52 protein-coding genes and 1 riboswitch (1 of these 53 running past the window's edge) are annotated in these 57,671 nt (G+C 53.9%); of the genes, 23 read left to right on the plus strand and 29 right to left on the minus strand.

The genetic code is table 11. The features are described 5' to 3' along the window. Positions 1–355 precede the first annotated feature (355 nt). The 3 genes from EKM90_RS00005 to eno form a co-directional block, all read right to left on the minus strand. On the minus strand, positions 356–910 hold the full coding sequence (locus EKM90_RS00005) for a hypothetical protein (protein ID WP_125578959.1): 555 nt from the start codon (positions 908–910) through the stop codon (positions 356–358). A gap of 631 nt (positions 911–1,541) precedes the next feature. Continuing rightward, positions 1,542–3,815: an HAD-IC family P-type ATPase gene (locus EKM90_RS00010; protein ID WP_125578960.1), complete on the minus strand. Its 2,274-nt coding sequence runs from the start codon at positions 3,813–3,815 to the stop codon at positions 1,542–1,544. A 70-nt stretch (positions 3,816–3,885) separates the two neighbouring features. Beyond that, positions 3,886–5,172 (minus strand): phosphopyruvate hydratase, encoded by a 1,287-nt coding sequence (gene eno / locus EKM90_RS00015; RefSeq protein ID WP_164507783.1) that lies wholly within the window; start codon positions 5,170–5,172, stop codon positions 3,886–3,888. 51 nt (positions 5,173–5,223) lie between these two features. Then, positions 5,224–5,292: riboswitch (Fluoride riboswitch) on the minus strand. A gap of 192 nt (positions 5,293–5,484) precedes the next feature. Here eno and EKM90_RS00020 point away from each other — a divergent pair. The 12 genes from EKM90_RS00020 (at position 5,485) to EKM90_RS00075 (ending at position 17,234) form a co-directional block, all read left to right on the plus strand. Next, complete coding sequence (locus EKM90_RS00020; RefSeq protein WP_125578961.1) at positions 5,485–5,883, plus strand: fluoride efflux transporter FluC; 399 nt, start codon at positions 5,485–5,487, stop codon at positions 5,881–5,883. Beyond that, on the plus strand, positions 5,877–6,227 hold the full coding sequence (locus EKM90_RS00025) for a fluoride efflux transporter FluC (protein WP_125578962.1): 351 nt from the start codon (positions 5,877–5,879) through the stop codon (positions 6,225–6,227). Before EKM90_RS00020 ends, EKM90_RS00025 begins: the two co-directional genes overlap by 7 nt. Positions 6,228–6,291: 64 nt before the next feature. Then, the gene (locus EKM90_RS00030; RefSeq protein ID WP_125578963.1) at positions 6,292–6,483 is read left to right on the plus strand and encodes a DUF6440 family protein; all 192 of its coding nucleotides are present in this window, start codon (positions 6,292–6,294) and stop codon (positions 6,481–6,483) included. Between the two features lie 256 nt (positions 6,484–6,739). Beyond that, positions 6,740–7,600 (plus strand): ribosome biogenesis GTPase YlqF, encoded by an 861-nt coding sequence (gene ylqF, locus EKM90_RS00035; RefSeq protein WP_125578964.1) that lies wholly within the window; start codon positions 6,740–6,742, stop codon positions 7,598–7,600. Continuing rightward, complete coding sequence (locus EKM90_RS00040) at positions 7,584–8,339, plus strand: ribonuclease HII (protein ID WP_125578965.1); 756 nt, start codon at positions 7,584–7,586, stop codon at positions 8,337–8,339. Before ylqF ends, EKM90_RS00040 begins: the two co-directional genes overlap by 17 nt. Before the next feature lie 51 nt (positions 8,340–8,390). Further along, positions 8,391–9,245: a DNA-processing protein DprA gene (dprA, locus tag EKM90_RS00045; protein ID WP_125578966.1), complete on the plus strand. Its 855-nt coding sequence runs from the start codon at positions 8,391–8,393 to the stop codon at positions 9,243–9,245. A 168-nt stretch (positions 9,246–9,413) separates the two neighbouring features. After that, entirely contained in the window at positions 9,414–11,498 is a 2,085-nt protein-coding gene (gene topA / locus EKM90_RS00050; RefSeq protein WP_125578967.1) for a type I DNA topoisomerase, read from the plus strand. 342 nt (positions 11,499–11,840) lie between these two features. Then, positions 11,841–13,133, plus strand: a complete 1,293-nt coding sequence (gene trmFO / locus EKM90_RS00055) for a methylenetetrahydrofolate--tRNA-(uracil(54)-C(5))-methyltransferase (FADH(2)-oxidizing) TrmFO (RefSeq protein WP_125578968.1) — start codon at positions 11,841–11,843, stop codon at positions 13,131–13,133. Between the two features lie 121 nt (positions 13,134–13,254). After that, positions 13,255–14,148 (plus strand): tyrosine recombinase XerC, encoded by an 894-nt coding sequence (gene xerC, locus EKM90_RS00060; protein ID WP_125578969.1) that lies wholly within the window; start codon positions 13,255–13,257, stop codon positions 14,146–14,148. Positions 14,149–14,265: 117 nt separating this feature from the next. Next, positions 14,266–14,787, plus strand: coding sequence for an ATP-dependent protease subunit HslV (gene hslV / locus EKM90_RS00065; RefSeq protein WP_125578970.1), 522 nt, complete (start codon positions 14,266–14,268; stop codon positions 14,785–14,787). Between the two features lie 12 nt (positions 14,788–14,799). Then, entirely contained in the window at positions 14,800–16,203 is a 1,404-nt protein-coding gene (hslU, locus tag EKM90_RS00070) for an ATP-dependent protease ATPase subunit HslU (RefSeq protein WP_125578971.1), read from the plus strand. A gap of 152 nt (positions 16,204–16,355) precedes the next feature. Continuing rightward, positions 16,356–17,234: an aldose 1-epimerase family protein gene (locus EKM90_RS00075; protein WP_125578972.1), complete on the plus strand. Its 879-nt coding sequence runs from the start codon at positions 16,356–16,358 to the stop codon at positions 17,232–17,234. A gap of 64 nt (positions 17,235–17,298) precedes the next feature. Here the strand turns inward: EKM90_RS00075 and plsY are convergent, their stop codons facing one another. Next, a complete protein-coding gene (plsY, locus tag EKM90_RS00080) occupies positions 17,299–17,916 on the minus strand; it encodes a glycerol-3-phosphate 1-O-acyltransferase PlsY (RefSeq protein WP_125578973.1) in 618 nt (205 codons plus the stop codon). 423 nt (positions 17,917–18,339) lie between these two features. Between plsY and parE the strand changes: the two genes are divergently transcribed. From parE to EKM90_RS00115, 7 genes are all read left to right on the plus strand, one after another. Continuing rightward, the gene (parE, locus tag EKM90_RS00085) at positions 18,340–20,352 is read left to right on the plus strand and encodes a DNA topoisomerase IV subunit B (protein ID WP_125578974.1); all 2,013 of its coding nucleotides are present in this window, start codon (positions 18,340–18,342) and stop codon (positions 20,350–20,352) included. Next, positions 20,353–22,803, plus strand: a complete 2,451-nt coding sequence (gene parC / locus EKM90_RS00090; RefSeq protein ID WP_125578975.1) for a DNA topoisomerase IV subunit A — start codon at positions 20,353–20,355, stop codon at positions 22,801–22,803. Positions 22,804–23,104: 301 nt separating this feature from the next. Continuing rightward, on the plus strand, positions 23,105–25,366 hold the full coding sequence (gene pflB / locus EKM90_RS00095) for a formate C-acetyltransferase (protein WP_125578976.1): 2,262 nt from the start codon (positions 23,105–23,107) through the stop codon (positions 25,364–25,366). Between the two features lie 362 nt (positions 25,367–25,728). After that, the gene (pflA, locus tag EKM90_RS00100) at positions 25,729–26,562 is read left to right on the plus strand and encodes a pyruvate formate-lyase-activating protein (protein WP_125578977.1); all 834 of its coding nucleotides are present in this window, start codon (positions 25,729–25,731) and stop codon (positions 26,560–26,562) included. Positions 26,563–26,702: 140 nt separating this feature from the next. Continuing rightward, complete coding sequence (locus EKM90_RS00105; protein WP_125578978.1) at positions 26,703–27,671, plus strand: LysR family transcriptional regulator; 969 nt, start codon at positions 26,703–26,705, stop codon at positions 27,669–27,671. Positions 27,672–27,719: 48 nt separating this feature from the next. Then, positions 27,720–28,652 carry a manganese-dependent inorganic pyrophosphatase gene (locus EKM90_RS00110; protein ID WP_125578979.1) on the plus strand — a complete coding sequence of 311 codons (933 nt, stop codon included), beginning with the start codon at positions 27,720–27,722 and terminating at the stop codon, positions 28,650–28,652. A 54-nt stretch (positions 28,653–28,706) separates the two neighbouring features. Continuing rightward, the gene (locus tag EKM90_RS00115; protein WP_125578980.1) at positions 28,707–29,792 is read left to right on the plus strand and encodes a M42 family metallopeptidase; all 1,086 of its coding nucleotides are present in this window, start codon (positions 28,707–28,709) and stop codon (positions 29,790–29,792) included. A gap of 912 nt (positions 29,793–30,704) precedes the next feature. Here the strand turns inward: EKM90_RS00115 and EKM90_RS00120 are convergent. Beyond that, on the minus strand, positions 30,705–31,415 hold the full coding sequence (locus EKM90_RS00120; RefSeq protein WP_125578981.1) for a class I SAM-dependent methyltransferase: 711 nt from the start codon (positions 31,413–31,415) through the stop codon (positions 30,705–30,707). 139 nt (positions 31,416–31,554) lie between these two features. Here EKM90_RS00120 and EKM90_RS00125 point away from each other — a divergent pair, with 139 nt between their 5' ends. After that, positions 31,555–31,854: a type II toxin-antitoxin system HicB family antitoxin gene (locus EKM90_RS00125; protein WP_125578982.1), complete on the plus strand. Its 300-nt coding sequence runs from the start codon at positions 31,555–31,557 to the stop codon at positions 31,852–31,854. 119 nt (positions 31,855–31,973) lie between these two features. Here EKM90_RS00125 and EKM90_RS00130 read toward each other — a convergent pair whose 3' ends face one another. The 3 genes from EKM90_RS00130 to EKM90_RS00140 form a co-directional block, all read right to left on the minus strand. After that, positions 31,974–32,486 (minus strand): YcxB family protein, encoded by a 513-nt coding sequence (locus tag EKM90_RS00130; RefSeq protein WP_125578983.1) that lies wholly within the window; start codon positions 32,484–32,486, stop codon positions 31,974–31,976. A 211-nt stretch (positions 32,487–32,697) separates the two neighbouring features. Continuing rightward, positions 32,698–33,183, minus strand: coding sequence for a glutathione peroxidase (locus EKM90_RS00135; protein WP_125578984.1), 486 nt, complete (start codon positions 33,181–33,183; stop codon positions 32,698–32,700). A gap of 69 nt (positions 33,184–33,252) precedes the next feature. Further along, on the minus strand, positions 33,253–33,693 hold the full coding sequence (locus EKM90_RS00140; protein ID WP_125578985.1) for an NUDIX domain-containing protein: 441 nt from the start codon (positions 33,691–33,693) through the stop codon (positions 33,253–33,255). A gap of 155 nt (positions 33,694–33,848) precedes the next feature. Between EKM90_RS00140 and EKM90_RS00145 the strand changes: the two genes are divergently transcribed. Both EKM90_RS00145 and EKM90_RS00150 read left to right on the plus strand, forming a co-directional pair. Beyond that, positions 33,849–34,313, plus strand: coding sequence for a PH domain-containing protein (locus tag EKM90_RS00145; RefSeq protein WP_125578986.1), 465 nt, complete (start codon positions 33,849–33,851; stop codon positions 34,311–34,313). After that, complete coding sequence (locus EKM90_RS00150; protein WP_125578987.1) at positions 34,303–35,778, plus strand: PH domain-containing protein; 1,476 nt, start codon at positions 34,303–34,305, stop codon at positions 35,776–35,778. The genes EKM90_RS00145 and EKM90_RS00150 overlap by 11 nt, the downstream gene beginning before the upstream one ends. Positions 35,779–35,831: 53 nt before the next feature. On the opposite strand, the gene EKM90_RS00155 is transcribed toward EKM90_RS00150, so the two are convergent. The 6 genes from EKM90_RS00155 to EKM90_RS00180 all read right to left on the minus strand — a co-directional run bounded on the left by EKM90_RS00155 (position 35,832) and on the right by EKM90_RS00180 (position 40,439). Further along, entirely contained in the window at positions 35,832–36,929 is a 1,098-nt protein-coding gene (locus EKM90_RS00155) for a S66 family peptidase (RefSeq protein ID WP_225422641.1), read from the minus strand. A 112-nt stretch (positions 36,930–37,041) separates the two neighbouring features. Then, entirely contained in the window at positions 37,042–37,224 is a 183-nt protein-coding gene (locus tag EKM90_RS00160; RefSeq protein WP_125578988.1) for a hypothetical protein, read from the minus strand. Between the two features lie 15 nt (positions 37,225–37,239). Next, a complete protein-coding gene (locus EKM90_RS00165; protein ID WP_125578989.1) occupies positions 37,240–38,097 on the minus strand; it encodes a hypothetical protein in 858 nt (285 codons plus the stop codon). Between the two features lie 7 nt (positions 38,098–38,104). After that, complete coding sequence (locus EKM90_RS00170; protein WP_125578990.1) at positions 38,105–38,923, minus strand: HAD family hydrolase; 819 nt, start codon at positions 38,921–38,923, stop codon at positions 38,105–38,107. Next, the gene (locus EKM90_RS00175) at positions 38,923–39,489 is read right to left on the minus strand and encodes an NUDIX hydrolase (RefSeq protein WP_125578991.1); all 567 of its coding nucleotides are present in this window, start codon (positions 39,487–39,489) and stop codon (positions 38,923–38,925) included. Before EKM90_RS00175 ends, EKM90_RS00170 begins: the two co-directional genes overlap by 1 nt. A gap of 77 nt (positions 39,490–39,566) precedes the next feature. Continuing rightward, positions 39,567–40,439 (minus strand): DegV family protein, encoded by an 873-nt coding sequence (locus EKM90_RS00180; RefSeq protein WP_125578992.1) that lies wholly within the window; start codon positions 40,437–40,439, stop codon positions 39,567–39,569. Between the two features lie 266 nt (positions 40,440–40,705). Between EKM90_RS00180 and EKM90_RS00185 the strand changes: the two genes are divergently transcribed. Beyond that, complete coding sequence (locus EKM90_RS00185) at positions 40,706–42,400, plus strand: Rqc2 family fibronectin-binding protein (RefSeq protein WP_125578993.1); 1,695 nt, start codon at positions 40,706–40,708, stop codon at positions 42,398–42,400. A gap of 61 nt (positions 42,401–42,461) precedes the next feature. Here EKM90_RS00185 and EKM90_RS00190 read toward each other — a convergent pair whose 3' ends face one another. The 15 genes from EKM90_RS00190 to EKM90_RS00260 all read right to left on the minus strand — a co-directional run. Further along, the gene (locus EKM90_RS00190; RefSeq protein WP_125578994.1) at positions 42,462–43,469 is read right to left on the minus strand and encodes an aldose epimerase family protein; all 1,008 of its coding nucleotides are present in this window, start codon (positions 43,467–43,469) and stop codon (positions 42,462–42,464) included. A gap of 186 nt (positions 43,470–43,655) precedes the next feature. After that, positions 43,656–44,297: a DUF1648 domain-containing protein gene (locus EKM90_RS00195; RefSeq protein ID WP_125578995.1), complete on the minus strand. Its 642-nt coding sequence runs from the start codon at positions 44,295–44,297 to the stop codon at positions 43,656–43,658. Beyond that, positions 44,284–44,568, minus strand: a complete 285-nt coding sequence (locus tag EKM90_RS00200) for an autorepressor SdpR family transcription factor (protein ID WP_125578996.1) — start codon at positions 44,566–44,568, stop codon at positions 44,284–44,286. Before EKM90_RS00200 ends, EKM90_RS00195 begins: the two co-directional genes overlap by 14 nt. A gap of 147 nt (positions 44,569–44,715) precedes the next feature. Further along, entirely contained in the window at positions 44,716–45,348 is a 633-nt protein-coding gene (gene pyrE / locus EKM90_RS00205; protein WP_125578997.1) for an orotate phosphoribosyltransferase, read from the minus strand. Then, on the minus strand, positions 45,345–46,061 hold the full coding sequence (gene pyrF / locus EKM90_RS00210; RefSeq protein ID WP_125578998.1) for an orotidine-5'-phosphate decarboxylase: 717 nt from the start codon (positions 46,059–46,061) through the stop codon (positions 45,345–45,347). Before pyrF ends, pyrE begins: the two co-directional genes overlap by 4 nt. Positions 46,062–46,124: 63 nt before the next feature. After that, positions 46,125–49,304, minus strand: coding sequence for a carbamoyl-phosphate synthase large subunit (carB, locus tag EKM90_RS00215; RefSeq protein WP_125578999.1), 3,180 nt, complete (start codon positions 49,302–49,304; stop codon positions 46,125–46,127). Then, positions 49,297–50,385, minus strand: a complete 1,089-nt coding sequence (locus EKM90_RS00220; RefSeq protein WP_125579000.1) for a carbamoyl phosphate synthase small subunit — start codon at positions 50,383–50,385, stop codon at positions 49,297–49,299. Before EKM90_RS00220 ends, carB begins: the two co-directional genes overlap by 8 nt. Next, entirely contained in the window at positions 50,382–51,653 is a 1,272-nt protein-coding gene (locus tag EKM90_RS00225; RefSeq protein ID WP_191987457.1) for a dihydroorotase, read from the minus strand. The genes EKM90_RS00220 and EKM90_RS00225 overlap by 4 nt, the downstream gene beginning before the upstream one ends. Before the next feature lie 20 nt (positions 51,654–51,673). Then, positions 51,674–52,597: an aspartate carbamoyltransferase catalytic subunit gene (locus EKM90_RS00230; protein WP_125579002.1), complete on the minus strand. Its 924-nt coding sequence runs from the start codon at positions 52,595–52,597 to the stop codon at positions 51,674–51,676. Beyond that, on the minus strand, positions 52,566–53,873 hold the full coding sequence (locus EKM90_RS00235) for a uracil-xanthine permease family protein (RefSeq protein WP_125579003.1): 1,308 nt from the start codon (positions 53,871–53,873) through the stop codon (positions 52,566–52,568). Before EKM90_RS00235 ends, EKM90_RS00230 begins: the two co-directional genes overlap by 32 nt. Before the next feature lies 1 nt (position 53,874). Next, positions 53,875–54,417 carry a bifunctional pyr operon transcriptional regulator/uracil phosphoribosyltransferase PyrR gene (gene pyrR, locus EKM90_RS00240; RefSeq protein WP_125579004.1) on the minus strand — a complete coding sequence of 181 codons (543 nt, stop codon included), beginning with the start codon at positions 54,415–54,417 and terminating at the stop codon, positions 53,875–53,877. A 163-nt stretch (positions 54,418–54,580) separates the two neighbouring features. Next, positions 54,581–55,483 (minus strand): RluA family pseudouridine synthase, encoded by a 903-nt coding sequence (locus EKM90_RS00245; protein WP_225422654.1) that lies wholly within the window; start codon positions 55,481–55,483, stop codon positions 54,581–54,583. An 8-nt stretch (positions 55,484–55,491) separates the two neighbouring features. Further along, on the minus strand, positions 55,492–55,947 hold the full coding sequence (gene lspA, locus EKM90_RS00250; RefSeq protein ID WP_125579006.1) for a signal peptidase II: 456 nt from the start codon (positions 55,945–55,947) through the stop codon (positions 55,492–55,494). A gap of 10 nt (positions 55,948–55,957) precedes the next feature. After that, positions 55,958–57,631 (minus strand): formate--tetrahydrofolate ligase, encoded by a 1,674-nt coding sequence (locus EKM90_RS00255; RefSeq protein ID WP_125579007.1) that lies wholly within the window; start codon positions 57,629–57,631, stop codon positions 55,958–55,960. Between the two features lie 5 nt (positions 57,632–57,636). Beyond that, positions 57,637–57,671 carry the 3' end of an EbsA family protein gene (locus EKM90_RS00260; RefSeq protein WP_125579008.1) on the minus strand. 373 nt of this gene lie beyond the right edge of the window, so only the last 35 of its 408 coding nucleotides appear in the window; its start codon lies beyond the right edge, outside the window — the gene reads right to left on this strand; its stop codon occupies positions 57,637–57,639.

Here is a 57,671-nt window from a genome sequence, read left to right on the forward strand (position 1 = left end):
GAGTTGTTGGTAATGCTTGTGGGTGTTAGTCTGAGAGTGGGTCATGAAGATTCCTGCTTTCTTGTTTAGCTAGTACTAACAAGAATAGGTCTTCATGGCCTTTTTGGTCTAGTCGTCAGGGTGTTGCACTTGAATTGTAAACTGGGGATGCTGAAGAAGTGCCACTTTTTTTGCTTGTACAGCCGCTTAACATGAAGATGACGCTCATCAACGCCAAGGCACTGATGAGAAGATGCCAAGTGCTTTTTTTCATCGTGTGACTCGCTTTCTCTGATATTGAGTTGGCCGACGGTGATGGATTCCTGCTCGAGTCAAGCACTGCTGGCTTGACTCATTCGCGGTTGGTCAGCTGATTCTACTGCACATCACTCATGTCTTCTTCATTCAGGCGCTTCATATATAGGCTGTTGTCAGTTTTATATGCGTTGGCTTCAAGCGCTTGTTCAATGACCTGCTGAACGGCAATAATGTCTGCCTTGTTGAAGAAAGGGACGCTTAGCGCATAGGCAGTACCGCTTTTTTCGATGAATAATTTGGTCAGGATGCCATTGGCAAACATCACGACCCCGACCACGGCTAGAATGATGCCAAACAGTGGCGAATTTGGCAGGGTGAAGATACCAAGAATGGCTAAGATGGCGCCCCAGAAGAAACGGCTGGCCTTGTAGGCCGTGGAGATTGACGCGCCCGAGATATTATTGAGCGGAATCGTTTGCTTGTTCTGGCCAGCAGGAATGATGCCAAGCATTGTATTCTGCTCGGTAATGTGCACCCCGCGATAGTCCACTGAGATGCGGCCTTTGATGAAGAACAAAAAGACGCTGGCCGAGAACTCTTTATCAATCCATGAGCCATTGCGACTCTTTTTGACATTAACGACGGTGTTACCGTTTTGATTGATTTCTGGCATGATTACTTCCTCCAAATGTTTTGATGAGTGAATTAGGCAACAAAAAGCCGGCCGATGAATAAGATTTTTAGAGGTTCAACAGGGATCTGTTACGAATATGCAACTCCTGTTTCGTTCTATTAATCTTAGTAGCCGGCCGGCTATCTTTTTTGATGAATAAGCATATTGATATATCGCTATTATCTTACTACATAAGTTTCACCAGCAAAAGCATTATATGAAAATATATTTTCGCTAATTTGAGGGATGCCTCCTGCTGCAGATCACAGGCTAAAAAGCCGTCACAACGAGTCGGCGAGGCTTGGTGGTTATCGCCAGTTCATCGGTCAGGTTCATTCCGATTAACGCATCACGGGTCTGCTTGCGTGCTAATGTTTGATCACAAGGCTGGATTCGCAACGAGATAGCCCCTAAGCGATAATGAAGCTTGCTTAGCGCCGCGATTCGGCGCTGTTTTCATGAGCAAACTGAGTGGTGACTGCTAACTGCTCTCTAAATTCAGATTTTGCCCACGTTTTTGCCCAGACCTTTGGCTGAATAGTACCCGGGTATTTACTAGGAAAGCAAAAACCCATCAGCCAGTATGCACTGGCCGATGGGTTCAAACGCGAGTAAATCTGGTGAAGGTTCGTTAGATGTGTGCCGCAAATCGAATCGCTGTCAGCACAATCCCCGTTAATATTGTGATTGCGATTGCTAGGCCAATCAAGGCTGGGCTGATTGCAGCAATTCCCCAGCCAGTTAGTGACAGAACCAGCGTCAGTACGCAGTTGCCACCGATTGCTATCGCCACGGCATGACTGGGTCTGCTGGCCCAGAATGGCTTTTTGGTGCGGGTCATCAGGATCGTCAACATCGCGCTAAAAATCAGATAGACGTAAAGACCGGTGCTGACTTGAGCAGTGGTAAGACCGAGCGATTGTAACCAAGTTAGCCAACCGTATCCGACCGCTGACCAGCCCAGAGCCAGGATGCCAGCAATCTTGCTAAGCTTGGCCAGGTTCCAGCTTTCTGGCCGGTAGCTGATTGTTGTGCGATCAGTACCGAGTACTAGGGTCACGCAGTCATTAAGGATTGCGACCAGAATCATCGCGTTTAAGGTTAGCGGAATGAAGTGGAAAATTAGATAACCTAATGTGAGTAGTAGCGTCAACTCTGCGGTGCGCGACAGTTTGGTGATTGTCCAGGTCATCATACGTTGATAGACGCGGTGCCCGGCGTCGAGAATCTCGATAATCGGGGTCAGGCCGTCTGTCAGCATGACCATGCGCGCCGAGCGCTTGGCAAGATCTACGGCAGTGCTGACGGCGATACCGACGTCGGCTTGCTTCAAGGCAGGCGCGTCGTTGACCCCATCGCCAGTCATACCGACAATGTAACCTTCATGTTGCATCCGTTTAGCTATGGCTAGCTTGTTTTCGGGTACGACATCAGGAATCCCAGCTAGTTCGGTAATTTTGGTGTCATCAGTCAGGTCCGTGTATGAGATGACCTGGCCACGGAGTCCGACCGTTTCTGCAACCGCGGCAGCAGTTTTCTGGTTGTCACCAGTCAGCATGACCACCTTGACCCCGCGGGATTGAATGGACTGAATGGCCTGAGCTGAATCGGTTCGCGGTTGATCTTGCAGAATGAATAGCCCAATGAGTTGATCTCCAACGGCAATTGCCGTGGTCCGCCCAGCAGCGTAGTCGATCGCGTTTAAATCTGGATGGTTGCTCGTCTGGGCGACGAGCTTTTTTAAAGAGCCGAGTCGAACGGTCGCAGAAGTTGCGCCGGCTGTGACAGTTGCCTGCGAGTAACCGGTGCTGGAATTAAACGGCGTGAACTGTTGTTGCACTAATGGTGCGATATGCTGCGCTAGCGCATAGTGGAGAATTGCAGCATCGACCACGCTTTGGTTGTGCGCGTCGGCGGCACTAGCAGCGAATTGTACGACGGTCGTGTCCGAGTAATCAGAAAAATTGTAGAGTGCGACCACTGACGGTTTATTGGCGGTGATGGTGCCTGTTTTGTCGACCAGTAAGAGGTTCATGTTAGCTGCCTCTTGAATCCCAGTAAGGTCGGAGACTAGAACTTGCTTCTTGCTCAAAGCCTTGGCTTCAACCGAGTTAGCCACCGCGAAACTTGACGGCATGGCAATTGGAATGGTGGCGATGAAAAGCATGGCCAGAAACGGTAGCATTTCAACCAAGTTTTCGTGTCGGATGGCAGCGGCGATAATCAAGATGACTGCCAGCAAAGCATCGAGAATTGCCAAGTAACCGATGATCTTACCTAAGAGCTTTTGTAGGTGGCCAGGTGCCGAGCTTTGGTTGATCAGACTGATAGTCTTACCTGAACGGCTGTTCGCACCAGTGGCGGTAACGACGGCCAAGGCGTTGCCAGAGAGAATTTCGGTACCGGCATACGCGGTATCGCCGGGCTGATGTCTGACAGCGTCGGACTCACCAGAAATCGAGCTTTCGTTGATTTCCAGCGTATCCGTCAGCAGGCGCACATCGGCGGGGATAATGTCTCCTTGGCGAATGCTAATCAAGTCATCGACGACAAGCTTCTGTGACGCTAGGCGTTGCCATTTGCCATCACGGTTGACCGCTGTTGTTGGCGTCAGGTCATGAGATAGGCTGCTAAGCACGGTATTAGCCCGGCGGGATTGGATCGCACCGTTTACTGCCGCAAAAAGCAGCATCAGCACAATGAAGCCAGCCTGGATTCCTTTGCCTAACACCAATTCGATCAATAGGGCACCTTCGAGAATCCATGCATTGGGTTCCCACAGCCGGGTCAGAATTGCCTTGGCAAAGTTGAATGGTGGTTCAGTGACGGTGTTTGCACCATTGGCTGCCAGACGCTTTTGGGCTTCTGCTTGAGTAAGGCCTGTCAATACTACTTTATTTTTCATCATAGACACCTATTTTCTTTTTGAAATAGCATGCCGGCACCAGTCAGTCACCGGATACCGCCATCTGGACTCAGTCGAAGTCAACTGAATCTGGGAAGTGGGCTAGGCGCGTGCCATCAGCGCCCAGTTCTTCTTCAATCCGCAAAAGTTGATTGTACTTCTCCACGCGCTCGGAGCGGGCTGGGGCACCGGACTTGAGTTGCGCAGCGTTGGTGGCAACGGTGAAGTCAGCGACAAAGGTGTCGCCAGTTTCACCAGAACGGTGGGACATCATCGTGGTGTAACCATTCTTGCGCGCTAAGCGGATCGCTTCCAAAGTTTCGGTAACCGTGCCGATTTGGTTGAGCTTGATCAAGATGCTGTTGGCCATGCCTTGCTTGATAGCGTCTTTGATCAGCGCTGGGTTGGTGCAGACCGGATCGTCTGCGACAAGTTGCACTCGGTCGCCGTATTTTTGGGTGAAGTTGGCGAAATGGCCCCAGTCTTCTTCACCGTACGGGTCTTCGATGGAGATAATTTCTGGGAACTTGTCCAGCAGGTGAATGTAGTATTCGCCTAGTTCGGCAGGGGTGTAACGCTTGCCTTCAAAGTCATAGTTCTTAGTCTCACGGTTGTAGAAGTAAGATGCAGCTGCGTCAAAGGCGATGGCGATTTCTTTGCCAGGTGTGTAGCCTGCCTTGATGATGGCGTCATGCAACATTTGCAAGGCGTCCTCGGAGTTCTTGAGGTCCGGCGCAAACCCACCTTCGTCCCCAAGACCGGTGGTGTATCCGGCTTCTTCGATTACCTTCTTCAACGTGTGGTAGGTATTGGCGATTTTCTCGAAGCCATCACGGAAGCTGGAACGATCGACTGGGGTGATCATGAATTCCTGAATATCGATGCCGTTGTCGGCGTGCTCACCACCGTTGATCACGTTGTGGAACGTTTGTGGCAGCTCCAAGTCGGTGCCGCCGAGGTAGCGATACAGCGGTGTGTGCAAGGCGTTGGCTGCTGCACGGGCAGTGGCCATTGACACCCCTAAGATTGCGTTAGCCCCTAGGCGTGCCTTGTTAGGTGTGCCGTCTAAGTCGATCATCAGCTGGTCGATGTGGGCTTGGTTGAAGGGGTCGGCACCGTGCAAAACCTGGTTGATCTCGGTATTGACGTTGGCCACGGCCTTTGAGACGCCTTTGCCTTGGAGCCGGTCGCCGCCGTCGCGCAACTCGACGGCTTCTTTTTCGCCGGTCGATGCACCAGATGGTACTTCCGCGCGGCCAAGCGTACCATTTGACAAGATAACATCGGCCTCAACAGTTGGGTTGCCGCGGGAATCGAAAATCTCGCGCGCCTTCACAGATTCAATCACTACTGACATAATTGTGCTCCTTCCGGTAAAAAAAAGATGACGTCTACTGCACACAGAACCTGTGCAGTAGACGTCATCAAATTGGTTTACCAATTAGTTTTAGTGGCGAACGTCATCGCCGATTAACTTTTAACGCCCAAAGCATACTCCCTTCCAAAATTTTGCGCAAGTAAGCTAATAAACTTTCTGAAATTTTCTTGGAAGCAATCACTTGTCTCGCAATGCCATGTTTTGCTATAATGCGAGGCGCTATATTAAATTTTGATGAGTGTCACTGTCCGGCTGCGTGCGTTTTGTAGCCGTGTTTTAGGAGGAAGTTTCATGCAGCGATTGCGATACCAGGATATTTTGGCGGTGTTCATCGGCGGCTGCTTCGGTGGAGTCGCCCGCTGGGGAATCGGCTTGTGGCTCAATGATGCCGATACGATGTTTGGCACTGCGGCGGTGAATTTGGTCGGTAGCTTTTTGCTGGCATTTGTCACTTATGGCCTAGCACTGTACATCGACTTGCCGAGCTGGCTGATTTTGGCGTTGGGGACTGGTTTTATCGGCGCTTTCACGACGTTTTCGACCATGGTGCTGAACCTTTACCAACACGTCGGCCAGTCGCCGGTGTATGCAATCGGAATTTTCTTCATTGAGCTGGTGGTTGGTTTAGCTGCGGCGTTTGGCGGGTATTTATGCGCTGAAGCTTGGGGAAGGCGGCGCAAAACATGGTGATATTAGTTGCATTAGGTGCTGGGGTTGGCGCAGTAATGCGCTATATCCTGACACAATTAGGCAAGAACTGGTGGCCTGGGGTGCCGGTGGCGACGCTTCTGATCAATGCTAGCGGTGCCTTATTGGCAGGATGCTTGGCGATGATTGCATTGCCGCAAACGGGGTCACTATTGTTGTTGACTGGCGTGTGTGGTGGGTACACAACTTTTTCCACCTTCATGACCGACGCGTTAATTTTATTGCGGAATCGGCGTTACCGCGCGTTCGCATGGTATTACTTTGGCACAGCAGGTGCTGGGATTGTCTCCTTGATCATTGGTGCGTGGCTGGGTAGTTTGTTGTAGAAAACGGCTTGCAACAATTTGCCGAATTGGGCACAATTGAAGGCAGTTAATAGGGAGGTGCATGATGGCTAAGAACGAGAAGCGTTTCATCATTGTCGAAAAACCGGTAACCGCAGGAGCGCATGTTGTCGATGTCTTCGTTGATTGCCAGACGCGGGTCCAGTATCTTAGTGTGTCGATTGGCTCAGGTGGCGGTTTGACCGTGCTGGTTGACGCTGCTGGCAAGCCGCTGTTGTATGAAGGAAACCTAGATTAGCAAATGGCCCTCGTCTAATCGTAAATTGATGACGCCTGGCCAAACTTTCGGGCAGACGGTTTTTAATTTGGTGAGGGTTGGTCATCTGCCTGGCGCTCATTTTATCGCAATCACGCGAATGCTCATTCTCTGATGATGCTGAGCAATTGGCGCAACTTTGCTTTCTACGTTATAATTATTTCAGCAGATTCCAGTCGCGGCTTCTCACTTGGAGAAGCCGCCTTTTCATGGGCAGGTAACATAAGGAGAAACATACATGGCAAACATTCAATGGTTTCCCGGCCATATGGCCAAAGCGCGCAACCAAGTGCAAGAAAAGCTGAAGCAAGTCAACTTAGTGCTAGAGATTGTCGATGCGCGGGTACCAGAAGCGAGCCGCAATCCAATGATGAACCAGATTGTCGGGCAAAAGCCGCGGATCATGGTGTTAAATAAGAAGGATTTGGCCGATTCGAATAAAACCGCGCAATGGCTAGCGTACTACCGGGCGCAAGGGGATGAGGCCATCGCCATCGACGCCCAGCATGACAAGCGCCTTAACCAAATTCCCCAACTGGCGCGGCAAATGATGGCCGCCAAAATAGAAAAGCAGAAGTCCCGAGGCATTCGCAATCCGTCGCTGCGGGCTATGTGTATCGGCATCCCCAACGTGGGCAAATCGACGGTGCTCAATCGCCTCGTCAAGAAAAACATTGCGGTGGTCGGCAACCGTCCCGGTGTCACCAAAAATCAGCAATGGCTGAAAGCTGACGACACCCTGATGCTACTGGATACCCCGGGGATTTTGTGGCCGAAATTCGAAGATGAACTGGTCGGCGAGAAGCTGGCCTTGACCGGCGCAATCGCCGACACGGTGTTCCAAGAAGACGGCGTGGGGCTGTTTGGCTTAACCTTCTTTCAGCAGGCTTACCCGGCGGCGTTGAAGCGGGCTTATCACCTGAACGATGACGAGATGGCGCTGGCGCCAGCTGATTTGATGGTGGTGCTGAGTCAAAAAATGGGCTTTGGCGAAACCTTTAACCGCGCGGCGGAACGGCTGATTTTCGATGCCCGGCAAGGCAAATTAGGCGCGTTCACGCTGGAAGTACCAGGTGATTTTGATGGCCACGCTGAGTGAGTTAAAACAGCAACTGGCGCAGGCGCCGACTGAGGCCTTGCTGGAAGCACTAGCCGCCGATCCGCGAGTGGGTGCTCAAAACCTGCTTGCCCAGTATGAACGCCGCCAAGCCGAGGCCGAAGCTGAAGCCGCCGATTTGGACTATCGCCGCCGTTATGAGCGGGAATTGTGGCCGCAGTATCCCCATATCGCCGGGATCGATGAAGTCGGGCGCGGGCCGCTCGCCGGCCCAGTGGTGACATGTGCGGTGATTTTACCGCATGGTTGCGCGCTGCCGGTGAATGACTCGAAACAGCTCACCGCCCATGAACGCGAGCGCCTCTATCCGCAGATTGTGTCTCAGGCTTTGGCGGTTAGCCTTGGCGTGGCCGACAACCACATGATTGATCACGAAAATATTTATCATGCCACCGAGCTGGCCATGGCGGAGGCAGCGACGCATCTGCGGGTGGCGCCGGACTTTTTACTGGTGGACGCCATGCATGTCCCCGTCCCGGTCCCGCAGCGCAAACTCATTCACGGGGATGCCAACAGCATCAGCATTGCCGCTGCCAGCATTGTGGCCAAAGTGGTGCGTGATCGCCTGATGACGATGTATGATCAGATTTATCCAGGCTATGATTTGAAAGACAACAAAGGCTATGGCACCCAAAAACACTTGACGGGTCTGGCCGAATACGGCGTCACCGAAATTCACCGGATGAGTTTTAGCCCGGTGCGAGAAGCCGCCAAACATTAAGTCGCGCATTGCGCGGCTTTTTTCGTAATCTAATGTTGCAGGAGGTGCGACATGGATTTACGTGAATTGGTTTACGTGTGGCATTTGGCGATGCATACCAAGGCTTGGCGGCATGAGAATGAATTGTGGGCAGAAATCGCACGGCATCGACTGAAGGCCAGTGATTCGGTCAAAACCGTGGCCGATTGGGGTCCGCTGGTGGCCATTCAGCCCTTTGTCCATGATGTCGCGTGGTTTCAACAGGCGCGGGAGAGTTACCGGGTACAACCAGTCTTGACGCGCTTTGATGCAAACTATCCGCCGCGCCTGGCCGAAAGTAATCAGCCGCCGCTGGTCTTGTTTTATCGCGGGCGGCTAAACCTGCTGCCGCGGCTAACGCTGGCGGTTGTTGGCGCGCGGACTGCTACGCGCTATACGCGTCAAGCGTTGGAACGACTGGCCAATGAACTGCCGCCGCTGGCAATTGTCAGTGGCTTGGCGGCTGGAGCTGACACGTTTGCCCTAGAGGTGGCTCTGAGTCACGGCTGGCCGACGATCGCGGTCATTGCAAATGGCATGGACCGGGTTTATCCGGCAAGTAATCTTGACCTGCAGGCGCGGATTGCAGCGGAAGGGTTGCTGCTCTCCGAGTATCCCGCCGAAGTTTGGCCGGCGCCGTATCGCTTCGTGGCGCGCAATCGCATCATTGCCGGACTGGCCCATGGGGTGTTGGTCACCGAGGCCGCGCGTAAAAGTGGCAGCCTGATTACGGCTAATTATGCCCTGCAGAATAATCGGGAAGTCTTTGCGCTGCCGAACCGGATGGGCGAGGTGTTGGGCACCGGCACGAATGAGCTGCTTCAAGTCGGCGCCAAATTGGTGCAATCCGGTGCCGATATTATGGATGAGTTGCAGTTTTTCCCCTAGACAGGCATAGTTAAAGGAGGCAAGCGGATGCAGGTCATCCGCCGTTTTTTTGCCCAGGTCGGGCGAAGGCAGCTATTGCTCCCCGCCGCCTTTATTTGACAAACATAAAATGTATAGAATATGATAGCTGTTGTTTTTGGGCAGCTGCCCAATGAAAGGGGGGCGCACATGACCGCCAAGAATTTGGTCATCGTGGAATCGCCAGCTAAAGCTAAAACTATTGAGAAATATCTAGGGCGCAATTATAAGGTCGTTGCGAGTCTGGGGCACATTCGGGATCTACCGAAGAGTCAGATGGGCATCGACTTTGAACACAACTATGAGCCTAAGTACATTTCGATTCGCGGCAAAGGCGATGTGATCAAGGAGCTCAAGAAGAACGCCAAGAAAGCGGATCACATCTACCTGGCGGCTGACCCGGACCGTGAAGGGGAAGCCATCGCGTGGCATGTGAGCCATATTTTAAATCTCGATCCTAAAGATAAAAACCGCGTCGTCTTCAACGAAATTACGAAAGACGCCGTCAAAAATGCGTTCAAGACGCCGCGCAGCATTGACATGAATTTGGTAGATGCGCAGCAAGCACGCCGAATTTTGGACCGCTTGGTGGGTTATTCCATCAGTCCACTGCTCTGGGCGAAGGTCAAAAAAGGCCTGAGCGCAGGGCGGGTGCAGTCGGTGGCGCTGAAGCTGATCATCGACCGCGAAAATGAAATTCGGAATTTTAAACCAGAAGAATACTGGAGCTTGGATGCTGAATTCAAAAAAGGCGCCAGCAAAAAGTTTGCGGCCAGCTTCTATGGGCTGAATGGCAAGAAACTGGCCTTGCCGAATAATGATAAGGTGCAAGAAGTCTTGCGCGGCATCAACAAGAAGCAGCCATTTACCATTACTAATGTGGTGAAAAAGGAACGCAAACGGTTCCCAGCTCCGCCATTTACCACCAGTTCGCTGCAGCAGGAAGCCAACCGCAAGCTCGGGTTCCCGACCCGTAAAACCATGATGCTGGCCCAGCAGTTGTATGAAGGCATCAACTTAGGTGGTAAGCTCGGGACGGTCGGGCTCATCACCTATATGCGGACGGACTCAACGCGTGTGTCCAATGTCGCCAAAACCGAAACCTCGCACTTCATCCATGAAGCCTATGGTGAAGCCTACGCGGCCGTGAAAATCCGCCAAGGGAAGCTCCAAGAAGGCGCCCAAGACGCCCATGAAGCGATTCGCCCTACCAGCACCATGCGGACGCCAGAGCAAATGGAAAAGGTTCTGAACAAGGACCAAATGAAGCTGTATCGTTTGATTTGGAGTCGCTTTGTCGCCAGCGAAATGACGCCGGCGGTGATTAACACGGTGCAGGTGACCCTCGAACAAAACGGCGCGACCTTCCGGGCCAACGGGAGTCAGACCAAGTTCGCCGGTTTCACTAAGCTCTATGTCTCCAGTCACGACGAAGAAGCCAAGGATAACCTGCTCCCAGAGCTGGCCATCGGGGATGAAGCTACGCTGGTCAAAACCGATCCGGCGCAGCACTTCACTCAGCCACCGGCCCGCTATTCTGAAGCGAACTTGGTCAAGGCCTTGGAAGAAAATGGCGTTGGGCGGCCAAGTACCTATGCGCCGACCATCGAAACCATTAAGAAGCGGTACTACGTCAAAATGACCGCGCGCCGTTTCGAACCGACGGAGCTTGGCGAAATCGTCAATGACCTGATCAATGAATTCTTCCCTGACATCGTGAATATCAAATTCACCGCCACGGTTGAATCCGAACTCGATAGCATCGAAACCGGCAAAACAGATTGGGTCAAGGTCATCGATCAGTTCTACCAGCCTTTTGCTAAGGAAGTTGAATCTGCTGAAAAAGGCATCGAAAAGGTGCAGATCAAAGACGAACCCGCTGGCTTTGACTGTGATATCTGCGGTGCCCCAATGGTGATCAAGCTGGGTCGCTTCGGCAAGTTCTACGCCTGCTCGCGGTTCCCGGAATGCCGCAACACCAAGGCCATTGTCAAAGAAATCGGGGTCATTTGTCCCAAATGCGGCAAAGGCCAAGTGGTCGAACGCAAATCCAAGCGCAATCGCACCTTCTACGGCTGTTCGCGCTACCCAGATTGTGATTTTGTTTCCTGGGACAAACCCGTCGGCCGCGATTGCCCGAAGTGCGGGCATTTCTTGGTCGAAAAGCGCAGCCGCGGTAAAGTCCAAATCGTCTGCCCAAATGGTGACTACAAAGAAGAAACTGTGAAGGCCTAGTCGCGCGGCGACCAAGCTGGTGCAACGAACGCCGCGCAATGCGGCGTTTTTTGTAAAGGCTGCGGAGCTAGGCGCTTTTAGCCTGACAATTAGCCTAGCTTGAGGCATTACTGCCGATTTTTGGCAGTGAGGCTGCAAGCGTAGCTAATTGCTCAGGCGTTGCCTAGTGGAGCGCAACTAGAAAAGACTGTGAACGAAGGCGCACTTAGCGGAATGGCTGGACGTAGCTAGACACTTCCGCGTTGCCTTCGTGAGCGCAACTAGAGTAGGCTGCGGCGCTAGGCGCTTTTAACTTGAAACAAACGATCCTTTTTCTCATGCCCCACTCAAGGAGGAATTCTTATGCCAACAGTCAACGTTGTCGGTGCCGGGTTAGCCGGTAGTGAAGCCGCCTGGCAGATTGCCAAGCGCGGGGTGGACGTCAAGCTCTACGAAATGCGGCCGCAAACCTCAACGCCCGCCCACCACACGGCGCAGTTTGCTGAACTGGTGTGCACGAACTCACTGCGGGCCAACGCCGTGACCAATGCCGTGGGGCTGCTGAAAGAGGAAATGCGCCGACTGGATTCGATCATCATGAGCAGCGCGGATGCCAACGCCGTACCTGCCGGTGGGGCGCTGGCCGTGGATCGCGAACCGTTCAGTGCCGAAATCACGGCCAAACTGCGCCAGCATCCTCGCATCCAGGTGATGCCAGAGGAATGCGAGACTTTCCCTGAAGGCATCACTGTGGTGGCAACCGGGCCACTGACAGCGCCGACTCTGGCCGGTCAAATTGCCACGCTGAATGGCGAGGAAGGCTTGCACTTTTTCGATGCGGCAGCGCCCATTATTGACGCGGCTTCCATCAATACCGACATCGCCTTTAAGCAGTCGCGTTATGACAATGGCGAGGCGGCTTACTACAATTGCCCGATGAACCGCGATGAATTCTATGCGTTTCAAGAGGCCTTACTCCATGCCGAAGTCGCCGAAGGGCACGAATTCGAAAATCTCAAGGTGTTTGAAGGCTGCATGCCGGTCGAAGTGATGGCCCAGCGCGGCAGTCGCACCTTGCTGTTTGGTCCGCTCAAACCGGTAGGCATCATCGATCCGCGCACCGGCAAGCAACCGTTTGCCGTGGTGCAGCTGCGCCAAGACAATGCAGCGGCGTCGCTTTACAACATGGTGGGCTTCCAAACGCACCTCAAGTGGGGCGAGCAAAAGCGGGTGTTCCGTATGATCCCTGGCTTGGAAAACGCTGAAATCGTGCGCTATGGCGTCATGCATCGCAATACGTACATGAATTCGCCGCTGGTGCTGAGCGCCACTTACGAAAGTCGCAAGCAGGAGGGCTTGTTCTTCGCCGGGCAAATGACCGGCGTGGAAGGCTACGTGGAATCAGCGGGTAGCGGGCTGATTGCGGGCATCAATGCCGCCCGTAAAGCACTGGGCGAGCCGCTTGTGGCCTTCCCGGCGGAAACCGCCATCGGGGCGATGGCCCATTACATCACCCACACCAGCCCGCGGCATTTCCAACCGATGAATGCAAACTTCGGGATTATGCCAACGCTGGACGTCCCCATCAAAAACAAACTTGCGCGTAATCAAGCATACGCCGATCGGGCTTTAGCGGCCTTGCCGCTGGACGCATAACGCATAAACTCAAGGCAGTCCATCACCTCAAATCGAGGCCATGGTCTGTCTTTTTTGTTCCTTGCGGCTTGGCTTTTAACGGCTGAGCCATTGTGATACCGTAAGGCTAGGAGGTGAGCGGATGGCTGAAGAAACGGAATTCTTGCAGTACTTGGCCGTGGAGCGGCACTATTCGCCGGAAACCCAAAAGGCCTACCAAGAGGACATCAACGATTTTCGCCAGTTTCTGACGACCAGTGGTAGCTTCAATGGCTTTGCCAAAGTCGATCGTCTGGATGTCCAAACATACTTGTCGGCGCTGGCGGACCGCCACTTGGCTCGCAGCTCGGTGGTGCGAAAAATGAGTAGTTTGCGTAGTTTCTACCGGTACCTGATTCGCGTTGGTCAAGCGCAGGTGGATCCCTTTAAATTGGTGGAAACTCGCAAGTCGCATCACCATCTGCCTAGCTTTTTCTACGAAGCGGAAATTCAGGAGTTGTTCACTACGGTAGCAGGCGACCAGCCGCTTGACCTGCGCAATAGCGCCTTGCTGGAAGTCCTGTATGGCACCGGCATCCGGGTGTCTGAGTGTGCCAACTTGACGCTGTCGCAAATCGACTTCGACCTTGAAGTCATGCTGATTCACGGCAAAGGCAACAAGGATCGCTATGTGCCCTTCGGTTCCTATGCTAAAACGGCCTTGCAGCGGTATCTCAAAACGGCGCGGCCAACGCTGATGGCGAAAGTACCGACTCATCAGCGGGTGTTTGTGAATCAACACGGCCGGCCGCTTACGGCGCGCGGGATTGAGTACATTCTGGATCAGTTGATCAAGCAAACCAGCCTCACCGCCGATATTCATCCCCACATGCTGAGGCACAGCTTCGCGACGCACATGCTTAACCACGGCGCGGATTTGCGCACGGTGCAGGAGCTGCTGGGGCATGCGAGTCTGTCCACGACTCAGATTTACACCCACATGACCACCGACCATTTGAAAAGTGATTACATGAAGTATTTTCCCAAGCACAATTAGCACTTAACCGATTTCAGTGCTAATAATCAGTCAAAAGACCGATGCCGGCTAGCATTCAGACCGGTACACTACAAGGTATTCTCAAGCAGTCGCACGTTAGTAAAGGAGCACATACTTATGACAACAATTGCAGCAGTGCGTAAAAACGGCCATACCGCCATCGCCGGTGACGGCCAGGTGACATTAGGCGAAAAGGTGATCATGAAAGGCAACGCGCAGAAAATTCGGCGCATCTATAACGGCCAAGTCGTAATCGGTTTTGCCGGCGGTGTGGCAGATGCCATCACCTTGGAAGACTGGTTGGAAAAGAAGCTGGAAACCCATGCCGGTAATCTTCGCCGCTCTGCGGTGGCGCTGGCCCAAGACTGGCGCAAAGATCCAACCTTGCAGAAGCTGCAGGCCGAGCTGATCGCCATGGACAAGGACGATTTGCTGCTGATTTCCGGGCAAGGCGAAGTGATTGAACCGGACCAGGACGTTGTGGCGATTGGCTCTGGTGGCAATTACGCTCAGGCCGCCGCCATTGCGATGCTGCGGCATACGCAAATGAGCGCGGAGAATATCGCTAAGGAGGCCATCGAAATCGCCTCGAACATCGATATTTTTACCAACCAAAACATTCGCGTCGAAAGTTTTTAAGGAGGGCCCGCTATGTCAGTGAAAACACCAAAAGAGATTGTGGCTCAGCTCGATCAATATGTCATTGGCCAAGATGAAGCCAAGCGCGCCGTGGCGGTGGCCTTGTACAATCGGCACCGCCGGATGGAACTGCCAGAACAGATGCAGCAAGATATCACGCCGAAGAACTTGCTGATGATTGGGCCGACCGGGGTGGGGAAAACTGAAATCGCCCGCCGGCTGGCCAAGGTCGTCAACGCCCCGTTTGTCAAAGTCGAAGCGACTAAGTTCACTGAAGTCGGCTATGTCGGCCGGGATGTGGAATCCATGGTCCGTGACCTCGCAGATGTTGCGGTGGCGATGGAAGAAGCTCAGGCCTTTGCCGCAGTCCGCGGCCGCGCCCAGCGCCAAGCTGATAAGCGCCTGGTCCGCCTGCTGGTGCCTGCCATCAAGAAGGAAAAGAAAAACACCAATCCGATGGCCGATATGATGAGCATGCTCCAAAACATGCAAAACGGTCAGATGCCGCAGCCGCAGCAGGAAGATGGTGAGCTCACCGATGAAATTCGCAACCAGCGCTTGACTGTGGCCGAGCAGCTGGAGCAAGGCCTACTGGAAGACCGTGAAATCACCGTCGCTGTCGAAGATGAGAAAAAAGGCAACGGCATGGGCGATATGTACGGCCAAATGGGTATCGACTTATCTGACATGATGGGGTCGATGATGCCCAAGAAGAAAGTCCAGCGCACCATGACCGTGAAAGAAGCGCGGGAAGTCTTCATTCGCGAGGAAAGTAGCAAGCTGGTCAACCATGCGGATATCTACCACAACGCGATCCGTCAAGCCGAAGACAACGGGATTATTTTCATCGATGAAATCGATAAAATCGCCGCCGGCAACAAGCAATCCGCCGGTGAGGTTTCCCGTGAAGGCGTGCAGCGCGATATACTGCCGATTGTTGAAGGCTCGCAAGTCTCCACCAAGTACGGCCCGCTGAACACCGAGCATGTGCTGTTCATCGGCTCCGGGGCGTTTGCCACGGCCAAACCCTCAGATTTGATTGCTGAGCTGCAAGGCCGCTTCCCGATTCGGGTGGAGCTAAAGGATTTGACTAAGGATGACTTCGTGCGCATCTTGACCGAGCCTGACAATGCGCTGGTTAAGCAGTACATGGCGCTGATTGGCACCGATGGCGTGAAAATCACCTTTACTCAAGAGGCGATTGAACGCATTGCCCAAATCGCGATTGACGTCAACCGCGACACTGACAACATCGGGGCCCGGCGCCTGGCCACGATGTTGGAGAAGCTACTGGAAGATATTTTGTATGAAGGGCCTGACATGCAAATGGGTGATATTACCATCACCGAAAAGTATGTCAATGACAAGGTTGGCGATATTGCCGCCGACAAGAACATGACGCGGTACATTTTGTAACCATGGGTCGACCTAAGCGCCCCTGCCTCGGCAGGGGCTTTGGTCTAGCCCAAAATTTAGGCGTGGAGGTTGAACCTGAAGCGCTATCATGGTATAAATGGACACGTTGACCGCGAAAGCGGTAATTCTGGAAATAAAAGGAATGAGCAAATATGGCAACGCTGACCAATGATTTTTTGACGGTTACTATCAGCGAGCACGGCGCTGAAGTGACCAGCATCATCAACAACCACACCAATCAGGAATATATCTGGCAAGCGGATCCTAAAGTTTGGAAGCGCCACGCACCAGTATTGTTTCCGATTGTCGGGGCCTTGAAGAATAACGAGTACCGCTATGAGGGTCAGACTTACCACATGAGCCAGCATGGTTTCGCCCGGGATCGCGATTTCACCGTGGAGGCGCAGTCGGATAAGCAAGTGACGATGGTGCTGAAAGATGACGCCGAAAGCCGCAAAGCGTATCCTTTCGCTTTTGTCCTGAAGCTGATTTTCACCTTGGAAAACAATGGTTTGACCGTGACGTACCATGTCGAAAATCCCGCGGCCGAGGCGCCACTGTATTTCTCCATTGGTGGTCACCCTGGCTTCAACATCCCGGTGACGCCGGATACCAAGTTCGAAGACTACTTCTTGGCTTTCCAGCCGCTGAAGTCGCGTGTGCAGGTGCCACTGATTGCCGGTAAAGGCATCGATTACAAGCACCGCACCTTGGCCGCCACCGATGCCAATTTGCAACTCAACCATGAGTTCTTTAAGCAGGATGCAGTGATTTATGAACTCAACGGTCGCTCTGCTTTCTCTCTGCGCTCGGATAAAACCCGCCATGGCGTGATGCTGACAACGACTGACGCGCCGTTTATCGGCGTCTGGAGCCCTTATCCCACCGAAGGCAATTTCGTCTGCTTGGAACCATGGTGGGGCATTGCCGACACCACCGATGCCACTGGTGATTTGACCGAAAAGCTCGGCATTAACAAACTGGAACCAAATGAGGTTTTCGATCACAGCTATTTGATTGAAATCTTCTAAACCAAAAAAGGCGCTGCCTTCAGCCCGTGTGGGTCTGTGAAGGCAGCGCCTTTTGCATGTCGGCTTATTGTCGCTTGTGGCGCAGATATTGGCCCAGGCCAAAGGGCACCATGTTTTCGGTGCCGGCCTTGATGCGGGCGAAGTTGGCGCGGTGGCGCACCATAATCACCAGCCACACCACAGTTGCGACGGCGGTTAGGATCCAGTCATGGAAGAACAGCGAGCCTAGTACCACTAGGGTCATCCCCAAAGTGGAGGCGACGCTGACCATGCTGGTGAGTAGCACCAGACTGAGGAAGACCGCGCAGCAGAATAGGAAAAACACGGGATTGTACGCCAGCGCGATGCCCGCGGAGGTCGCGACGGCTTTGCCACCTTTGAAGCCGATAAACACCGAACAGGTATGGCCAAACACCGCTGCCAAGCCAACAATCAGGACCCACCAGTGCGGGGTGATGCCGAAAAACGCTGGGAGCGACGCGCCGAGGGTGCCTTTGAGAATATCCATCACCAGCACAATTGAGCCGCCCACCGGCCCGAGCACGCGGTAGGCGTTGGTCGTGCCAATGTTGTGAGAGCCGGCGGTGCGGATATCTTGATGGAAGAACAACTGGCCGACCCAGACACCGCTGGGAATCGAGCCAATGAGATAAGCGAGGATGAAACAAAAAACAAGGGTCATGGGTAAGTCCTTTCTGTGCGCAAGGCCAAAACAGCTGCGCAAGATGATGGCAAAAACTGCCGCCCAGGAGCCGGCCGAAGCCAGCATAATCAGTGCTTCCAGTTTACCATTTTTTGACCAAAGCGGGAATCTTGCGTAAAATAGATTGTCCGAACATTTATTCGGGTGCGACACCAAATGGAAGTGCTAGGCAAATCATCAAGCTCAAAGCGTCTTCGTTCGCAGCCTGATAGTTGCGCTCACGAAGACAACGCTTGAGTGCTTTGCTACGCCAGAGTCGTCGCCGCGTGGCGCGGCAACGCCTCCGGCTAGGCAAATCATCAAGCTAAAACCGTCTTCGTTCGCAGCCTGGATAAAATTCCCTTTCACCTAGGCCTTGGTCTGGTGTATTGTAATTGGAGTTGCACGAAAAAGGAGTAAACAATGGCGAAAGCAAGTGAAACATACACCGATTCATCAATTCAGGTGCTGCATGGCTTGGAGGCTGTGCGCAAGCGGCCGGGGATGTATATTGGGTCGACCGATGCCCGCGGCTTGCACCATCTCGTTTATGAAATCGTCGATAACTCAGTCGATGAAGCCTTGGCTGGGTATGGCGACAAAATCGCGGTGACCATTCACCAAGATAATTCGATCACCGTCCAAGATCATGGGCGCGGGATGCCGACAGGAATGCACGCGTCGGGCAAACCCACTATCGAAGTCATTTTGACGGTGCTGCATGCCGGCGGGAAGTTTGATCAAAATTCTTATAAAACTTCCGGCGGCTTGCATGGGGTCGGCTCTTCCGTCGTGAACGCGTTGAGCGAATCGCTGACGGTGCGGGTCGTTCGGGATAAGCACGGCTTCGAGGAACATTTTATTAATGGCGGCCATCCTGATGGCGGTCTTCAGAAGCTCGGGAAAATCAACGAACCCAACGGCACGATGATTACCTTCAAGCCGGATCCGACGATTTTCCAAACCACGACGTATAACTTTGATACGCTGGCGGAACGGTTGCGCGAATCGGCCTTTTTGTTGAAGAATATCATCTTCACCTTAACCGATGAACGCACCGGCCGCGCGGAAACCTACCACTATCCAGATGGCCTGGTCAGCTTCGTGAAGTACCTAAACGAGGATCGCGATACGGTCAGTCCAGTTTTTAACTTCGAAGGCACCAAGGACGGCATCGTGGTCGACTTCGCGGGTCAATACAACGATGGTTATTCGGAAAACACCATTAGCTTTGTGAACAACGTGCGCACCGGCGATGGTGGTACCCATGAAGTGGGGATGCGCAGCGCCATCACCCGGGCCTTCAATGATTTTGCCCGCAAAGTCAACCTGCTGAAGGACAAAGATAAGAACCTCGAAGGCTCCGATGTCCGCGAAGGGCTCGCGGCGGTGTTGTCGGTGCGGATTCCGGAAGAAATCCTGCAGTTTGAGGGTCAAACTAAAGGCAAACTCGGCACCCCGCAAGCGCGGACCGTCGTCGATAATGTCCTTTATGAAAAAATGAGCTTCTGGTTGATGGAAGGCGGCGACGAGGCCCAAGAGCTCGTGCGCAAAGCCGTCCGTGCCCGCGAAGCGCGCGAAGCGGCCCGCAAAGCCCGGGATGATTCGCGTACCGGTAAGCGCAAGAAGAAGGATCAAGGCCTGCTGTCAGGCAAGCTCACCCCGGCACAAAGCAAAAACGCGGCTAAAAACGAGCTGTACCTAGTCGAAGGGGATTCGGCCGGCGGCTCCGCCAAGCAAGGCCGCGACCGCAAGTTCCAAGCGATTTTGCCGCTGCGGGGGAAAGTGCTGAACACCCAAAAGGCTAAATTGCAAGACATCGTCAAAAACGAAGAAATCAACACGATGATTTACACCATCGGCGCTGGGGTCGGGGCCGAATTTGACGTGAAACAAAGCAATTACGACAAGATCATCATCATGACCGATGCGGATACCGATGGTGCCCACATCCAGATTTTGCTATTGACCTTCTTCTATCGTTACATGCGCCCGCTGATGGATGCCGGCAAGGTTTACATCGCTTTGCCGCCGCTGTACCGGTTGCAAAAAGGGAAAGGCGGCAATGTCAAAATCGCCTACGCCTGGACCGACGAAGAGTTGGAAAAAGAAACCCAGAAAATGGGTAAAGGCTACACGTTGACGCGGTTCAAAGGGCTAGGCGAAATGAACGCCGACCAGCTCTGGGAAACCACGATGAATCCGGAGACCCGTACCCTGATTCGCGTTCACGTGGAAGACGGTGCCTTAGCTGAACGGCGGGTCACCACCTTGATGGGCGACCGGGTGGAACCGCGGCGGGAATGGATTGAGTCCAATGTCGATTTTGATATGGATGAAGAAGGTTCCATCATGGAAACCAAGACGTCAGATCACAGCGACATGCAGTTCGGGGTCAACCAGATCAAGAAACAGCTGACGAAGAAGGGTAAATAAATGGCAAACCATATTCAAGAAATGGCGTTAGAAGACGTCATGGGTGAGCGCTTCGGCCGCTATTCCAAATACATCATTCAAGAGCGCGCCTTGCCCGACGTGCGCGACGGTTTGAAGCCGGTGCAGCGCCGAATTTTGTTCGCCATGAATCAAGATGGCAACACGTTTGACAAAGGCTTTCGCAAGTCCGCCAAATCGGTCGGGAATGTCATGGGTAATTTTCATCCCCATGGCGACTCCTCGATTTATGAAGCGATGGTGCGCCTGAGTCAGGATTGGAAGCTGGAAGAGCCCCTGATTGAAATGCACGGGAATAACGGTTCGATGGACGGCGATCCGCCAGCGGCGATGCGGTATACCGAAGCGCGCCTGGCCAAGATTTCCGGCGAACTGCTGAAGGATATCGACAAAGATACCGTCGACATGGTGCTGAATTTCGATGACACCACTGAAGAGCCGACCGTGCTACCGGCCGCCTTTCCCAACCTGCTGGTCAATGGTGCCACCGGGATTTCTGCCGGTTACGCCACTGACATTCCGCCGCATAACTTGCGGGAAGTGATCAACGCACTGCTGAAGCTGATGAAACAGCCTGATGCCAGCTTGAGCGATTTGATGCAGTTCGTGCAAGGGCCAGATTTTCCGACCGGTGGGATTATTCAGGGCCTTGCCGGCATTCGCCAGGCGTATGAAACCGGCCGCGGCAAAATTGTCGTGCGGGCGCGGACCCATACCGAAGAGATGCGCGGTGGTAAGCAGCAAATCGTCATCACCGAGCTGCCATACGAAGTCAACAAGGCCCAGCTGGTCAAGAAAATCGATGAATTGCGGCTAGCCAAAAAAGTCGATGGCATTGCGGAAATCCGCGATGAAAGTGACCGGTTTGGCTTGTCCGTGGTGATTGAACTCAAGAAAGAGGCCAATGCAGACGGGATTTTAACTTACCTGTTCAAAAACACGGACCTGCAAATCAATTACAACTTCAACATGGTCGCCATCGCCGACATGAAGCCTAAGCAGTTGGGCCTCAAGCCGATGCTGGAAGCCTACTTGAAGCACCGCCGCAATGTGATTACCCGGCGCACCGAATACGACCTGAAAAAGGCCGAAGCCCGGCAGCACATTGTGGAAGGCTTGATCAAGATGATTTCGATTTTGGATCAGGTCATCCAGGTCATTCGCGGTAGTGAAAACAAGGCCGATGCCAAACAAAACCTGGTGAAGCAGTTTGACTTTAGCATTGAACAGGCCGAAGCCATTGTGTCCTTACAGCTGTACCGGTTAACCAACACGGATATTACCGCGCTGGAGGCGGAAGCTGCGGAACTGGCGAAAAATATCGCGCATTACCATGATATTTTGACCCATGAAGCCACGCGTGATGCCGTGATTGAAAGTGAACTGGTCACCATTGCCAAGACTTACGGTAAAGACCGGCGTTCCACCATCCAAGCCGAAATCGAACAACTGGAAGTTGACACCACCGTCACCGTGGCTGATGAGCAGGTGATGGTGATGGTTTCGCGCGATGGCTACATGAAGCGCAGCTCGCTGCGCAGCTATCAAGCCGTCGATCCAGCCGACAACGGGCTGAAAACCAATGACTTCCCTGTGTTCCAGCAGGAAATGAGTACCTTGGCGCATTTGTACATGTTCACTAGTGCTGGCAATGTGATTTACCGGCCGGTGCATGAACTGGAGGACACCCGCTGGAAAGATGCTGGTGAGCATCTCTCCCAAGCGGTGGGGATCAGCTCCGAAGAAACTGTGATTGCGGCTTTTGGTTTTGATGCACTGACTGAACCAGGCAATTTTGTCCTCGGCTCTTCTGATGGGTATATCAAGCAGACCGCTTTGGCGGATTTGCAGCCGCAGCGCGGCTACAAGAACCGAGCGATGGTGGGGATGAAGCTCAAGGACGACTCAGCCGTGGTCACGAATGCCTACTTTGTCGCCCCAGACAGTCAGCAAACGGTCACCGCAGTCACCTACCAGGCCTATGGTCAGCAGTTCCCACTGAGCGAAGTCAGTGTGATTGGCGCCCGGGCCACTGGGGTCAAGAGCATGGCGCTGAAGGCTGGAGACTATGTGGTGAGCTACATTCTAGCCGATGATCCGGAGAAAACGGAAATTGGTATTCTGACTCAACGCGGTGCCTTCAAGAAGATGAAACTCCAGGAACTCGGCATTGGGGCGCGCGCTCGGCGCGGTCTGATGGTACTGCGGGAGCTGAAGCGTGATCCGCATCGCATTGTGGCGATGACCCTGGTGGATGACAACACGCAACTCACGATTGTCACGGCCAAGGATAAACAAGTTACCTTGAACCCAAGTGACTATCCAGACGGTGATCGCTACTCCAATGGCTCATTTGTGCTCGATACAGATACGGTGGGCGAGCCGAAATTTGTCCATCGCGACCAGATTTTAGCGCTACCGGCAGAAAATTAATTTAAAATAATTCTTAAGAGGCCCGAATAATCGGGCCTTTTTTGCATTCTGTTGTAATACAGATTCGTGATTACTGTTCCATATAAAATAGCGACAGCGGGGGGCCAAAACCTTGATAAATCAACATTTCGCCTAAAAAAGATAGTGAAATTATTAGCAAAGTTAGTGACAAAGCCGTTGGCAAGATACGGCTTTCATTGCCTTAAGCGCGGGAAAGAAAGTGCTTGCATAGCGCTTGTGACGTGTTATACTAAGACTGTAAAATCTGTGATAAGGAATTCAACTATAGGAGGCTATCCAGATGAAGCAGTTAGACAAGACAGACATCAAAACCTACTGGGATGGTTTTAATGCTGGGGACTGGCAAGATGAAATTAACGTTCGTGATTTCATCCAAAAGAACCTGACTCAATATGACGGCGACGAAACATTCCTTGCTGGCCCAACCGAAGCCACCACGATTTTGAACAATCAAGTGCTGAACTTGAAGAAGCAAGAGCGTGAGGCCGGTGGTGTGCTTGATGCCGACACTAAAGTGGTTGCTACGGTCACTTCACACGGCCCTGGCTATCTGAACAAGGATCTTGAAAAGATCGTTGGCCTGCAAACCGACAAGCCATTCAAGCGTGCGTTCATGCCATTTGGTGGGATTCGCATGGCTGAAGATGCTTTGAAGTCTTACGGCTACCAGCCAGATCCAGAAATGCACAAGATCTTCACTGAATATCACAAGACCCATAACCAAGGCGTCTTCGATGTTTACACCCCTGATATGCGTAAGGCTCGTCACTACAAGATTGTCACCGGCTTACCAGATGCTTATGCACGTGGCCGCATTGTGGCTGACTTCCCACGGATCGCCATCTATGGGATTGACAAGTTGATGGCTGACAAGGCTGCTGACTTTGCTAACATCGGTGACGGCGAAATGACCGACGATGTGATCCGCCTGCGCGAACAGGTTTCTGATCAGTACCGCGCCTTGAATGACATGAAGAAGATGGCGGCTAGCTATGGCTACGACATCTCCAAGCCTGCGACCAACGCTCAAGAAGCCGTTCAATGGATCTACTTCGGCTACTTGGCAGCGGTTAAGACTCAAAACGGCGCCGCAATGTCCGTTGGCAGAATTGACACCACCATCGATGCCTTCATCGAACGTGACTTCAAGCGCGGTCTGCTCGACGAAAGCCAAGCGCAAGAATTGATCGATCACCTGGTAATGAAGCTGCGGATGGTACGCTTCATCCGGACCGAAGAATACAACTCCCTGTTCTCAGGCGACCCAATCTGGGCGACGCTGTCCTTGGGTGGGGTTGGCTTCGATGGCCGTCACCACATTACCAAGACGGCCTTCCGGTTCTTGAAGACCCTCGACAACATGGGTGCTGCGCCAGAACCAAACATCACTTTGCTGTGGGACGAGAAGCTGCCTGAAGGCTTCAAGCGCTACGCAACGGAAGTGTCCATTACCAGTTCCACCATCCAGTATGAAAACGACTCCTTGATGCGGACCGAATGGGGCACGGACTACTACGGCATCGCTTGCTGTGTTTCCGCTCAGCCAATCCAAGACGGCGTTCAGTTCTTCGGCGCTCGTGCTAACTTGGCTAAGGCCATCCTTTATGCCATCAATGGTGGGATGGACGAAATCGGTGAAACCCAAGTTGGGCCTGAAACCGAACCCATTTCCTCAGATGTCATCGACTACGACGAATTCATGAAGAAGTTCGATGTCCAAGCATCCTGGCTGGCTGACGTTTATGTCAACGCTTTGAACGCCATTCAGTACATGCACGACAAGTACTACTATGAATCCGCTCAACTGGCATTGAAGAACACCCACTTGGACTACACCTTCGCCACCGGGATTTCCGGCTTCTCCCATGCGGTTGACTCCATTTCTGCCATCAAGTACGGCAAGGTTCACCCAGTTCGCGACGAAAAGGGTGTGGCTATCGACTTCAAGGCTGAAAATGAAGACTACCCACGCTATGGGAACAACGACGATCGTGCCGATTCTATTGCTAAGTGGCTCATCAAGTACTTCTACAACAAGATGAACACGCATCACCTGTATCACAACGCTAAGCTGTCGACCTCTGTTTTGACCATCACCTCCAACGTGGTTTATGGGAAGAACACCGGTACCACACCTAATGGCCGCCAAAAGGGCGAACCATTCTCACCTGGTGCCAACCCAGCTTACGGCGCTGAAAAGAACGGGGCTTTGGCATCCTTGATGTCCACTGCGAAGATTCCATATCACTACGCAACGGACGGGATTTCCAATACCTTCGGCGTAACGCCTAACACCTTGGGCCACGATGATGAAACCCGCAAGGATACGCTGGTTCACATGATCGACGGCTACATGGAAAACAACGGGATGCACCTGAACATCAACGTCTTCAACAAGGAGACCCTGATTGACGCCCAGAAGCACCCAGAAGAATACCCAACGCTGACGGTCCGCGTTTCTGGCTACTGCGTCTACTTCGCAGATCTGACCAAGGAACAACAGGACGATGTTATCGCCCGGACCTTCTTCGAAGAGATGTAAAGCACGACCAAAACGGGAGTCCTTTTGGGCTCCCGTTTTGCCCAGAGGCGGCAAGGAAACTTGCCGCTTGTGGGCAGACCGGGTTATGCTAAGGAAGGCTGCGGAAGATGGCCGCACTTAGCCGGATGGTTAGCCTAGCAAGTTTGGCGTTGGCCACCTGGAGCGCAACTAAAACAGGCTGTGGAGCTGGGACGCCCTTAGCCGGATGAGTAGCCTAGCCTTGAGCATCGTCGGTGGTTTTGGCCAACGAAGCTCGAGGCGTAGCTACTCACTCCGGCGTTGGCCCAGCGGAGCGCAACTAGGCAGCAGAAGCTCGCTTCAATTTTCCGCTATCACCGGTAGCTGACAAGGAGGACATAACGATGAAATTAATTGATAACACCAAATCTCCTTTGAATGTATTGGATCAAGTTGGGGTCAAACCCGAAGGCCCAGTGATTGGGTATGTGCACTCGATTGAAAGTTTTGGCTCCGTCGATGGCCCTGGCATTCGCTTTGTGGCGTTTCTGCAAGGCTGCCGGATGCGCTGCCAGTACTGCCATAATCCTGATACCTGGAACATTGGGGTCGGCGATGAAATGACGGCGGATGAGGTCTTAGACAACGCTGAACGCTACCGCGCCTTCTGGGGCGAAACCGGCGGTATTACCTGCTCAGGCGGGGAGTCTTTGGTGCAGATCGACTTTTTGCTTGATTTGTTCACGAAGGCGAAAGCGCGCCATATCTCCACTTGTCTGGATACGTCGGGTGGTCCGTTCACCCGCAGTGAGCCTTGGTTCTCTAAGTTCAAGGAACTGATGAAGGTCACCGACATTTCGCTGGTCGATATTAAGCACATCAACTCCGCTGAGCACAAAAAGCTCACCGGGATTGGGAATGAGAACATCCTTGATATGATTCAATGGATGTCCCACAACGATTGTGATATGTGGATTCGCCACGTGCTGGTGCCACAGCGGACGGATTACGATAACTATCTGACCGAGTTGGGTGATTACATTAAGACCCTTGACCATGTGCAAAAAGTCGAAGTACTGCCTTACCACACGCTGGGTGTGAAAAAGTACCATGAACTCGGCATCACGTATCCGCTGGAAGGCATCGAACCGCCAACCGCCGATCGCGTCAAGAACGCAGAACAACTTTTGCATACCGCCGATTACACAGGCTGGAAGACCTGGCGGCCACAGTGGTAGACTAAGAATGATTATTACAATAAGAAGAAGGGGCTTTTAGTTGCTCTTTCTTTTTTTATCACCTATGATAAGAGCAGTTATCTTGCGCTTGGCATATTAGACGTGAACAGCGATTCCATTTTGTGGTAAGGAGTACAGAGATGAAGACCAAACAGGACAGTATTTTTTCTTCCAAAACGCTATCGTATTTTCTCCAACTGGCTGAAACCATGAATTACACGCAGGCGGCCCAGCTGCTGGGAATCACCCAGCCGGCCCTGACCCAGCAGATCAAAAAGCTTGAGCGCGCAGTGGGGGCGCCGTTGTTCTACTCTGTGGGTAAAAAGTTGCATCTGTCAGACGCCGGGCGGACGATGCTGGCGGCGACGCATGACATTTACGACACGCTGAATCAGGCGACTGACGAAATTCAGCAGGCCTCCAACGCCAATTCCGGGACCATTAAGATTGGGCTTTTGGCCTCAATCGAGGACTCGGCTTTTACCGGCTTCATTTCGGATTACTACTTAAAGAACCAAGACGTGGAAGTCGTGTTCCTGAACATGACCCGGCACGAAATCTGGGAACACTTGGAAAACAACCAGATCGATTTGGCTGTGATGTATTTGCCAGATGATACGATTAAGAACTGGAAGCCTTACGAAAGCCGCAAAATTGTTGATGAGCAGCTGCTGTTCCTGCATCACAGCGACAAGTTAGCCAACCGCAAGCGCGTCCACTTCCGCGACACCGTAGCCCAGCCATGGGTCACATACCCGGAGAACTATTTCCTGTCCCACTTCTTGAAAGAGGCGTACAAGAACCAACTGGTCGACTACCCCGAAGTGGTGGCCCAATTCACCACGCCTTATCAAATCACCCAGTTCCTGAACCGCACCGGGGTGAATACGGCGTTGCCGAATAGCTTCTATCAGGCTCACCAGGAGCAGATTCATGCCCATGCAGTGGCGTTTGAGCCGGCTGTGAGCTTTGAGCTGGCGTTTGTCTTTCGTAAGGGCAAGGACCAAATTCCGCGGATCAGTCAATTTCTGAGCGCCTTTGACACGTATCTGAGCGAAGAAGATTATTTATCGCGGGTCGCTGATAACCGTGTTAAACTAAATGAGTAAGTGCCAAGCCTAGACTTGGGGCAATAAGTGAAAAAAGGGAGTCACACCATGACAACATTGATTTTTGGCCACCAGAATCCTGATACCGACGCCGTTACCAGTGCCATGAGCTTCGCTGAATATCAGCGCCAGCTCGGCAACACCGACGTTGAAGCCGTTGCGCTGGGCGAAATGAACCCAGAAACGCAATATGCTTTGGACTACTTCAAACACGCAACCCCGCGCGTGGTGAAGACCGTCGCAAACGAAACGGACACCGTCATGCTGGTGGACCACAATGAATTCCAGCAAAGTGTTGCGGATATCAAGGATGTCACCATCGCCGCAGTCGTTGATCACCACCGCATTGCGAACTTTGAAACCGCCGCACCGCTGTTCTACCGCGCCGAACCCATCGGCAGTAGCAACTCCGTGATTTATGAAATGTTCCAGGAAAAAGGCTTTACCATCAGCCCACAACTGGCTGGCTTGATGGCCAGCGGGATCATTTCCGACACGCTGCTGCTGAAGAGCCCAACCACCACCGATGTTGAACGTAAGATTTTGCCAGAATTGGCCAAGATTGCCGGCATCGACTTGCAGGAATATGGGTTGGCCATGCTGAAGGCTGGCACCAACTTGGCTGCTAAGTCCGATTTGGAAATCGTTGAAGGCGACGCCAAGAGCTTTGATATGGGTGGTCAGTCCGTCCGCATCGGCCAGGTCAATGTCGTTGACCTGAACGAGGTTTACGCGCGGCAGGCGGCGATTGAAGCCACGATGAAGAGCGAAGCCGAGAAGAATGGCTATGATACGTTCCTGCTGATTGCCACAGACATTCTGAACTCCGATTCCACCGGCTTCTTGTTTGGCAAGAACCAGGATAAGCTGGAGCAGGCCTTTGGCGCTAAGTTTGATGCTGATCACCGGTTGGCTTTGCCTGGCGTGGTTTCCCGGAAAAAGCAGGTCGTGCCACCGCTGCAAGCCGCTTTTGAAGCTTAACCCGCATTGCTCAGGCCCGTCGCCTGAGCTTTTTTGTTATTGAGGAGGAAAATCATGGATAAACAGCAACAAATCGAATTGGTCAAGCAATTCTCCGACGCTTATGGCGTGCCAGGCTTCGAGCAGGACGTCATCAAGCTTTATCGCGACCAGATGGCACCTTATGGCACGACCACTATTGACGGTATGTTCAATGCGCTGACGGCGCGCCATGGCAACACTGGCGACCGGCCCGTGGTCCAAATGGACGCCCATGCCGATGAAGTGGGCCTGATGGTGCAAGCCATTCGCCCCAGCGGCTTGATCAAGTTCGTCACCTTGGGCGGCTGGGTGCCGACCAACGTACCTGCGATGCGCGTGGTGGTGCGGAACAAGCGCGGCGAATACATTCCTGGTGTGGTCGCCACCAAGCCACCACACTTCATGACGGCGGCCGAACGCAACCAGGTGCCAACAATCGCTGGCATGTCGATTGACGTTGGCAGCGTGTCGCGCGAAGAAACCATCAACGATTTTGCCATTGATACCGGCTGTCCAATTTTCCCGGATGTGCAGTGCAGCTACGATGACCAGCATGGCATGTTCTTCGGTAAGGCCTTTGATGACCGAGTTGGGGCAGCGGCTTTGATCGATACCTTTGATAATCTGAAGGACGACGAGCTGAAGGTTGATGTCGTAGCAGGCCTCTCAACCCAGGAAGAAGTCGGCCTGCGCGGCGCCTATGTCACGGCGCGCAAGGTGGATCCTGATTTGGCAATCGTCTATGAAGGCGTACCAGCCGATGACACCTTCGAACCAGACTGGCTCAGCCAGACTCGCATGAAAGGCGGCCCGATGCTGCGTGATTTGGATACCACGTACATCGCCAACCCGAATTTCCAGCAGTTTGCGGCTGATTTAGCTGATGAGCTGCATCTCCCATACACCCGCGCCGTGCGGACCGGTGGGGGACAGAATGGGGCAGCGATTGGCTACTGGAAAGGCGTGCCAACAATCGTCGTTGGTATTCCTGTGCGCTACGAGCATACGGCCTATAACTTCACCGCTTTGAGCGATTTCCAAGTTTCCAGCCAACTGGGGACTGAGATTTTGCGGCGGCTGGATAAGGAAACCATTGAATCGTTTAATCGGGTCGACTAAAGGCCAATTTTTGCGTGATAAGTTTGATCAAATCTAGCACATTCAGCAAAATGTTTTTGCGAGTGTGCTTTTTTGGTACAAAATTTGGTGCAAAAAAGGAAACAAGAAAAAAGTTCACCATGCCTAACTTTTTATAATGAACTTTTGTGCTAGTAATTAAAACCGTGTATGCTGGACATTCTGTCTAAGCAGTATCTGCTATCGCAGATTGGCGACGGTACTGACTGGTCTTCATAAAGCCTTGCAGCCGCAGCGCAGCATGTAGTGAGACGCGATTTTGCTCACTTATAGCAACTCATCAAGGCTCGAGCCATGCATCTTTGGTTGCGGTCGTCAGCCGGTTGCCAAAATCGTCATGATGAGGTGTTTCTCTGAGTGAGCCTTGCTTTAGCATCTTATGACGTGCGCTGAGACGCGATTCTGAGTCGTTTTGGCGGAAGTTGGCTAGAAGTTGATCGACAGTGCAATGTATTCGTAATGACGTCAGTAGCTGCTTTGACATGACGCCACGCATCCGCGTTAGAATGGTTGACTGGTCGTAGCACCAATGGTCAGAGGATCAACTGAGGTCTCGTTGATCCAAATCAATGGCTTGGATTCGACAGATACATAAAGCTGAACCATTTGTCGTGCAAAAATGCTGACCAGTAGCAGGCTTTGGAAACAATCGTTTAATCAACCGTTGGGAACTGGCAGTTAACATCGCCGTTGGTTTAAGCTTCTAGCTCTACTTCGTATAATATATATTATGTAAACTAGAATATTTGGCGAAGTCTGGCTAGCTTTCGTCGGTTCTCCCCCAGTAAAAATGACCATCCAGCGTCGTGTGCTGCATGGTCAAGCTGTGTTGATTAATTTCGATGTTGGCTTTTAATTTTAGCGAGCAATCATTTCAGCAAGTTCATTTCGGTTTCAGTCAGCCGTGATCACATGCTGGAAAAATGCCACAGCTTGCGCTTGCGGATCGACGGCCAGCTTTTGCTCCAGTGTGAACATCGCATCGTGCCAGGCTGTGGTGCCCTTAATGTCATTATTGGCAGATAACCCAAACACCGTGCGTAAGCCATAAGTCCGGCTGATGTGTTGCTGCGGCGCTAACCAATTTGTCAGCTCGTTCAAACTGTAAAGATTCATCGCTCCGAACGATTGTGACCGCATTGCTGCGCCTTCGTATTCGGTTAAAGCCCGAGCTGGATCATCATTGAGTACTGCTGAGGCAAAAACGTGGCCCAGTGCATTGTGCTTCACGATTGAGAAGAAGCCGCCGGCCGTCAGATGCTGTTGTAAGTCGGCAATTAACGCGGCTGGGTTTGGCACGTATTCTAAAACATTGTGTAGCAAAATCACGTCAAACTGTTGAGTTTCAAGCCGCGAGCGCTCATTGCGCCCTAGCTGAGTGAAACCCGTCTCAGCCTGCTGCAGCATCTCTTGGTCGGGTTCGTAAGCAACCAGCTCGTAGTTTTGCGCCAAGTGATGTGCGGTTTTGCCGAAGCCACTGCCGTAGTCAAGAATCCGGGCATTTTCGGGTAACGTTGATTCTAGTTGGGCCCAGAGCAGCTCATAAAATAGTTTGCCCCAGGGCGTGGTGTAAACATAGTCGTGATACTGATTGATTGCGGTCATTTGCGACCTCCGTTAGGAATGAATTTAACGCTAGCTATACCAGTGCCTTTAGTTTGCATAGTTGGCGGTGACCATGTGTCATGCTAAGCTTTGGTTATCATCAACAACACTGCAAGAGTCATTAAGGAGAATTAAACCGATGCATCAAACCATATTAGTTTATCCGGTCATTATTGCTGAGTTCAACGATGATGGCCATTATTTCACTGTTACAAGCCCAAACATCCAAGGCATGGTGACACAAGGCGAGACCCTTGAAGAGGCCAAGAGTGAGTCGGTGGACGCGATTGCAACGCTCTTAGATGGAGAAACCTACCCAGAACCGGAAGATCCCTCAGGCTGGAAACTGGCCGCCAATGAACGTCTTGTTTATATTACCGTCGACATGGCACAGTGGTATCACGAGAAAGAAAAGGCACGTCATGCGCGTCATGAATGAGGTACCCCACCCTCGCTTTGTGCCCTGCTGAGTATACGTGCCCTAGGGGGAAGAATGAAGAGCACCGCCCCCGGCAACAGACGAAATCACCAATGCTACCATTGGCTATTTCTGGTCTATTACCGCATCAAAACTGCCACCGGCGCATTCGCCTGAATGATTTGCCGTAATTCTGTTACTTGGGTTTCGGTCAGACTGCTCTTGGGAATCAACTGCCCCATCTTTTTGGCCACCATCAAAATGAAGACCTCAGGGGTTTCAGCGACGTACTGGTAGGCGCTCCAATCAGCGTGCCCAGTGTTGGTGGCCATGGTCGTGGTGATGCCGGTCTCGTCGATAATCATGGTGCGGGGCGCATAGAGCGGCGCATTTTTCTTAGCCTTGAAAGCCTGCGCCGTGCGAAAACGGACTAAGCCGAAGAAAAAGGCCGCAAAAAAGACGCTTAAAGCCATAAATTCGGCGCCTTGCGGCCAATCCCCCAGCAAACCAATGACCAGCCCCAACCCGAACAGGACCACCAAGAGTATTTTCAGTACCCGCAGCGACCAGCGGCTGAACGGGTCGTATTGTTGAAACCAACGTTGATAAGCGCGAAATTCCGCTTGGGTGATGGTGATATTAGAAAGGGTCATGGTGTGATCTCCTTAGTTTCGGTGATAATCCGATTTAGGCGAATTGCCGCGGCCTTGGCAACAGCCTGCCTGACTTGCTCGGCCGGTGGGTAAAACTGGCGGTATGGGCCAATCACGCCGGGTTCGAGTTACCCTAAGTTTAGACTAAGGCGCCAATCTGTACAATTTAAATTCAACCCAAAGAAAAGAGGCCTGTCAGCCTCTTCTCAGTTTAATATTCAGCTTGGGCGAGCAACTTTTCGATGTCAGGCACCATCTTTTCTGGCGCCGTTTTCGGTGCGTAACGGGCCACGACCTTGCCATCGCCGTTAACCAGAAACTTGGTGAAGTTCCATTTGATGGCATTACCCAATGTCCCTGGCGCCTCGGCTTTGAGGTACTCGAATAAGGGATCAGCCTCTTCACCATTGACCTTGATCATTTGATGCATCGGGAACGTGACGCCCCAAGTCGTGCGACAAGCTTGAGCCGCAGCGGTGCCGTTCTCAAGTTCCTGGTGAAATTGATCGGACGGAAAGCCTAAAACCATTAAGCCCTGACCTTGATATTTCTTGTATAAGCTTTCGAGCTGTTCAAATTGCGGCGCAAAGCCACATTTGGTCGCGGTATTGACGATGATTAGCGGCTGGCCTTGGTATTGGCTCAAGGGATAGCTGGTGCCATCTTCACGCGTGACGGTGTAATCATAAACTGACATGTTGACCATCCTTTCTGACGTGCTCCTCCAGCTCCAGTATGGCACATTTAACAATAAGTTGTAAGCAACTTAATTGAAATAGAGCTCTTTCACCTGACCACTGCGGTACGCGTCATAGACCGCTTGCACCACAGGATTGAGCACCATCGAGCCGATTTCAGCGATTGGCACCCAACGCGTTTGCCCTTCGTCTTTCGTGCCAGCGCGATGATGCGTTTGGTTTGGTGCCGGTAAGGTGCCAGCGAAGACGAAAATCAACTCTTTGCGGCCGTCCTCGCGTTTAAAGTTGACCACACTGGCCAAACGCCAGGTCGCCACGGTCAGCCCGCACTCTTCTGCCAGTTCGCGCGTGGCCGCTGCAGTCAAGGCCTCATCGGGTTCGACATGCCCGCCAGGAAAGGTCATTGACGGTGCGAACTCGGAGTCGATTTTCTGCATCACCAGCAGCTGTCCTTGACTTTCAACCAAGCAAAAACACGTTAATTCTGTGGGATAAAAGCGGTCGGTCATCTCATCATCTCCTAGATATTAAGCCTTATTATCATCTAACGAGGTTGGTGATACAAGCAGGTTCAATTTGGTCAAAATTCTCGCGACTCTGCTCCCCCGCTACAGCAATTCTCATGCTACAATAAGCTCAAATATGCGTTTTTGGAGGGGTTTTCTTGGCGGAGCAATTACCGGCAACAATCAAGCAGGTTTGGGTGATCGGGGCACTGTTGAATGCACTGGGCTGGCTCGCGCTGGCCGCGGCGCTATGGGTCGCGCATGGTTGGTGGGCTTGGCCGCTGTGGCTGGTGGCGATTGCCCTGGCGCTGGCGGTGTTGCATCCCCTCGTTCACCTGGTGCTGATTCCCTATCGCTATGCCTTTTGGCGGTATCAGATCACCACTGACGCCGTTTACCTGAAAAAAGGCGCCATCTTCCGCAAAGAAGAGGCACTGCCGATTACGCGTATCCAAAATGTCACGCTGGAAGCTGGTCCGGTGTTAGCGCATTACCATTTGCAGGCGGTCAGCATCGAAACGGCCTCGACCAAACACGAAATCGATGGCGTGACGCCAGCGGTTGCGGCTCAGTTGCGCGATCAAATCATGCAGCTGGCGATGGAGGCCCGCGATGAAGCCTAAGCATTTGGCCCCCATGGCCCTCCTGATGATGACGGGCCACGCCTTACGCAATTGGTTTCGCTGGCTGGTTTTGGTCCTGATTGTGGCCACGACGCGCAACTGGTGGAACCGCTGGGTGGCTTTGACCATCCTTGGCTTGCTGGGGTACGAGCTGATTCGCGCGGGCTTGCGTTACTGGCGGTTTACCTACCTGCTAGCTCCCACCGGTATCACCGTCACCAGTGGTATTTTTCAACGCAAAGTGCGGCACATCCCGTACTCCCGGGTGCAAACCCTCCAGCGCCAGCAGTGGTTTTTCTTGCGGCCCTTCCAATTAGAAAGCTTGACCATCGAAACCGCTGGCCAGGAAACCGATAAAGGTGAGGCTAGTTTGCTTGCTGTCCCGCCAAGTGTGGGCGATCAAATCGAGCAGCTCCGGCAACTTGAAGCCGGCGCGTTGCCTGTCACGTCGGCAACCGACGCCCCTAGCGTGCCTGCTAGCGCCTCAGCCCAGAGTCAGGCCGATGCGCATTATCAAATTGATTCCCACGACCTGAACCTATATGCGCTGAGTTCTTTCGGGGTGATGCCCATCATCTTGGGCCTGCTGTATTTGACAGAGAAAATCCCTGATAACGTGCAACATGAGGCCATGGCTTACCTGGCGCATTTGGCCGTGCTGGTCGTCCTTTCGTTGGTGGCCTTTGGCATCGGCATCAGTTTGCTGCTCAGTTATCTCGGCATTTTGGCGCGGTATTATCAATTTGAATTGACTCGCCATGGTCAGACCCTGACCACCAAACGCGGGTATTTCAAGCGCGTCACGACCAGTGTCAAAAGTGCGCATGTGCAAGCAATTCGCATTAAGCAAACCGTTTTGCGGCAATGGCTCCATCTGGCCACGGTGCAGGCGCTGGTCGCCAGCAACGCAGCCGAGCAGGAAGATGACACTGATTTGGTCCTACTGCCGGTATTGCCTGAGGCAGACGCCTTGAAGGTCATGCGGCCCTTTGTCGACTGGTTGCCGAATTCAGTGCCAGCGCTTGACCCCGTGCCGGCCGCTAACCGCTGGCTATATATTCGCAATGGCGTCCTGCTGTATCTCGGGGTCGATGTCATTGCGCTGGTGGCCTCCTGGCAGTTTGCGCCACAGTACTTGATGGCGGTTAGTCTGGTCGCCGCAATCCTGCCGGTGGTCGGATTTTTCCAAGGCCGCTATGCCAGTCGCGCTGCGGGACTGCTGATTCTGTCGCCGCAGCTGGTGGTGTTGCAAACCGGTCGCCTGTTTTCTCGCCAGCGCTTCTTCGTCCCCCGCAAGGCGATACAGTCGGTGACGTTAAGTCAAAGCCTCTGGATGCGACCACAACACCGCATGCATCTCGCCGTCAATGTCCGCCAAGGGGATGGCAATGAGGAAATCGAAGTCCGCTATCTGCAGGAAGCCACCGCCCTGGCGCTGCGCAAGTGGTATTTACGCGAAGCCTAACCGATACGCAAACCGCGATGACTCAGCTGAGCCACCGCGGTTTTTGATGTGATTTAGGCGAAAAATGGTTCGTCAATCATGAGCGTTTTGGCGTCAAAGTCCACTGTCGCCTGTGCGCCGTATGGCAAGCTGGTGCGGGGATAAGCGTGGCCAAAATTGAGGTTGAACAAGATGGGTGTGTGCGTGTCAGCCGTCGCCGCCAGCAGCGAAGCTTTGTATTCCTGGTAGTAGCGCTCGTTTTGCGGCTTACCGGCAATGATGGCAGCCACTTCATTCAACAAGCCATGCTGCTTGAGGTGTTCGAGCATGGCCTCGTAGCTGGCTGGATCAGGCCGTTCCTCACTGGTTTCGATAAACAAAATCTTGCCCCGCCACTGCTCCGCCGGCGGCAACAGCTGATACTGTTCTGCAGTGGCTTGCTCGCCAGGCAGATGATCGGTGAGCAAGTCGTCCAGGCTTTCTATGCACCCACCCAGCAGGCTGCCAGTGACCATGCCGCTGCCGCGCAAGCACTCATAGCCATGGTCTTCTTGGTGACTGACGCGCGGGGTATCGAGTGCGGCTGGGGAGAAGTCGGTGCGTTCCTCATACCACACCGGACTGCTAGCAATCGCAGTCGTAGGCGTGGTTTCAAAATAATGCGCAAAGGTCGCCTTCGTGTATGGCAGCATGCTGTAGTCGAGTTCCGCTAGGTCATTAAGGTAGTTGGGCCCGTAGAAGCTCTGCAGGCCCAGCTGATACAGCATCAAATGATTGATGGTGGTGTCCGAAAAGCCGGTGAACAATTTCGGTTGGGCGGCCACTGCAGCCACAAACTCTGGGTCCTCAAATAAGTACGGTGCCAAGCGGAAGGTATCCTCCCCGCCAATCGCACAAATAATGCCTTTGATGGTCGGATCCATGAACGCTGCCTTGAGATCGGCGGCGCGCAGTTCGGGGTGTGCTGCTAATTGTTCAATCCCTAGCAGACTATTGGGCATAAACCGCGGCACCAAGCCAAAATTGCGGAGGCGTTGAACGCCGCGGGTGCGCTGATGCGAAGTAAAAGCCTCCCCCAGCGTTCCCGCCGACAAACTGACAATGGCGACCTGATCGCCCCGGCCGAGCGCGGCAGGCTTCATTTTACCGGCGGCATTGAATTGAACAGACATGGCAGTCACTCCTTTTGATTGGGGTTAAGTATACCCGTTTCCCTTAGGCGGCTCAAACCCAAGCAAAAACCGCCAGCTTCCATGAAAGGCTGACGGTGCAACTGGCCTAAGTTTAAGCGGCCGGACGCTTAAACTTCAGAATCCAGCCCACAATAATCGGCATCAGCCACACGGCCGCAATGGCAAACAGTGACCAGCCGATGAACAGCTTGGTGGTGATCATCAACATTAAGATGACCGCGGTCCAGCTCAGGGTTTCTAGAATGCCACTGACAATGCCCATACCTTTGCTCATGGCTCACCCTCCAGATTAAAACAACAGTGCAAACGCGCCTAATTCTTTGGCCTCAGGTTGATCCGGGAAGGTCATGTACACTTGCAGGCCGCCCTCATCCGTATCGGAAAAGGCGCCGGCCAGCGTCTCGTACCGACTAGCCAAGGCTGGTAACGTGTAGGCCAGCAGTCCATCAAGCAGGCCGTGATCAGCCCCCCAAGCGCCGCCAAATTCGAGGTGACCATGCCGCAAGTAAGTCAGGCAATAGGCCCCGATCGTCTCTCCTTGCGCCAACGCCAGCGGCGCGGTCGGCTCAAGATTGGTCAAAATCCTTGGCGCCCAGTCTTTTTCGGCGAACGGTTTGACCTGATCCACGGCATGGCGGCTTTGATAAGCGAGATAAGTGGTTTGAATGAGGGCCTCGGTTAGCGCCTCAGAGTTGAGAATATCACTTTGGGTGAGCAACTTGGTGCCTGGTGCCAGCGTCACTGGCGCAGTTTGGGCCTCTTGGAGCCGCAGCTGCGGTTGGAAGGTCGTGCGAATGCGGCGCAATCCGCGCGACACCATCGCTGAACGCAGCGGCGACATGGTATCCGGCGTCACCGCCATCAACCCCCGCTGGCCGTTTTGCTTGGCGCGGGCCACCACGTTCGTAATCAAAACATCGGCGAGTTCACTTTGGCTCACGGTGTCCGCGACTGGGGTGGTTAAAGTGGCAAACCGCAGCAAAAACGGATGCATCGGATTACGCCAGGTGGTCAGCGCAGCCACCACCTGCCCGCCGCATTCAACCTGCTCTGCGCCAGCCAGGTGGGCTTTGAACGCCGCAATGTCGTCCTGCGGGCTCAACCACGGGCCACTGGCATTGACAAAAGGTTTTACTTCAAAGGTCATACCGAGCCTACTTTCTAGCGTCCTGATGCGCCGCAATCACCTGGTCGAGCACTTGCACTACACCAAAGTCATCATTGCTGGCAGTGCGGTAGCGGGCGTATTGCGCCATCCCCTCAGCGTGATTGGCCACCAAGTAACCGTATTTAACCGTCGCCAACATTTCGGCATCATTGAAGGTGTCGCCGAAGGCCATCATGTCATCAGTCGAAATGTGCAGATACTGGCTCACGGCGCGCATTCCCGTCCCTTTGTCGACGCCTTTGGGCATGATATCGATCCACACTGGGCCGGACACCGCGGCGGAAAAATCAGCGCCGAACCGCGGGGCAATCAGCTCATCGTACACCTTCTGGCTATCCCCATTGGGCAGGTAAATCGTCACCTTGTTGGCCTCGCCTTCCCAGCTCGCCAAATCATCGCGGAAGCTCAGCTGGTGATAGAACTCGCGAAAGACGCTATCGTATTGTTGGTCGGCGGTGGCCGCAATGGCACCGTCTAGCCCGCAAATCAGCGGTGAGCCATCGGTCTCTTCGCTGATGGTTTTCACCATGGCTTGGTAGGCGGCTTGTGGCAACAGCGTTTTGCTGATGATTTGCCCGTGATGCGAAATGGCAGCGCCGTTATCGGCAATCAGAGTCAAGCGCTCATGGCGCGGAAACAGGTCGCGCAAGGTGTACAGTGGCCGGCCGCTGGCAATGCCGAACTGAATCCCCAGCGCTTCGAGCTGATCGAGCCGCTCGTCGAGGTGTGGTGGTAGCGTTCCAGCTTCTGTCAGTAGCGTGTGATCCATATCAGTGGCAATAAACTTAACGTCTTTTAAACTCATTAATTCGTTTTCCCTTCAATAAAAGCTAAATAATAACTGACTGCCGCAACACTTTGCGCCGAGCCAATGGCTCCTGACTGGACCGCTTTAATCACGTCGGCCAGTGGCACGAGCTGGCTGGTGACGAATTCATCCTGGTCAAAATGCTGGGCCGTGCGCTTGGTTTCGTCAATCTGCACCAGCATCAGGTGCACCGTCTCATCGGTCATGCCTTCACTTGAGCGAATGGCACACATCTCGCTGATCTCGCCAGCTTCATAGCCAGTTTCCTCGGCTAATTCGCGGCGAGCGGCGACGACGGGGTTCTCCCCTGGGTCCATCAACCCTGCTGGCAGCGCAAAGGCCTCAGCATTAATGCCAACGCGATATTCGCGGTTGACCAGCACTTTTTGATCTGGCGTCAGCGCCAGCATTGCCACAGCTGGCGCATGCTTGATCAGGTCGCGCTCGACGCGCAGGCCGTCGGGGGTGTCGATGGTTTGCTGAATCACTTCAAAAATATGACCGCTGTAGGCGGTGTGCGCGGCTAAAATCCGGCCGGGCTTGGTGGATGCTTTGATGAACATGTCATTGCCTCGATTCTGAACGTGATGGTCTGGTTCAATCATACCAAAAAACCAGCCGCATGCGGCTGGTTTATGGTTTACTTCTGCGTTTGGGCGTAATCTTGCATCCAGGCAATGGCAATGGCTTTCTCGCCTAAGTGCGTGCCAATCACTGGGCCAAAGTATGAGGTCTCAAATGGGACATCAGGGAATTTAGCCTCAAGGTCAGCGCGCCAGGCCGCAGCGGCTTCCGGGTCGTTGGCGTGAATCACCCAGGCCTTTACCGGATAATCGACCTGCGCCAGCGCCTCGCCGAACAAGGTTTCTACCCGGCTATAAGCCTTCTTCAGGGAGCGAATCTTTTCAAAAGCAACAATCTTGTCGCTTTCCTCATCGAAGGTCAACAGCGGCTTGATTTTCAACATGCCGCCAATGAAGCCAGCGGCATTGCTTAACCGGCCGCCGCGCACTAGGTTCTGCAGGTCATTGACGATGAAGTACTCGCCGAGCGTTGCCCGCAGCTGATCGAGCGTCTTGATGATGCTGTCGGCGTCGGCCCCGGCGGCTGCCATTCTCGCGGCAGTTAACACCAATTCTCCCATCAAAATCACGGTGATTTGAGAGTCATAGACAATGACATGGGCGGGCTTGAAGTCCGCCACGGCGCCGCGCAGCGTTTCTACGAAGCCAGAAATGGTGGCCGCCAGGTGGATACTGATGATGGTATCGTAGCCTTCGTTGGCCAGGTTCTCGTACAATTTGAGGACCTCGCCCAGGGGCGGCTGCGAGGTGCTGGGGAAAGTCTTGGCGGTGCGGAGTTTGGCATAGTATTCAGCCGAAGTGATGTCTTTGCCTTCGTCGTAAACATTGCCATCGAGGATGACAGGAATCGGAATGATTTTGATGTGGTTATCTGCGATTTGGTCAGCGGATAGATAGGCGGTGCTATCGGTCACGATGGCGATCTTCATTACTTCACCTGCTTTGTTAAAATTAGCTCTCATTAGCATACCATGAAAACCCCGCTTTTTGAACCCGCCGGCCTGAAATATGCTTAAGGGGGTTACGAAAATCAACCGCGCCGCCGCGCTAGTCAAGCGGTCCGGTGCCCTTGCGCCGAGCGGTTGCAAACATCCGGCTAGCCTAGCGTCAAACCGCTGCCAATTTTGCACGGCCGGCGCAAAACAGCTACAATAATAAGCAGTGTTTTGGCTCAAGTGAGCAGAAAGAGGTCATTATGTCTTTTGATGGAATTTTTACCCACACCATGACGGCTGAGTTGCAGTTTCTAGTCGGCGGCCGGGTGAATAAAATTACGCAACCCTATGCCAATGAGGTGATTTTAGGCATCCGCGCGAACCGCAAGAATTGGCCTCTTTTGCTCTCAGCCAATCCGCAGTACGCGCGGGTGCAAATCACCCGGATCCCGTTTGAAAATCCGAAGGTGCCGACCAATTTCACCATGACGCTGCGCAAGTATCTGGCCAGCGCGACCTTGCAGTCGTTCACCCAAGTGGCGAATGACCGGGTGCTGCACTTGGACTTCTCCACCCGCGATGAACTCGGGGATGATCTGAGCTTACGGCTGGTCGTGGAAATCATGGCGCGCCATTCCAATATCACCCTGGTCAACCTGCGCACCAACAAAATAATTGACCTGATTCGTCATGTCGGCCCCGATCAGGACCGCTTCCGCCTGCTGATGCCTGGCGCCACTTACATCGCCCCGCCGCAGCAGGATAAGGTCGATCCCTTCACCGATTCCAGCCGCGGCTACCGCGAACTGATGAAAACCAGCGACGTCCCGCTACCGCAGCTGCTGCAGCGCCACTACCAGGGCTTGGCGCAAGACACCGCCAAAGAACTGGCGGCGCGTCTGACCCAAGGGGATGCTGATGCAGACTGGGACGCCTTCTTCACTGACCTGAAGGCGCCAACGCCGACCATCACCACCAACACGAAGGTCGCCTTTTCACCGGTGCCGTATCAAACCAATCCTGGTGAGACTCAGCAGTTTGCCACGCTCAGCGAAATGCTCGATGCGTTTTATGCCCAAAAAGCCGAGCACGATCGGGTCAAATCGCAAGGTGAAAACCTGATTCGCCCCTTGCGCACGCTCATCGAACGCGATGCCAAGAAGCAGCGCAAACTCGCCCAAACCTTGCAAGACACCGAAAAGGCGGATGATTATCGCATTCGCGGTGAAATCTTGACCACGTACTTGGCGCAAGTTGAGCGTGGTCAAAGCAGCGTCACCCTACCGAACTTCTATGATGACATGAAGCCGCTGAAAATCAGTCTCTCCAATCAGCTTTCCCCTTCTAAAAACGCCCAGAAGTACTTCTCGCGTTACCAAAAACTACGCAATGCGGTGGCTTATGTGAACGAGCAAATGGCCCAAAATCAAGCCGAGCTCGACTACCTCAATGGCGTGATGGCTCAAATCGAAATCGCCAGCCCCAAAGACTTGGCCGATATTCGCGAGGAATTGCAAGAAGGTGGCTACCTCAAGGTGCAAAAGCGCGGCAAAAAAGCGCCGAAGCATAAACTGGCTCAACCGGAACAGTTCTGGGCTTCTGATGGCACCCGCATCTGGGTCGGCAAGAATAATCTGCAAAACGATCAGCTGACCTTGCACAAAGCCGCGAAAACTGACATTTGGCTCCATGCCAAAGACGTGCCCGGCTCGCATGTCATTATTGACGCAGCCAAGCCGAGCGATAAAACACTGATGGAAGCCGCGATGCTGGCGGCTTACTTCTCTAAGAGCCGCGCCAGTGCCAATGTGCAAGTGGACTGGATCGAAGTCAAAAAAATTCGCAAACCTAATGGCGCTAAGCCGGGTTTTGTGGTGTATGAAGGTCAGCGGACAGTGGCCGTGACCCCAGATGAAGCCGTGGTCGCAAAGCTGCGCCAGGCGCCTACCCTTTAACTTGTCACTAACCAAAAATGACTCACCGACTGGAAATGCACAGCGGTGAGTCATTTTTGCGTTACAACGGCGTGCGAAACGCCCAAGTGGTGGTCAGATGATAAGGCTGGCCTGGCATCAAGGTCAGCGCCGACCAGTCCTGGCCGGAAGGCGGCGCCACCTGCGCCTCCAGCGTCACGCCGTTGTGCTGGTGCAAATTGTGGGCGATGCCCGTACCGTCAAAGTGATTAGCCGTGTACACGGCGACAGCTGGGGCCGTGGTGGTCATGGTCACCTGCCGCCCGCTTGCCCCGGTCAAAGTCGCGGCGACGTCATTATTGAGTAGGAAGGGATGATCCAAGCCCGCCCCATTTTGCACTTGCGCCATCACGGCGCCCAGTTTCTGCGGCTGCCGAAAATCAAACACCGTGCCGGCCACGGGCTGCCAGCCGCTCATCGGCAAGTGATTGGCCGCCAGCGGTCCATAGTAGTCACTGGCCAGCTCCAAGGTCGTTTCATCCACTGTTGAGTCCGCCCCATCCAGGGCAAAGTAGACATGGTTGGTGGCATTGAACAGTGTCATCGCATCGGTGGTCGCCGTGAGGTCATAATGCAACTGATTGTCGTCATCCAGCGTGTACACCACTGTCACTTTGACGTTGCCCGGGTACAAGTTGTGGCCGGCAAAGTCGACCTCGGTGAAAGTGACTTGATCCTGGCTGGCTTCCTGGCGATAACTGAGATTCCACACCTGTTGGTCGAGCCCGTCATCCCCGCCGTGAATCGCATTGTCACCTTCGTTGGCCGGTAAGGACACTAATTCGCTGCCTCGATGCCACAAATGCCCTGGTACCCGGCCAATGACCCGGCCAACGGTGCCGCCGAGGAAGTTGCGCCCCTGATGATAGGCGGCTGGCGAATCGAGACTTAAAATCACATTCGTGTGGTGCTCACCTTCTGGCAGCAGCACCTGCTCCAACGTGGCGCCATAGTTCAGCAGCTTCACCACCATGCCGTTGTGGTTGGTTAAGGTCAGTTCATACAGTGGCTCCCCTTTGAAGTCGCCATATTTTTCCAAAGTGACAGACATATCATGGCCTCCTTGTGTGGTCTATTCCTCGTTAGCTTAGCGCATTCAGGGTTTTGATACAACAAGAAAGTAACCGATTACATCGCGTCACTCTAGGCAATCCCCCGCTGAGTGCATCCGTCGTTCCGCGCAAAAAAGCGCCGGCTGCAGAAGCGGCAAACCAGCGCTTGTGGCTTAGCTTTGGCGTTAGCGCGTCCATTTAATCGACACCAGACTCAGCACTAGCATAACGACCACAATGACCATGACGATCACCATCGACACCACTGGGGCAAAGAACAAACTGAGTAGCACTGCAATGCCCCCAATTACCATGGTGTAACCGAGGACCCGTAAAGCGCGTTTCGCCCCGGCATAGTTATTAATTTTCCATGGCGCATGGTAGCCATAGCCAAACCAACGGCCGCCTGCTACCGGCGCAGTCGGTAGGTAATTGCCCATGCCGATGAAAATCGCTGCCACGAGTAGTAGCGCCCAGAAACGGGCATCGACCTGCTGACCCAGATTGCTACGCACCGTCATCACATAGGCCACCACGGTCACCAGCGGCAGTAGCCAAGCGGTGAGCCGTTCGAGTTTTGGTGCCGCTTGGCTGTGGCGGGCGCTGTACCAAGTCATGCCCAGCACCACCCACTGCATGACTAGCATTAGCAGCGGCAAGCCAAACACCATCATGGGTTTAGGCATCCAGCCGTTAGCCTGATTATTGAGCCCCCAGTGCGTCGCCATGGTGGCGGGCAGCGCATCATAGCGAGCCAAGCCATAGCCAATCGGGGCCACAATTACCAAGCTGGTCAGCACCAGCAGCCATGTTCTATTTTTGTTCATCGTGATCCCCTCCTAATTTCAGACTGTAGATCCAGCTCAGCACCTCTTCGAAGACACTAGCGGTTAAGTCATAGTAGATAAAATTCTTATCCTTGCGTTCGGTAATCAAGCCGGCTTGTTTCAGCAGTTTCAGATGGTACGAAACGGTCGCCGGCTTCAGCTCAAAATGACTGGCAATTTCACCAGCCGCATAGGACTGACTGCGGAGTAACTCCAAAATCTGCCGGCGCACTGGATCAGAAATCGCCTTGAGCGTGTCACTCATTGCCATGCTGCGCGCCTCCTTTGTAAACTATTTCGAAATTTCTCTAATTAGATGATACGTGCTGAGCGTCGTGAAAACAATTCTATTTAGAAAATAATCGAAATAGAGTAAAAAAACAACCCGCCAGGCCTCAGCCTAGCGGGTGACTGGATTTTAAGCCTGCCAATGCGTTGGATCTGCCCGGAACGCTTGTAGCAGGGTCAACTCCTGATCGTTAATTTGGCCCAAATGTTTGGCAGTTTCAATCAAGGCCGAATAGTTCGTCAAGGTTGCAAACGGAATTTTCGCGGCGGCGAAGTTGGCGGTGCTGGCCGCCAGTTGATAGCTGAAAATTGCCGCCACCCCAATGACATCAGCGCCTTCACGCTTGGCAGCGGTAGCGGCTTTCAAAACCGAGCCGCCAGTGCTCAGCAGATCATCAATCAGGACCATTTTTGCCCCAGCCGGCAACCGACCTTCGATTTGCCGCCCCTGCCCGTGATCCTTGGGTTTGCTCCGAACATAGACCATGGGCAAGTTTAGGCGGTCAGCCACTAGCGCCGCATGCGGAATGCCAGCGGTGGCCACCCCACCAATCACTGCCACATCAGGAAACTGGGTTTTGATCAGAGCGGCTAAGCCATCAGCAATGCGCGTACGCACTGCCGGGTAGCTGATGGTCAGGCGGTTGTCTGTGTAGATGGGACTGTGAATGCCGCTGGCCCAAGTGAACGGTTCATGGGGGCGCAAGGTGACCGCCCCGATGGTTAACAGGTCTTGGGCAATGATGGTTTCGATTTCAGTCATTGATGATCGCTCCATTCTGCTTTGATTTGCTGGTACGCCGCGACGGGATCACTCGCTTGGGTAATCGGCCGCCCCACGACAATTCCGGAGCTACCGAGCTCCCGAGCCTGCTTTGGCGTCACCACGCGCTTTTGATCCCCCAGTGCGGTGTGCGCCGGACGAATGCCAGGCGTGATGATGAGAAAATCCGGGGCCGTCACCGCTCTAATCAAAGGCACTTCCTGCGCACTGGCGACTACCCCATCAACCCCGGCCGCCTGCGCCACCGCCGCCAGGTGTTGCACGGCTTGCGGCAGTGGCGTGATAATCGCCAGCTCATTGCGGAGCATCGTGGGCGTGCTCGACGTTAAGTGGGTGATGGCCAAGAGCTTGGGGGCTGGGACGGAAGCCGCCGCGGCGCCGGCTAACAGGCCGCGTTTTGCTGCCTGCAGCATGGCACTGCCCCCGGCCGCGTGCACTGTTGTCAGTTGAATGCCTAACCGGCCGAGCTGGTAAGCCGCTTTTTCCACGGTGTGGGGAATGTCGTGCAGTTTCAGGTCTAAAAAGATGTTCACTTCCCGCTGCGCCTGGAGCTTCTTGATGACAGCCGGCCCTTCGCGGTAGAACAGCTCCATGCCGACCTTCACAAACAACGGGATAGCAGGGTCGAACTCGGCCAGGAAGGCCTGGGTGGTGGCCAGATCTTCGAAATCTAAAGCAATGATGGGCTCCATGGTACCTCCTTGAAAACAATGGAATGAATAGCGATGTGCCTAGCCCGCCAACCTTCGCTGCCTTTACAGTGCTTGCGTGGTGAAGGCTCTTGATTCGAGCACTCTGACAATCGCGCTGGCGGTGTCGAGGCTGGTCATGAGCGGGACGCCGTGCATGATGGCGGCTTGGCGGATGCGGTAGCCGTCGCTGGTGGTGGCTTTGTCTTGGCTGGTCGTGTTGATGACCACTTGTAATTTGTGATCGGCGATGGCGTCTAAAATGGCGTCTTCCCCGCTTTCGCCCAGTTTGGTGATGACCGAGGCGCGGACACCAGCTTCCTTCAGCGCTTGCGCCGTGCCGGCGGTGGCAACGATTTGATAGCCGACTTCGCGGAAGCGCTTGGCTAAGGCCACTGCTTCTGGCTTGTCGGCGTCAGCGACGGTGAACAATGCAGTGCCAAAGGCTGGCAGATGCGTGTGGCTGGCTTCAAAGGCTTTGTACAAGGCCTTTTCGACGGTGGTGTCAGAACCCATGACTTCGCCAGTGGATTTCATTTCGGGTCCTAGCATGCTATCGACATCATTGAGTTTGCTGAAGCTGAAGACTGGTGCTTTGACATGCACGCCTGGTCGGTTCGGCAAGACGCCGGTGGTGAAGCCCAGGTCCTTGAGGCGCAGGCCCAAAATGGCTTGGGTGGCGACTTGCGCCATCGCCACGCCGGTGACCTTGCTCAAAAACGGGACGGTGCGGCTGGCCCGCGGGTTGACTTCGATGACATAAACCGTGCCTTCATGCACAATGAATTGGATATTCATGATGCCAATGCAATGTAAGGCATGGGCGAGTTTAATCGTCGCCGCCTCGATTTGCTGGCAAATGTCCTCACTGAAGTCTTGCGGCGGATAAACCGCCATTGAGTCGCCGCTATGCACGCCGGCGCGCTCAATATGTTCCATGATGCCCGGGATGACGACGGTTTCGCCATCGGTAATGGCATCGACTTCACATTCTGTTCCCACCAGGTATTGGTCGATCAGCACCGGATGGTCATTAGAAACCGACACCGCCCGGTCGATGTAATCGGCCAACTCGGCGGAAGAATGCACGATTTCCATCGCCCGGCCGCCTAACACGTAGCTAGGCCGCACCAATACGGGATAACCAATTTTCTCGCCGATGGCAATCGCTTCGTCCTTGGCAGTGGCGGTGTCGCCAACAGGTTGCGGGATGCCAAGCTTGGTGATGATTTCATCGAAGCGGTCCCGGTCTTCGGCGGCGTCGAGATCTTCTAGGCTGGTGCCAAGGATTTTCACGCCGTGCGCCGCCAGTGGGGCCGCTAGGTTAATGGCGGTTTGGCCGCCGAACTGCACGATGACGCCTTTGGGTTGCTCTAGGTCGATGACATTCAGAACGTCTTCAATGGTGAGTGGTTCAAAGTACAGCTTGTCGGAAATCGAAAAGTCGGTGGAGACGGTTTCTGGGTTGGAGTTCATGATGATGGCTTCGTAACCCGCTTTTTGAATGGCCTTAACACTGTGCACGGTGGCGTAGTCGAATTCCACCCCTTGCCCAATCCGAATGGGGCCGGAACCTAAGACCAGCACGCTTTCGCGGTCATCGCGGTGGCTTTCATTCTCCTGCTCGTAAGTGCTGTAAAAGTACGGCGTGCTGGAGGCAAATTCTCCGGCGCAGGTGTCGACCATTTTGTACACGGGGATGAGTCCCAAGGCGCGGCGGTGGTCGCGAATGGTGTCCATCGTGGTATGCCACAGACTGGCGATTTCTTCATCAGCGAACCCGTTGCGTTTAGCGACAGCGAGCAGGTCATCATCATTCGGCTGCGCCTTGAGCTGATCTTCGAGTTCAACAATGTGTTTCAGCTTATCGAGGAAGAATAAATTGATGCTGGAGAGTTCGTGCAGTTCTTGAATGGTGAACTGGCGGCGAATGGCCTCCGCCAGGTAAAACAGGCGCATGTCGTTCGGGGTGACGATTTTGGCCGTTAAGGCTTCGTCGCTCATCTTAGCAGCTTCCGGCAGGCACAGGTGCACTGCCCCCACTTCGAGACCGCGCACGGCTTTAAGCAGCGATTCTTCAATCGTGCGCCCGATGGCCATCACTTCACCGGTCGCCTTCATTTGGGTGCCGAGGGTGCGGTCGCCATTTTCAAATTTATCAAATGGGAACCGCGGAATTTTCGCGACGACGTAATCCAGCATCGGTTCGAATTCGGCAAAGGTCGCGTCGGTAATTGGGTTTTTGATTTCATCCAGGGTCAAGCCCACCGCGATTTTAGCTGCCATTTTGGCAATCGGATAACCGGTGGCTTTGGAAGCCAAGGCGGAGGAACGTGACACCCGCGGATTAACTTCAATCACATAGTAGTTGAACGAATTCGGATCTAACGCCAGCTGCACGTTGCAGCCACCTTCGATTTTCAAGGCGCGGATGATTTTCAGTGAAGCATCCCGCAGCATCTGCACTTCCTTGTCGGTTAAGGTTTGCACCGGGGCAAACACCACCGAGTCGCCGGTGTGCACGCCTACCGGGTCGAAGTTTTCCATGTTGCAGACGACGATGGCATTATCAGCGGCGTCGCGCATCACTTCAAACTCGATTTCCTTGTAGCCGGCAATCGAGCGTTCCACCAAGACCTGAGTCACTGGACTGAGGGCCAAGCCGTTTTCGGTGATGTCGCGCAATTCGGTTTCATTTTTGGCAATGCCGCCGCCAGTGCCACCCATGGTGAAGGCAGGTCGAATGATGACCGGATAGCCAATGGTTTCAGTGAAGGCTTTGGCTTCTTCAAAGGTGTGGGCAATCGCGGATTCCGGAATCGGCTGGTTCAGTTTTTGCATCAGGTTCTTGAACAATTCGCGGTCTTCCGCCTGGTCAATGGCCGAAAGTTTGGTGCCGAGCAGCTCGATGTTGAGCTCGTCTAAGATGCCTGAGTTCGCCAGCTCCATCGCTAGGTTCAAGCCAATTTGACCGCCGATGGTCGGCAAAATCGCATCAGGCAGTTCCTTGCGCAGGATTTGGCTGACAAATTCTGACGTCAGCGGCTCGATGTAGACCTTATCGGCGATTTCTTTGTCGGTCATGATGGTGGCTGGGTTGGAGTTCACCAGCACCACTTCATAGCCTTCTTCCCGCAGCGCCAGGCAGGCCTGCGTGCCGGAATAGTCGAATTCGGCGGCTTGACCGATGATGATTGGGCCGCTGCCGATGACTAGAATTTTGTGAATATCGTCGCGTTTAGGCATGAGCTACTCCTTTACTGGCCGAAAAGGCATCCATCATTTCCATAAACTCATCAAACAAGTGGTCGGCGTCATGGGGACCCGGCGCCGCATCTGGATGAAACTGCACCGAAAAGGCTGGGTACAGCCGGTGGCGCAAGCCTTCGACAGTGTGATCGTTGATTTCTTCGTGGGTGACCAGCAGTTGATCCGGGTCGATGCTTGCGGGATCGACGGCATAGCCATGGTTCTGGCTGGTGAAGTCGATGCGGCCAGTCGCAATTTCCCGCACCGGATGGTTGAAACCGCGGTGGCCGTACTTCATTTTGAAGGTGTCGGCGCCATTGGCTAAAGCAAACAGCTGATGGCCAAGGCAAATGCCAAACATTGGGATGTGTCCTTCCACCCCTCTGATCATATCGAGGGCAAAAGGCACGTCTTTCGGATCACCAGGGCCGTTCGTCAGCATGACCCCATCTGGGTTAAGGGTCAAGATTTCGGCTGCCGTAGTGGTTGGCGGCATGATGGTGATGTTGCACTGGCGCTTGGCGAGCTCGCGCAGGATGCTATGCTTGAGGCCAAAGTCCACCACCACAATGTTCTTGCCGGTGCCAGGCGCCGGATAAGCCTGGGTGGTCGCAACTTGCTGGACCTGGTTTTTCGGTAGCACCAACGCGCGCAGCTGATCAAAGGCGTGATCATCAGCAGCGTCGACGATGCTGGCTTTCATCGTGCCGGCTTCCCGCAGGCGCTTGGTTAAGGCGCGGGTGTCAATGCCAGAGATGCCAGGGATGTGTTTGCGCTTCAAAAATTCATCCAAGGTCATTTGGGCGCGCCAGTTGCCGACCACCCGGGCCGTTTCCCGCACCACCACCCCTTTGGTCGTGGGGTTGATGCTTTCGTAGTCGTCCCGGTTGATGCCGGCGTTACCAATCAAAGGATACGTAAAGGCAATGATTTGACCGTTGTAGCTTTGGTCGGTGATGGTTTCCTGGTAGCCGCTCATGCCAGTGTTAAAGACGATTTCGCCAGTGGTGACGGTTTCGGCGCCAAAGCCTTCCCCCTCAAACACACTGCCGTCTTCCAAAATCAGATAGCGTTTCAAAGCTTCTCCTCCTCATAGGCAATCTCGCCGCCAGCAATCGTCGTGATCACCTTGCCAAATACCTGGCGCCCGATGAACGGACTGTTCTTGCCTTTAGAGTACCAAGTGTTGGCGTCAATGGTGAAGGGCGTGTCTAGATCCACTAGTGTCAAATCCGCCGGCTGGCCGATGCCGATGGTGCCGGCATTGAGCCCAAATGCGTTGGCGGGGTTGGTGCTCATCCAGTTCAGCAGCTGATTCAAGGTGAACTTGCCGCTGCGCACGAAGCTCGTGTACAGCAGGCTGAAGGCGGTTTCGCTGCCCACAATCCCAAAGGCCGCAGACTTGAAGTCGCCGGCCTTGTCTTCAGCTGTGTGCGGGGCGTGGTCAGTGGCAATCATATCCAATGTGCCATCCGCAAGACCATCAATCAGCGCCAGCCGATCCATTTCGGCTCGGAGCGGCGGGTTCATTTTGTAATTCGGGTCGTTGGCTGGGATGTGTTCGTAGTCCAGCAGCAAATGGTGCGGCGTGACTTCGGCCGTCACATGCACCCCGCGCGCTTTGGCATCGCGGATCAACTCAACGCTTTGCTTGGTAGAGACATGGCAAGCGTGGTAATGCACCCCGGTGGCTTCCGCCAAGGTCAAATCGCGAGCCAACTGGGCAGATTCGCTGACGTGATTGATGCCAGGCAGGTTAAAGGCCTGGGCCTTCGAGCCGGTGCTGATCACCCCGCCGGCCATCAAGCCGGTGTCTTCGATGTGGGCCACAATCGGCGCGTTGACCGCGGCGGCGCCTTGCATGGCATGATACATCGTGGCGGCGTCTTGAATGCCCACCCCATCATTGGAAAAGCCCAGCGCGCCGGCTGTTTTCATGGCGGCATAATCGGTCAGCTCATTGGAATGCAGGCCGCTGGTAATGGCGGCAAACTGCTCAACATGGATCTTGGCGTCGCTGTGATTTTTGGCCACTAGGCGCTTTAAAGCCGCCACGTTATCTGGCACGGGGTTGAGATTCGGCATTGCCACTACGGTAGTAAAGCCGCCGTGCGCCGCTGCGGCTGAGCCGGTTTTGATGGTTTCTTTTTGCTCAAAGCCCGGTTCGCGGAAGTGCACATGCACATCGACTAACCCAGGAATGACCGCTTTACCTGCCGCATCGATAATGGTGGCCTCCGCTGGCGCGAATAAATGGCGGCCGAGGGCAGTGACTTGCCCGTCTTCAATCAGGATGTCGCCGGTGAAGGCTTGCGGCCCTTTGACTGCGGCGTTTCTAATCAGAATATTCATGGTTGCCTCCTCAGCTAATGGGGTTGGCACACGGCCTCAAGCATGGCCATGCGCATAAACACGCCGTTGTGCATTTGCTTAAAAATCCGCGAGCGGCTGGCTTCGACCAAATCACTTTGGATCTCTACCCCGCGGTTGACCGGGGCGGGATGCATGATGATGGCGGTGGGTTTCATGCTATCGTAAATGGCTTGGGTGACGCCAAAGCGTTCATGGTAAGTTTCAGCCGAGAATTCGCTGCGTTCGGCGGCGCTGAGACGTTCGAGCTGCACCCGCAGCAGCATGAGCACATCGACCTGCTTGGCCAGTTCAGCTAATGGCACATATGGCCCAAATTCGGCAAAATCGGCGTTGTACCAAGCGCGCGGCCCAGAGAAGCTGACCTTGGCGCCGAGCTGCGTCAGCATCGCCATATCGCTGCGGGCGACGCGCGAATGCGCCAAATCGCCAACGATGCCGACTTTTAGGCCTTCGAAGTGACCGAATTCTTCCTTGATGGTCATCAGATCCAGCATCATTTGCGAAGGATGCTGACCGGCCCCGTCGCCGGCGTTCACAATGTGCAGCGGGATGTGGTCCGCCATGAGCGGTTCATAGTAATCATCTGCTGGATGGCGAATCACGGCGACTTGCACCCCGATGGCAGCCAGCGTGCGCAAGGTGTCGCCTAAGGTTTCGCCTTTGGTGGTGGAGCTTTGACTGGGGTTGAACGGTAGCACCGTCATGCCCAGTTTACGCTCGGCCATTTCAAAGCTGGTATGCGTGCGGGTGCTATTTTCAAAGAATAAGTTGGCCGCGTAGTAAGGCAAGTCAAGTTGCGGCTTGGCGCCGGCCTTGAAGGCTTCAGCGCGGGCAATCAAACTTTCAGCAAAGTCTGGATCGACTTGCGTTGCTGAGACAAAATGCTCAATGTTTTTCAATTGCCGGTTCCTCCTCATTTGCTGCGCGTTGTGGCAGCACAAAGTTCAGGAAAATGCCAATCACGGTGGCTAAGGCGATGCCGCTGAACATGAAGCTGCCCAGCTGTAAGGTGGTGCCGCCAATCCCAATGACCAAAATGGTCGAACCAATCATCAAGTTGCGCTTTAAGCCGAAATCAATTTTGTTATCGATCAGCACCTTCAGCCCGTTGGAGGCAATGACCCCGAAGAGCAAGAAGGAAATCCCGCCGATGACCGGACTGGGAATGGTGCGAATGAGCGCTGACAGCTTGCCGATAAAGGCGAAGAGCACCGCAAACCCGGCCGCCCCGCCGATCACCCACACGCTGTGGACTTTGGTCATGGCCATGACGCCGATGTTTTCGCCGTAGGAAGTGACTGGCGGGCCACCGACGAAGCCGGCAATAATGGAAGCCGTCCCGTCCCCAGCCAAGGTGTGGTTCAGGCCAGGATCTTTGAAGAAGTTGCGGTGCGTCATTTCATCCAGCACCATGATGTGGCCCATGTGCTCCGTCATGGTGACAAAGGCGATCGGCGCCATGCTTAAAATGGCGTCTAAGTATAAGTGCGGCTGGTAGGTCAAAAATGGGATTTGGAAGGCTGGCAGTGAGAACCATTTGGCCTGCATCACCGGCGTAAAGTCGACAATCCCCATCAACAACGCCAGAATGTAGCCGGTAATCAGGCCCAGCAAAATGGGCAACAAGCTGATGAATTTCTTTAAGTACATGTTGTAAATGATGGTCGCGGCCAAGGTGGCAATTGCGACGATAAAGTAGCGGATATCATACACACTCTTGGTGGCAGAAATCGTGCGCATCGTGGCGTCGGTTGCCGCAGTGCCGGCTAGGCTCAGCCCAATGACCATGACGATCGGCCCCACCACGATGGGCGGTAAGGCTTTGTCGATCCAAGCGGAGCCGGCAAAGTTCACAATCAAAGCCACCACCAGGTAGACGCAGCCCACCGCGATGGTCCCTTGGGCAATGGCCGGGTAACCGGCGCCTTTCATCAAGGCCTGCATCACCACGATGAAGGAGAAACTCGAGCCCATGTAAGCGGGAATTTTACCGCGGGTGATGAGAATGTACAAAAGCGTCCCGACCCCGCTGGAGAATAAGGCAATGCTGGGATCCAAGCCAACCAGAATGGGTACCAGGACCGTGGAGCCAAACATGGCGAACAAGTGCTGAATGGATAAGCCCAGCCATTGGCCGAACTTGGGTTTATCGTGGATATCTAAAATCGCGTCATCATCATGATATGCTTTCATGCTAATCCTCCAGTTGACCGATTGAGATGCCATCTTGGCCGTCAATTTCACTGACCGCCACATTGATTTCCTCATGCCGCGAAGTAGGAATGTTCTTGCCGACAAAATCTGGCCGGATTGGCAGTTCGCGGTGGCCACGATCGACTAACACAGCGAGGCTGATCTGCTGCGGGCGGCCCTGATCCATCAAGGCATCCAGCGCGGCGCGAATGGTGCGGCCGGTGAAAATCACATCATCGACCAAAATCACATGTTTGTCGGTGATGGAAACCGGTAAGCTGCTCCCGGTCACATCCGGCTGCTGGCGGTGATCGGCTTTGTGCACATCATCGCGATACAAGCGAATATCAAGCTCCCCCACTGGCACATCGACGTTTTCCAGCTGCTTGAGGCGACTGGCGATGCGCTCGGCAAGATAAATGCCGCGCGTTTTGATGCCCACCAACACCAATTCGTCTAACGCCTTGTTCTGCTCGATAATCTCATACGTAATCCGGGTCAAAGCGCGCTGCATGGTTACTGCGTCTACCACTTGTTTTGCCATTGTTCTTCCTTTCCTTGGTCATGTGACCAAAAAAGCCGCCTCCTATATCCAGTTTGGGTATAGAAGGCGGCCTATGCGAACCTATCGTCTGCCGCAGCAGACACGTGACCTTCCAAGCCTCTCTGGACTTAGTTAAAGGTGCTCTTATTAAGTTACCGTTAGTCTAGCGAACCCGCCGCGTCTTGTCAATGCCTGCCCGCAAATCCGCCAAAGTTTCTTGAAATAGCGCGGGTGGTTCGGCGGTGAAGGTCAGGTGCTTGCCTGACGTTGGGTGCTCAAAGCCCAGCAGCCGCGCATGCAGAAACTGACCGGCGTTGGGCAACGTCACCCGCGGGCCGTACAAGGGATCGCCGGCCAAGGGATGATGTAGCGCCGCCATATGCACTCTAATTTGATGGGTACGGCCGGTTTCCAGCACACATTTGACCAAGGCGTAATGGTCGAATTGTTCCAGCACCGTGTAATGGGTCACTGCCCGCCGCCCGCCTTCGACAATGGCTTGGCGCTTGCGATCTTTCGGATCTCGCGCGAGCGGCGCATCCACCGTGCCACTGGCCGCCTTGAAACGGCCATGCACAATCGCCCAGTATTCGCGCTGGGTGGTTTTGGCCTTCAGTTGGGCGGACAAGCTTAGCATCGCAGTTTGCATTTTGGCGACCATCAGAAGGCCACTGGTATCTTTGTCGATGCGATGCACAATGCCCGGCCGCAGCACGTCATTGATGCCGGCAAAAGTGGTGTGCGCAAGCAAGCCGTTCACCAGCGTGCCATCAGGATGCCCCGGCGCCGGATGCACCACCATGCCCTGCGGCTTGTTGACGACAATCACCTGGTCGTCTTCGTACACAATATCCAGTGGCATCGGTTCCGGTTTAGCTTCCAGCGGCGCTGGCGCTGGCGGGTCAAGGCGGATCTGGTCACCGGGTTGGACTTTTTCCTTGCCTTTAGCGGCTTTGCCATTAAGTTGAACCAGGCCAGCTGCGAGCCATTTTTGCACCTGCGAGCGGGTAAAATCCGGATATTGGTCGGCAATCACCTTATCCAGCCGGCCGCTTTGGGTGCTGATTGTGAAGGCTAACGTGACGGGTGCTCCTTTCCGTCCATGAACAGCAAATAAATCACCACGATGATGACGCCGATGGTCAAGCAGGCATCTGCCACGTTGAAAATGGCAAAATTCATAAAGGTGGTTTCAAACATGTCAGTGACCGCGCCAAACCGCAACCGATCGATAAAGTTGCCTAAGGTGCCGGCCAAAATCAGCACCAAGCCAGCTTTGTAGAAGCGGCTGTGCTTGGCATCGCGCCAGAGCCAAGCCACGACGACCAAGGAAATCACCGTGATCAAATAGAAGAACCATTGCTGCCCTCGCAGCATGGAAAAGGCGGCACCATCATTTTGCAAATGGGTCAAAGCCAGCCCAGGTAAAAACGCCACGGTTTCCCCGACGGCAATGTGGGCCACGACCCAGGCCTTCACCACCTGATCCAGCGCTACCAGTAGCGCCACCACAATCATTGGAACAATCACATTGAACCTCCTAGAACAAACCAGAAATCACACCGTCATCAGAGACATCCATGTTCAACGCCGCGGGTTGCTTTGGCAGCCCAGGCATGGTCAGCACTGACCCGGTCATTACCACCAGGAACCCAGCGCCCAGCCGCGGCACCACATCGCGCACATGAATGGTGAAATCACTCGGCGCGCCTAAGGCTTTGGCATCATCCGAAAACGAATACTGCGTCTTGGCCATGCAAATTGGCAACTGATCCCAGCCATTTTTAGCAATCGTCTTCAAAGCCAACTCCGCCTTGTGGTCATACACAACATCCCGGCCACCATAAATCTGTTGCACAATCGTCTCGATTTTGGCTTTCGGTGCGGCAGCGTTGTCATACAGCGGTGTGAAATCAGCTGGCTGCTGGAGCGCTGCGGTCACGGCATCGGCCAACGCCAAACCGCCATGGCCGCCTTCACCCCACACGTTGGCCCGTACCGCAGTGGCCCCAGCCGCTTCGCACAAGCTGATGAGATCGTTGAGTTCGGCCTCGGTGTCTGTGGCGAATTCATTGATGGCGACCACCACTGGTACGCCATAGCGCTTCATGTTGTGAATGTGGCGTTTCAGGTTGACGAATCCGGCTTGTAAGGCTGGCCGGTCTTCTTCGGTCAATGAGGCCAGCTTTTGGCCGCCGTTGTACTTCAAGGCGCGCACCGTTGCAACAATCACCACCACGTCAGGGGTTTTACCTAAAGCAGGGGCGGTGATATCCATGAACTTCTCGCCGCCGAGATCAGCGCCAAAACCAGCTTCGGTAATGGCGATGTCCCCTAGCGCCAGTGCCGTGCGCGTCGCCAGAATCGAGTTGCAACCGTGGGCAATGTTGGCAAAGGGGCCGCCGTGAATCAAAGTTGGGGTGTGAGCCAAGGTTTGCACCAGGTTCGGCTTGATCGCATCGCGCAGCAGCATGGCAATCGCGCCGGTGACGCCTAGATCCGCCACGGTGACTGGCGTGCGGTCATAGGTGTAGCCAATCACGATGCGGGCGATTCGCGCCTTGAGGTCAGCCAAGTCCTCCGCTAAGCATAAAATCGCCATCAATTCGCTGGCAACGGTGATATCAAACTCGGTTTCCCGCGGGACGCCGGAAGTCACCCCGCCGAGGCCAATGGTCACATGGCGCAAGGCACGATCATTGATATCCAGCACCCGCCGCCATAAAATTCGGCGGGGATCGATATTCAAAGCATTGCCTTGCTGCAAATGATTATCAATCAAGGCGGCTAAGGTATCGACGGCAGTCGTTAAGGCGTGCATGTCTCCAGTGAAATGCAGATTGATGTCTTCCATCGGCACGACTTGGGCATAGCCACCGCCAGTAGCGCCGCCTTTCATCCCCATCACCGGGCCGAGCGAAGGTTCCCGCAGCGCGATGACCGCATTTTGGCCACGCAGGCGCAAGGCATCACCTAAGCCAATCGTCACCGTTGACTTGCCTTCGCCAGCTGGTGTGGGATTGATGGACGTGACGAGTACCAACTTACCTTGCGACTGTTGCCGCAGACGTTTCAAGGCGGCCAGGGTGAGCTTGGCTTTGCTTTTGCCATAAGGTTCTAAATCATCGGCACTTAACCCCACCATGGCGCCGATGGCGGTGATGGGTTTCATTTCGGTAGCTTCATTTGCTTGGGCAATTTCAATATCAGACACGACGGTTATCCCCTTTCGTTTTGCAAAATGACCGATTCCA

It is taken from the genome of Lacticaseibacillus suibinensis, from assembly GCF_003946175.1.
GTDB classification, from domain to species: Bacteria; Bacillota; Bacilli; order Lactobacillales; family Lactobacillaceae; genus Lacticaseibacillus; species Lacticaseibacillus suibinensis.

What these genes read in the sequence shown, in the direction of transcription:
- EKM90_RS00020 (WP_125578961.1), top strand. Translation starts at nt 5,485, where the DNA reads ATGCAGCGATTGCGATACCAGGATATTTTGGCGGTGTTCATCGGCGGC.
- EKM90_RS00075 (WP_125578972.1), top strand. Translation starts at nt 16,356, where the DNA reads ATGGCAACGCTGACCAATGATTTTTTGACGGTTACTATCAGCGAGCAC.
- pflA (WP_125578977.1), top strand. Translation starts at nt 25,729, where the DNA reads ATGAAATTAATTGATAACACCAAATCTCCTTTGAATGTATTGGATCAA.
- EKM90_RS00195 (WP_125578995.1), bottom strand. Translation starts at nt 44,297, where the DNA reads ATGAACAAAAATAGAACATGGCTGCTGGTGCTGACCAGCTTGGTAATT.
- EKM90_RS00230 (WP_125579002.1), bottom strand. Translation starts at nt 52,597, where the DNA reads ATGAGGAGGAACCGGCAATTGAAAAACATTGAGCATTTTGTCTCAGCA.
- eno (WP_164507783.1), bottom strand. Translation starts at nt 5,172, where the DNA reads ATGTCAGTAGTGATTGAATCTGTGAAGGCGCGCGAGATTTTCGATTCC.
- EKM90_RS00125 (WP_125578982.1), top strand. Translation starts at nt 31,555, where the DNA reads ATGCATCAAACCATATTAGTTTATCCGGTCATTATTGCTGAGTTCAAC.
- EKM90_RS00175 (WP_125578991.1), bottom strand. Translation starts at nt 39,489, where the DNA reads ATGTTCATCAAAGCATCCACCAAGCCCGGCCGGATTTTAGCCGCGCAC.
- plsY (WP_125578973.1), bottom strand. Translation starts at nt 17,916, where the DNA reads ATGACCCTTGTTTTTTGTTTCATCCTCGCTTATCTCATTGGCTCGATT.
- EKM90_RS00105 (WP_125578978.1), top strand. Translation starts at nt 26,703, where the DNA reads ATGAAGACCAAACAGGACAGTATTTTTTCTTCCAAAACGCTATCGTAT.
- ylqF (WP_125578964.1), top strand. Translation starts at nt 6,740, where the DNA reads ATGGCAAACATTCAATGGTTTCCCGGCCATATGGCCAAAGCGCGCAAC.
- EKM90_RS00150 (WP_125578987.1), top strand. Translation starts at nt 34,303, where the DNA reads ATGAAGCCTAAGCATTTGGCCCCCATGGCCCTCCTGATGATGACGGGC.
- pyrR (WP_125579004.1), bottom strand. Translation starts at nt 54,417, where the DNA reads ATGGCAAAACAAGTGGTAGACGCAGTAACCATGCAGCGCGCTTTGACC.
- EKM90_RS00005 (WP_125578959.1), bottom strand. Translation starts at nt 910, where the DNA reads ATGCCAGAAATCAATCAAAACGGTAACACCGTCGTTAATGTCAAAAAG.
- EKM90_RS00130 (WP_125578983.1), bottom strand. Translation starts at nt 32,486, where the DNA reads ATGACCCTTTCTAATATCACCATCACCCAAGCGGAATTTCGCGCTTAT.
- EKM90_RS00110 (WP_125578979.1), top strand. Translation starts at nt 27,720, where the DNA reads ATGACAACATTGATTTTTGGCCACCAGAATCCTGATACCGACGCCGTT.
- parC (WP_125578975.1), top strand. Translation starts at nt 20,353, where the DNA reads ATGGCAAACCATATTCAAGAAATGGCGTTAGAAGACGTCATGGGTGAG.
- topA (WP_125578967.1), top strand. Translation starts at nt 9,414, where the DNA reads ATGACCGCCAAGAATTTGGTCATCGTGGAATCGCCAGCTAAAGCTAAA.
- EKM90_RS00025 (WP_125578962.1), top strand. Translation starts at nt 5,877, where the DNA reads ATGGTGATATTAGTTGCATTAGGTGCTGGGGTTGGCGCAGTAATGCGC.
- dprA (WP_125578966.1), top strand. Translation starts at nt 8,391, where the DNA reads ATGGATTTACGTGAATTGGTTTACGTGTGGCATTTGGCGATGCATACC.
- EKM90_RS00200 (WP_125578996.1), bottom strand. Translation starts at nt 44,568, where the DNA reads ATGGCAATGAGTGACACGCTCAAGGCGATTTCTGATCCAGTGCGCCGG.
- EKM90_RS00155 (WP_225422641.1), bottom strand. Translation starts at nt 36,929, where the DNA reads ATGTCTGTTCAATTCAATGCCGCCGGTAAAATGAAGCCTGCCGCGCTC.
- EKM90_RS00115 (WP_125578980.1), top strand. Translation starts at nt 28,707, where the DNA reads ATGGATAAACAGCAACAAATCGAATTGGTCAAGCAATTCTCCGACGCT.
- EKM90_RS00160 (WP_125578988.1), bottom strand. Translation starts at nt 37,224, where the DNA reads ATGAGCAAAGGTATGGGCATTGTCAGTGGCATTCTAGAAACCCTGAGC.
- EKM90_RS00120 (WP_125578981.1), bottom strand. Translation starts at nt 31,415, where the DNA reads ATGACCGCAATCAATCAGTATCACGACTATGTTTACACCACGCCCTGG.
- EKM90_RS00135 (WP_125578984.1), bottom strand. Translation starts at nt 33,183, where the DNA reads ATGTCAGTTTATGATTACACCGTCACGCGTGAAGATGGCACCAGCTAT.
- hslU (WP_125578971.1), top strand. Translation starts at nt 14,800, where the DNA reads ATGTCAGTGAAAACACCAAAAGAGATTGTGGCTCAGCTCGATCAATAT.
- EKM90_RS00185 (WP_125578993.1), top strand. Translation starts at nt 40,706, where the DNA reads ATGTCTTTTGATGGAATTTTTACCCACACCATGACGGCTGAGTTGCAG.
- EKM90_RS00180 (WP_125578992.1), bottom strand. Translation starts at nt 40,439, where the DNA reads ATGAAGATCGCCATCGTGACCGATAGCACCGCCTATCTATCCGCTGAC.
- EKM90_RS00235 (WP_125579003.1), bottom strand. Translation starts at nt 53,873, where the DNA reads ATGAAAGCATATCATGATGATGACGCGATTTTAGATATCCACGATAAA.
- trmFO (WP_125578968.1), top strand. Translation starts at nt 11,841, where the DNA reads ATGCCAACAGTCAACGTTGTCGGTGCCGGGTTAGCCGGTAGTGAAGCC.
- hslV (WP_125578970.1), top strand. Translation starts at nt 14,266, where the DNA reads ATGACAACAATTGCAGCAGTGCGTAAAAACGGCCATACCGCCATCGCC.
- EKM90_RS00165 (WP_125578989.1), bottom strand. Translation starts at nt 38,097, where the DNA reads ATGACCTTTGAAGTAAAACCTTTTGTCAATGCCAGTGGCCCGTGGTTG.
- pflB (WP_125578976.1), top strand. Translation starts at nt 23,105, where the DNA reads ATGAAGCAGTTAGACAAGACAGACATCAAAACCTACTGGGATGGTTTT.
- pyrE (WP_125578997.1), bottom strand. Translation starts at nt 45,348, where the DNA reads ATGACTGAAATCGAAACCATCATTGCCCAAGACCTGTTAACCATCGGG.
- EKM90_RS00010 (WP_125578960.1), bottom strand. Translation starts at nt 3,815, where the DNA reads ATGAAAAATAAAGTAGTATTGACAGGCCTTACTCAAGCAGAAGCCCAA.
- pyrF (WP_125578998.1), bottom strand. Translation starts at nt 46,061, where the DNA reads ATGGAGCCCATCATTGCTTTAGATTTCGAAGATCTGGCCACCACCCAG.
- carB (WP_125578999.1), bottom strand. Translation starts at nt 49,304, where the DNA reads ATGCCTAAACGCGACGATATTCACAAAATTCTAGTCATCGGCAGCGGC.
- EKM90_RS00030 (WP_125578963.1), top strand. Translation starts at nt 6,292, where the DNA reads ATGGCTAAGAACGAGAAGCGTTTCATCATTGTCGAAAAACCGGTAACC.
- EKM90_RS00140 (WP_125578985.1), bottom strand. Translation starts at nt 33,693, where the DNA reads ATGACCGACCGCTTTTATCCCACAGAATTAACGTGTTTTTGCTTGGTT.
- EKM90_RS00040 (WP_125578965.1), top strand. Translation starts at nt 7,584, where the DNA reads ATGGCCACGCTGAGTGAGTTAAAACAGCAACTGGCGCAGGCGCCGACT.
- EKM90_RS00170 (WP_125578990.1), bottom strand. Translation starts at nt 38,923, where the DNA reads ATGAGTTTAAAAGACGTTAAGTTTATTGCCACTGATATGGATCACACG.
- EKM90_RS00190 (WP_125578994.1), bottom strand. Translation starts at nt 43,469, where the DNA reads ATGTCTGTCACTTTGGAAAAATATGGCGACTTCAAAGGGGAGCCACTG.
- xerC (WP_125578969.1), top strand. Translation starts at nt 13,255, where the DNA reads ATGGCTGAAGAAACGGAATTCTTGCAGTACTTGGCCGTGGAGCGGCAC.
- parE (WP_125578974.1), top strand. Translation starts at nt 18,340, where the DNA reads ATGGCGAAAGCAAGTGAAACATACACCGATTCATCAATTCAGGTGCTG.